Origin of the sequence: Amycolatopsis sp. NPDC049252, assembly GCF_043197175.1 — a bacterium.
Lineage (GTDB): Bacteria > Actinomycetota > Actinomycetes > Mycobacteriales > Pseudonocardiaceae > Amycolatopsis.
The window spans coordinates 56,667-109,971 of the sequence record NZ_JBICSQ010000014.1 but is presented as its reverse complement, the minus strand read 5'-3'; the positions used below and the strand labels follow the sequence as shown (position 1 = coordinate 109,971).

The window sequence follows — 53,305 nt, the reverse complement described above, 5'->3', positions numbered from 1 at the left end:
GAGTCGCTGGCCGCGACCGGGTTCCTGCTGCTGGTCGCCGGGCACGAGACGACGGCGAACATGATCTCGCTGTCCACCGTGGCGTTCCTGCAGAACCCGGAGCAGCTCGCGGCGATCAAGGCCGACCCGGGCAAGACGCTCGACGCCGTCGAGGAGATGCTGCGCTACTGGACGATCGTCGACGTGGCCACCGCGCGCCTGTGCGTCGAGGACGTCGAGGTCGGCGGGCAGCTGATCCGCGCCGGGGAAGGTGTGCTGGCGCTGGGCTACGCGGCGAACCGCGACCCGCGGGCGTTCGAGAACGCCGACGAGCTGGACATCGAGCGCGGCGCCCGCCACCACGTCGCGTTCGGCTTCGGCCCGCACCAGTGCCTCGGCCAGAACCTGGCCCGGATGGAACTGCAGATCGTCTTCGACACGCTCTTCCGCCGCATCCCGACACTGGAGCTGGGCGCGGACGTGGACGACCTGCCGTTCAAGGACGACGCGAACATCTACGGCCTGTACCGGCTGCCGGTGACCTGGTAGAGATCGACCGGACGGCCATCCCATCACAGGAGAAGAACCATGAAGATCATCGCGGACACCGGCAAGTGCGTCGGCGCCGGTCAGTGCGTGCTCACCGAGCCCGCGCTGTTCGACCAGAGCGAGGACGACGGCACGGTCATCGTCCTCAACGAAACCCCCGAGGGTGAGCTGGTCGAGAAGGCCCGCGAAGCGGTGCACGTCTGCCCGAGCCAGGCCCTCTCGCTGCAGGAGTAACGGGAAACGGCCACCTCGCGGGTAAGGGGTTCCCGCGAGGTGGCCGTGGCCTGTCTCCTTCAGGAGAGACGCAGGGTCGTCTCCGGGTTGAAGGCGTGGGTCTCGCCTTCGCCGCGCAGGCCCACCCGGACGTTGTCGCCCATCCGGGGCGGCGTGCGGCCGTCGACGCGGACCACGAAGCGGTCGTCGCCGACCTTGCCGTGGAGGTACGCGTCCGCGCCCAGTTCCTCGACCAGCTCCACCACCAGCTCGAAGCCGCCCTCGGAGACCAGCTCCAGTGACTCCGGGCGGACGCCGAAGGTGACTTCGCGAAGGTTCTGCGACGACGCCGCCGCAACCACCGACCGCGGCAGCGGCAGGGTGACGTCGCCCAGCTTGACGCCGCCCTCGGTCAGGGGCAGCTGGGCCAGGTTCATCGCCGGCGACCCGATGAAGCCCGCGACGAACGAGTTCGTCGGGTTCTCGTACAGCTCACGCGGGGACGCGCACTGCTGCAGGACGCCGTCCTTGAGCACCGCCACCCGGTCGCCCATCGTCATCGCCTCGACCTGGTCGTGCGTGACGTAGATGGTCGTCGTCCGGAGCCGGCGTTGCAGCTGAGCGATGTTCGCCCGGGTCTCGACCCGCAGCTTCGCGTCCAGGTTGGACAGTGGCTCGTCCATCAGGAACACGCTGGGCTCGCGCACAATCGCCCGGCCCATCGCGACGCGCTGCCGTTGCCCGCCGGACAACGCCTTGGGCTTCCGATCCAAAAAGCGAGACAGGTCGAGCATCTTGGCGGCCTCGGCCACCTTCGCGTCGATGTCCGCTTTGGACAGTCCACGCAGCTTGAGCGCGAAGCCCATGTTGTCGGCGACCGTCATGTGCGGGTACAGCGCGTAGGACTGGAACACCATCGCGATGTCCCGGTCCTTCGGCGGCAGGTTCGTGACGTCGCGGTCGCCGATGTGGATGGCGCCCTCGTCGACGTCTTCCAGGCCGGCGAGCATCCGCAGCGCCGTCGACTTGCCCGAACCGGACGGGCCGACCAGGACCAGGAACTCGCCGTCCGGCACCGCCAGGTCGAGCTTGTCGACCGCCCGCACCTCGTTCGTGCCGGGATAGATCCGGGACGCCTGCTGATATTCGACACCTGACATGACTACTTCACCGCTCCCATGGACAGACCCCGGACGAGGTGGTTCTGCGCGAACCAGCCGACGATCATCACCGGCAGCGAGGCCAGCAACGCGGCTGCGGACAGCTGGGCCCAGTACAGGCCCTCACTCGTGATGAACCCGACGAGGAACACCGGCACGGTGCCGGCCCGCGCCGCCGTCAGGTTGACCGCGTAGAAGAACTCGGTCCAGGAGAAGATCACGCAGATCAGCGCGGTCGCCGCGATCCCGGGCGCGACCACCGGCATGATGATCTTGCGCAGCAGGGTCGGCAGGTTCGCGCCGTCGATCCGCCCGGCCTCGATCATCTCGTGCGGCACCTCGAGGAAGAACGACCGCATCATCCAGATGGCCAGCGGCAGGTTCATCGACGTGTAGAGGATGACCAGCGCCCACACCGTGTCCAGCAGCTCGGTGTTCTGCGAGATGATGTACAGCGGGATGATGGCCGCGACGATCGGCAGCATCTTCGTCGAGAGGAAGAAGCCCAGCGCGTTGGACGTCTTCTTCACCGGCGCCAGCGAAAGCGCGTACGCGGCCGGGATGCCGAGCAGCAGCACCAGCAGCGTCGAAAGCACCGTGACGAACGCCGAGTTCGACAGGTAGGGCAGGAACCCGCCCTTCAGCACGTTCGCGATCTGGTCGAACGTCGGGCTGAAGAACAGCTTCGGCGGGTCGGTGTAGGCGTCGGCCTCCTGCTTGAACGCCGTGAGGATCATCCACAGCAGCGGGAAGACGAACAGGATCGCGATCACCCAGGTGACGACGGTGAGCGCACCGGGGCCGAGCTTGCGCTTCGGCTTGCGGGCCGGCGGGGCGGCGGTGGCCGCCTCCGGGCGAGTGTCCAAAGTGGTCATTTGACGCCTCCGTCCACCGAGAAGGTGCGGAACATCAAGCGCAGTGCGAAGGTCGCGACGATCATCGTCAGGATCACGACGATGACACCCATCGCCGACGACTGGCCGACGTCGAAGCCTTCGAACGCGCGCTGGTAGATGTAGTACGGCAGGTTGGTGCTGGCCACGCCCGGCCCGCCCTGCGTCATCAGGAAGATCGCGTCGAAGCTGTTCACGATGTAGATCGCGCCCAGCAGCGTCGCCAGCTGCAGGAACCGGGACAGGTGCGGCAGCGTGATCGAGGCGAACGTGCGCCACCGGCTCGCGCCGTCGACCGAAGCCGCTTCCAGGACCTCCTTCGACTGGCTCTGCAGGCCGGCCAGGATCAGCAGCATCATGAACGGCGTCCACTGCCACACGATCTGGGCCATCACCGAAGCCAGCGGGAACTCCGAAAGCCAGTCGGTGTCGGTGCCGAAGACGAAGTGCAGCAGCCCGTAGGTCGGGTCGAACATCGTCGTCTTCCACAGCAGCGCGCCGGCCGCCGGCAGGATCAGGAACGGCGTGATCAGCAGCGTCCGGACGACACCGCGGCCCATGAACTTCCGGTCCAGCAGGATCGCCAGGCCGAGTCCGAGCAGCAGCGCGACGAGCACGCAGACCACGGTCAGCAGCACCGTGTTCAGCAGCGCGACCAGGAACGTCGTGTCGCTGAAGACGTCGATGTAGTTGTCCAGGCCGACGAAGTGCCGCGAACCCGGGCGGACCAGGTTCCAGGACTGGAACGAGTAGAACACGGTCAGCAGGAACGGCAGCTGCGTCACGGCGATGACGAAGATCAACGCCGGCAGCAGCGGCAGCCGCCGCTTGGCCGCGGAGCTCAGGCCGCGTTTCTCCGCGACCTTCGCGTGCGATTGGGACTTGGGGGTGTCTACGGAGAGCGTGGACATCACTGCACCGCCTTGTAGGAGTCGCCCACCGTCAGGGCGTAGTCCTGGGATTGCTTCAGGGCGTCGTCGACCGACTCGCGGCCGGCGATCGCGGCCGACAGCTGCTGGCTCACCCGGGTGCCCAGGTCCTGGAACTCGGGGATGCCGACGAACTGGATGCCGGGGTAGGGCACCGGGTTCGCCATGGCCTTCTGCTGGTTCGCGTCCGCGATGCCGTCCAGCGTCGGCTTCGCGTAGGCCTGCGCGGCCTTGGCGTAGTCGGGAATGTCGTAAGTGGACTGACGCACACCAGGCGGGACGCGGTTCCAGCCGTAGGTCGCCCCGACCTTCTGCACGTACGCCTTGTCGGTCATCCAGGCCATGAACTTCCAGGCCGCGTCCTTGTCCTTGGCGACCTTCGGGATACCGAGGGCCCAGGTGTAGAGCCAGCCGCTGGCCTGCGTCTTGACGACCGGGGCCGGCGCGTAACCCGACTTGCCGACGATCTTGCTGCTCGACGGGTCCTCGTTGGTGCCCGCCATGACCGTGGCGTCGTACCACATCGCCGCGTTGCCCTGCGTGTAGCGCGTGCCGCACTCGGAGAACCCGGCGCTGGAGGCACCGACCTCACCGTGGTCGCGGATCAGGTTGACGTAGAAGTTCGCGGCGTCCTTGAACTCCGGCGACGTCAGCTTGGCGTTCCAGTCCTTGTCGAACCACTGCGCGCCGAAGGTGTTGGCCACCGTGGTGAACGGCGCGAGGCTCTCGCCCCAACCGGGCTTGCCGCGCAGGCAGATGCCCGAGACGCCGTTGGCCTTGTCGTCGAGCTTCGCGGCGAAGTCGGCGATCTGCTGCCAGGTCGGCTTGGCCGGCATGGTCAGCCCGGCCTTCTGGAAGAGGTCCTTGCGGTAGGCCAGGAACGACGACTCGCCGTAGAACGGCACCGCGTACATCTGGTTCTGGTACGACAGCGACTGCTTGATGCTGGGGATGAAGTCGCCTTCGTCGTAGCCCGGGGTGGCCGCCATGTGCGGCTCGAGGTTCTCGAGCCAGCCGTTGGCCGCCCACTGCGGAGCCTCGTAGTTGCTGATCATCACGACGTCGAACTCGCCGCCCTCGGTGGCGGTCGACGCGGTGATCTTGGCGCGGGCCTGGTTCTCCGGCAGCGAGACGAACTTGAGGTTGATCCCCGTCGCCTTCTCGAACTCCGGCGCGAGCGAGATCGCGTCCTTCATCTGCGGGTTGGACACGATCGCGATGACGAGGGTGCTCCCGCCGGTGCCGACCGAGCCGGCGCCGGCACAGCCGGTGGCCAGCAACGACGTCGCGGCGAGGAGGGTGAGCAGCTTACGCACGGCTACCTCCCGGAAGTACTTGCACCTTGAGGCCCGAGCCGCTGCGCATCTTCGCGAGCGCCTCGGGGTACTGCTCCAGCGGCAGGGTGTCCGTGAGCAGCGAATCGGTGTCGATCGCGCCGTTGGCGACGAGGTCGAGCGCGGTGCCGAAGCTGTTCAGCACGGCCATCGAGCCGACGATGGTGATCTCGTCGTTGTAGATCCGGAACGGCGAAAGCGCGACGCGGGCTTCGGCCGGGGCGACCCCGAAAACGAGCAGCCGTCCACCGCGGCGGACCGAGTCGAAGGCGGCTTCGATGGCCGGGGCGGCGCCGGTGCAGTCGACGGCGACGTCGAACGTCTCGCCGTTCAGCTCCTTGACGTCCGACGCGGTGGCGACGGCGCCGAGGCTGCTGGACCGCGGCAGCCGGGAGGCGTTGCGGTCGACCATCGTGACCTGCGCGCCGGAGCGCTGCAGCAGCTGCTGCATGATCAGGCCCATCGTGCCGGCGCCGACGACCAGGATGCGTTCGCCGGCTTCGACCCCGACGCGGCGCACACCGTGCACCGCGCAGGAGACGGGCTCGACCAGCGCGCCCTGCTCCCAGCTCATCAAGTCGGGCATCCGGTAGCAGTTGGCCGACGGCACGGCGACGAACTCCGCGAAGGCGCCGTCGACGGTGTCACCGGTGGCGTTCCAGTTGGCGCACAGGTTTCCGTGGCCGGAGCGGCACGGGCCGCAGTAGCCGCAGAACAGGGAGGGGTCGACGGCGACGCGGTCGCCGATCTTCCAGTCGCCCGGCACGTCCACGCCGAGCTCGACGATCTCCCCGGCGAACTCGTGCCCGGGGACGATGGGGTACGGAGTCGGCGGGAAGTGCCCGTCGGCGATGTGCAGGTCGGTGCCGCAGATGCCGCACGCACCGACCTTGACGATGACCTGCCGTTCCCCCGGTTTTGGATCGGGCACCTCGCCGACCCGGATCTCGCCGGGCCGATCGATGATGGCGGCACGCATGCCAAGCCCCTTCCTCGCGCTCATATGAGCGTCGTTGACCTATGGCGTCGAGAACATGTGAAGGCATTACAGGACTGACCTGTGTGTTACGTCAACCTTTCGGGCATATTTCTAGCTATAGTGCTCATATGAGCACGTCTAAGAAGCAGTCGTCGCTGACCGAAGCTATGCTCCTCGCGACCGTCGCCCGGCGCTTCTACGTGCAGGGACGCTCCAAGCTGGAGATCGCCGACGAGTTCGGCGTCAGCCGGTTCAAGGTCGCGCGCATGCTCGACACGGCCATGGAGTCCGGCCTGGTCAGGGTGGAGTTCGCCCTACCGGCGCCGGTCGACCTCGCCCTGTCGGACGAGGTCCGGTCCGCCTACGGCCTGGACCGGGCCCTGGTGCTCGAACGCTCAACCGAGCGGGAGCCCAAGGAGGTCGTCCGGGCGAAAATCGGCACCCTGGCGGCCCGGCTGCTCGAGGAGGTCGTGCGGACCGACGACATCGTCGGGCTTTCGTGGGCGCGCTCGGTGAACGCGATGACCGAGGCGATCCGGACGCTGCCGCGCTGCCCGATCGTCCAGCTCTGCGGGGTGCAGGCCGGGATGGACATGCGCGGCCGCTCGGTCGAGACGGTCAGCCGCGTGACGGCGGTGTCCGGCGGCGACGCCTACCCGATCTTCGGCCCGCTCGTGCTCCCGGACCGCCGCACGACGGAGACGCTCCGGCGTCAGCCGGGCATCGCCGAGACGTTCGGCCAGTTCCGCAACCTGACCAAGGCGGTGGTGAGCATCGGCGCGTGGCAGCCGGGCGAGTCGACGGTCTACGACGCGCTGGACGAGGCGGAGCGGGCGGCGATAGCGGCGCGCGGCGCGACGGCGGAGGTCGCGGCCCGGCTCTTCGACGAGTCGGGCAACGCCCTGTCGACGGGCTTGGCCCACCACGTGCTGGCGATCAGCCACGAGGAACTGATGGCGGTGCCGGAGGTGATCGCGCTGGGCTACAGCAAGCCGAAAGCCTCGGCGGTGGACGCCGTCCTGCGCTCGGGCATGGTCTCGACCCTGATCACCGACGCCGCCGCCGCCGTCCCCCTGCTGGCCCTGGCGACCAAAAACCCACCCCGATGACCCCCGGACGGCACTTTCGTCGAGAAAGATGCGTTTGGTGGAACTGGAGTTTCAGAATGTGGTGATACCCCGCTGGGTGTAGGCAACGGCCCGCGCGCTGACCCGGTGGGTGCAGGTCGGGGGTTGCGGGCTCCGGGGTTACGCCCGATGTGCGTGTGCGGCTTCTCCGTGAGCCTGGATGGCGTGACCCGAACCAAGACTTCCCCGCGCCGGCGGCAGGCCGTCGTCTGGCTGCACGTCGTGTCGTCGGTCGCCTGGATGAGCCAGGCCCTCGCGCTCGTCGTGCTGATGTCGCTGGCCCTCACGCGTCCCGCGCAGGCCGCCGCCGCGACCGCGATGGCCGACCGGCTCGACTCCGTGCTGCTCGCCCCGATGGCGAACGTCTCCGCCTTCACCGGCCTCGTGCTCGCCGGCGCGACCGCGTGGGGCTACTTCCGGCACTGGTGGGTGCTCACCAAGTTCGCCCTGACTTTCATCCAGCTCTACGCCGGGATCTTCCTGCTTTCCCCCGCGTTGCGAGAGTCCGCCGACACGGCGACCGCCACCTGGCCGCAGATCGCCGGGGCTTCCCTCATGGCTAGTGCGCTGTCGTTCCAGGCGTGGCTCTCGATCGCCAAGCCGGGCAAGCGGACGCCGTGGTCGCCCGCGGCGAAACCGCCGACCGCGCCGACCTGGGTGTTCGTCGCCGGGGTGGCCGCGCCCGTGTTCGACGTCGGCGCCGGGCTCGCCGCCGGCTACCCGCTGCCCGCGTTGTCGCTGGTCACGCTGATCGTGCTCGGTCTTGAGCGGCGAGGACGTCGTCGCCGTGCTCAGCCGCCCACCGCCCGAAACCCTCGATCGGCTCCAGCAGCGTCTCCCCCAGTGGTGTGAGAGCGTACGCGCCTTCGCGCCGTGCCGGCGCGGGCCGTGGCGCAGCGCCCACACCACAACCGGGTTCCAGGTGTTGGCGACGAGGTCGAACGCGAGCCGCGTCGGGCAGTCGGCGAGCAGGTCCATCGGTTACCTTTCGGTTCCTTCCGGGGTCTCTAACGTCGTGCTGGTACAGCAAAGCACGAGGAGGACGCATGCGGATCGGGATCTTCGGCACGGGCGCGATGGCGACGGCGTTGGGCACGCACTGGACGAACGCCGGCCACGAACTGCGGGTGGCCGGCCGGGGCAGGTGGGCCGAGGTGGCGGCCTTCGCGGACGCCGTGCTCCTGGCGATCCCCGCGGACGCCGTCTTCGAAGTCCTGCCGAAAGCGGGCCCCCTGCGCGGAAAAGTCCTCGTCGACTGCACCAACCAGCCCGGCCCGACCGGCACCGAACCCCCGCCCGGCACCCCGGTGGCGACCCGGATCGCGGCCGCCGCGCCGGGCGCGCACGTCGTCAAGGCGTTCAACCTCGCCTCGGCCGACGTCTGGCGCAAGCCACCCGCGACGCTCACGGTTCCGCTCTGCGGCGACGATCCGGCCGCCCTCGACACGGTCCGCACGCTCGTCCGCGACGTCGGTTGCACGCCGGTGCTCGGCGGCGGCTTGGACCGCGCCCACCTGCTGGAGGCGACGGCGGCGTTCGCCATCGGCCTGTGGTTCGCGGGCGAAGACGCCCAGGCGATCCTGGTTTCAGCCGACGGCTGAAACGTTCCCGGCCGCCAGGTCCGCGACCCGGCCCCGGAGGGGCGCGCCGCCGCGTGGGATGAGCGTCACCGTGCCGTCGGCCAGGTCCGTGACCAGGGTGCTCAACGTCAGCAGCGGGTCGCCGCCGGACGCGTCGCGGTGGACGTCGTTCGTCAGCGTGTCCGCCAGCCACTTCGCGTCCGGCGCGACCGGCGCCAGGTGCGCGCAGACCTCGGCGCGGTCCAGGCTCTCCTCCGCGGCCGCGTCGAGGTCCGGCGGCAGCTGGCGGAAGTGGTTGGTGTGCCAGGAAAACCCACTGTCCACAGTGGTAACCGCGGTCTCGTGGCCCGCCTTCTCGACCACCGTCACCCCGGCCGAACCGACCTGGCCCATCGTGTACGCGAACCCGCCGGCCGAAGCGTGCGAACGCAGCAGCGACACCGCTTCCGCCACGGTGACGGCCCGTTGCGCCGACCGGGCCAGGAAGTGCCGCCCGGCGCACGGGGACGACGCGACGACGTCGACGCTGTCGATCCCCCACACCAGGCCGTGCGTGGTGAGCGTGAACGTGTTGGCGGGCACGAAACCCGGGTACCACCAGACGCAGACGCCGGGTTCCCCGTCGATCAGCAGGGTCAGCAGGCGTCCGATGCCGTCGAACACCGGTGAGCCGTCCTCGTTGTGCCCCAGCAGGCTCGGCGAACCGACCCACGCGAGGTCGGTGCAGCCGGTGCCGTCGCCGGTACCCAGGTCGCCGCGCAGGTTGGCCAGCAGCAGGTCGTCGAACGGCACCCCGGCGCCCGCGGCCAGCGCCGTCAGCTCGGCGTAGGCGTCCGGGTGCTCGACCTGCGACGCCGATTCGATCGCCCGGAACAGCACCGGCGAGCGCCGCGCCCGCGCGCTGACCGGCCAGGACGGCAGTCCGTCGAGGACGGTCCGGATGTCGTCGGCCGCGTACGCCCCCAGCTCGCGGAACGCGGCTTCGCGAGGGCCTCGGACGACCGTCCAGCGCACGTCACCGATCCGGTGCTCCACGACCGTCGCCACCATGCGATCACGATGCCTGAGCAGTCAGGAAAAGGCAACGCTCTAGTGCGCACCCACCTCGGTCACGCGGACCACGGCCGAGCCGGCCTCGTCGGACGCGGCCAGGTCGACCTCCGCGCTGATGCCCCAGTCGTGGTCGCCCGCCGGGTCGTCGAAGATCTGGCGGACCTTCCAGACGTCCGGCTGCTGCTCGATCATCAGCAGCGCCGGGCCGCGCGCGTCCGGGCCGGTACCGAGCGAGTCGTACTCCTCGAAGTAGTCCCCGATCGCGTCTTCCCAGGCCTCGGCGTCCCAGCCGGACGCCGCGTCCAGCTCGCCCAGCACGTTCCACGCCCGGCGCCCGAACAGCTCGACCCGGCGGAACAGCTCGTTGCGCACCAGGACGCGGAACGCGCGCTCGTTGCGCGTGACGGCCGGCGGTTCGGACGGCGGCCGCTGGGAGACCGGACCTTCTTCGTCCGGGTGCCGCAAGGCTTCCCACTCGTCCAGCAAGCTGGAGTCGACCTGCCGGACGAGCTCGCCCAGCCACTCGATGAGGTCCTGCAGCGGCTCGGTCTTCGCCTCGTCCGGCACCGTGTGGCGCAGCGCGTCGTAGGTGTCCGCCAGGTAGCGCAGCACCAGGCCTTCCGACCGCGCGAGCTGGTAGAAACCGATGTACTCGACGAAGTTCATCGCGCGCTCGTACATGTCGCGCACGACCGACTTCGGCGACAGCTCGTAGTCGTCGACCCACGGGTGGCCCTGCCGGTAGCTTTGGAACGCGCCCTGCAGCAGCTCTTCCAGCGGCTTCGGGTACGAAACGTTCTCGAGCAGCTCCATGCGCTCGTCGTACTCGATGCCTTCGGCCTTCATGGCGTTGACGGCCTCGCCGCGCGCCTTGAACTGCTGCTGCGACAGCACGGGCCTCGGGTTGTCCACAGTGGATTCCACAGTGGACACGACGTCGAGCGGGTAGCTCGGCGACTCCAGGTCGAACAGTTCGATCGCGGCCAGCGCGAAGGGCGAAAGGGGCTGGTTGAGCGCGAAGTCGAACTGCAGGTCGACGGTGAGCCGGACGATCCGGCCCTGCTCGTCCGGCTCGGGCAGCCGCTCGACGACCCCGGCGGACAGCAGCGCGCGGTAGATCGCGATGGCGCGCAGGATGAGCTTGCGCTGCGACGCGCGGTCCTCGTGGTTGTCCTCCAGCAGGTGGCGCATGGAGTCGAACGCGTTGCCCGGCCGCGAGATCACGTTCAGCAGCATCGAGTGCGTGACCTTGAAGCTGGACGTCAGCGGCTCGGGCTCGGCCGCGATCAGCCGGTCGAACGTGCTCTCGGTCCAGTTGACGAAGCCCTCCGGCGCCTTCTTCCGGACGATCTTCTTTTTCTTCTTCGGGTCGTCGCCCGCCTTCTCCAGCGCCTTCGCGTTCTCGACGACGTGGTCGGGCGCCTGCACCACGACGTAGCCGTCGGTGTCGTAGCCCGCGCGCCCGGCACGGCCGGCGATCTGGTGGAACTCGCGCGCCTTGAGGTGGCGCTGGCGGACGCCGTCGTACTTCGTCAGCGCGGAGAAGACCACTGTCCTGATTGGTACGTTGATGCCGACGCCGAGGGTGTCCGTCCCGCAGATCACCTTCAGCAGCCCGGACTGGGCCAAGGTCTCGACCAGTCGGCGGTACTTCGGCAGCATGCCGGCGTGGTGGACGCCGATGCCGTGGCGGACCAGCCGCGAGAGCGTCTTGCCGAAGCCGGCGGAGAACCGGAAGTCGCCGAGCAGCTCGGCGATGGCCTCCTTCTCCGCCTTGGTCGTGACGTTGATGCTCATCAGCGTCTGCGCCCGCTCGATGGCCGCGGCCTGCGAGAAGTGCACGACGTAGACCGGCGCCTGGCCGCCGTTGAGCAGCTCGGACATGGTCTCGTGCAGCGGGGTCAGCGCGTACCGGAAGGTCAGCGGCACCGGGCGCTGCACCGACGTGACCACCGCCGTCGGCTTGCCGGTGCGCCGCGTGAGGTCCTTCTCGAAGAAGGACACGTCGCCCAGGGTCGCCGACATCAGGACGAACTGGGCCTTCGGCAGCTCGAGGATCGGCACCTGCCACGCCCAGCCGCGGTCGGGCTCGGAGTAGAAGTGGAACTCGTCGGCCACGACCTGCCCGACCGGGGCGTCGGCGCCGAACCGCAACGCGATGTTCGCCAGGATTTCGGCCGTGCAGCAGATGATCGGCGCGTCCGGGTTGACGGCGGAGTCCCCGGTCATCATCCCGACGTTGTCCGCGCCGAAGATCTCGATGAGCTGGAAGAACTTCTCCGACACGAGCGCTTTGATGGGCGCGGTGTAGTAGCTGCGGCGGCCGTGGGCGAGCGCGGTGAAGTGCGCGCCGACGGCGACGAGGCTCTTCCCGGAGCCGGTCGGCGTCGAGAGGATGACGTTCGATCCGGAGACGACCTCCATCACCGCCTCCTCCTGCGCCGGGTACAGCTCGATGCCCCGTTCGGCCGTCCAGGTCGTGAAGGCTTCGAACAGGGTGTCGGGGTCGGGATCCGCAGGCAGGAGGTCTGTGAGAGTCATCAGGCGTCCATCGTGCCATCCGCTCGTCGCAAAGTCGGCAGGGGCAATCGCGTCGCGCGTGGTAAACCCGTAGGCTTCGCGGTACCGCGCATCGACCGGGGGATACATTCGGTCTCGCGCGCACACGGGCGGTAATCCGGAGGGCTTAGGAATGGCACAGGACATCATCCCGATCGAACTCGGCCTGCCGCAGGGGGACGTCGTCACCCTGTGGGCGCCGCGCTGGCGGGAAGACGGCGAGGAGTGGGAAGCGTTCCTCGGCGACGAGGACGACCTGTACGCCTTTCCGGACGCGGCGCACCTAGCCGCGTTCGTGCGCACTTCCGAGCGCCACGACCTGCTGGACCACCCGGCGTGGGACGCCGTGCCGTCGCTGAACGTGCCGGAGCTGATCCCGGACGAGGACCACACGTACGACCTCGTCGGCGTGCCCGAGCTCGTCGCCGAAGAGCCGGACATGTGGCACATCGCGGAGCTCGCCGAGATCATCGGCATCGTCCGCTCGCTCGCCGACGTCTGCGACCTCGAAGAGGTCCACGAGATCCTCGACTCGACCGAGGGCTTCTCGCTGCTCGACCAGGGCACCCTCCCGTTCACCGGGAGCGTCGGCGTCCAGGTGTGGAACGACCTGTCCGAGACGGTGTCGACCAAGTGGGACACGATCCTGGACGCGATCGACGGCCTGGTGACCGCGCCCGACGTCGACGAGAAGGTCCTGGAGCAGACCGCCGAGGAGCTGGCGGCGTTCCACGAGGAGTCCGCGGAGGCCGAAGCCGGCGCCGAGGGCGAAGAGGACCTCGAGGCCATCGACTCCGCCGACGCGGACGACGACGAAGAAGACGAGGACGAAGGCCCGGTCGGCTTCTGGGCCGAGGTCGGCATCGACCCGATCAAGATCATCACGTCCGGCGCGGAGTACTACACGCTGCGCTGCTACCTCGACGACGCGCCGGTGTTCCTCGGCAGCGAGGGCGAGATCGACGTCTACACGTCCGAGAAGGCGCTGGCGCGGGCCCTGGCCGACGGCAAGGACCTCGCCGACACCGACCTCGCCGACGTGTCCACCTGGGAAGAGGTGCTCGCCAAGGCGACCGCCGGCGAACTCGAGATCGAGGTCGACCAGGAGAACACGTACGTCCTCACCGGCATCGACGCCGACATCGCGGAAGGCCCGGAGGCGATCGACCCGACGCAGCTGGAGCTGGCCGTCGAGCTGATCACGGACGCGGCCGACTGGGCGGGCGACGACACGGCCGAGACGGCGCTGGCGGGCAACGAAAGCCTGGGCTGGCTGGTCTCGTTCGTCCTGCGTCCCGACCCGACGCGCCTCGAGCCGAGCGCCCCGTTCGACGCGGAGCAGAGCGCGTGGCGCAAGCTGGTGGAGACGTTCGAAAACCGCCTGACGGTCGCCTGATCTCAGACCTCACGAAGGCCGCCTCCCGAGCCCGGGAGGCGGCCTTCGTCGTGTCGTCCATCCAGGTACGCGTGTCGTCCGTCCAGGTACGCGAGTCGTCCGTCCAGGTACGGACGGAACGGCGGACTCGCGTAATTGAGCGGACGACACGCGTGCCTGGGTGGACGACACGCGTGATTGAGCGGACGACACGCGTGCCTGGGCGGACGACACGCGGGTCAGTCTGGGGTGGGGCGTTCTGCGCGGGTCGGGACCACGGCGATCGCCAGCGCCGGGAAGATCGCCGCGACGCAGAAGGCCAGCGCGTAGCGGCTGTCGCCGATGACCAGGCCGAGCAGGGGCGGCGTGAGCGATGCCGCGATGTTCTGGCCCGTGTTCTGCGTGCCCATCGCGCGCCCCGACCACGCCAGGCCGGCCAGCTCGGCCGAGGCCGTGAAACCGAGGCCGTTGTCGGCGACCGTGATGATCCCCGCCAGGGCCAGCGCGAGCAGCACCAGCCACGGCCACGTCGTGTCCCCCAGCGCCACCAGCAGCATGACCAGGCAGCTGAACACCGCGAGCTGCCGCATCGGACGCAGCCGGCTGCCGACGCGGTCGGACCACCAGCCCGACCCGAGCCGGCCCGCGGCGCCCAGGACCTGGACCACCGCCAGGTACCAGCCCGCCGACAGCGGGCTCCAGTGCTGCACCGCGACCAGGTACACCGGCGCGAAGGCAGACACCGCGAACTGCGGGACCACCAGCAGCGCGCTCGCGCCGTGCACCCGCCACAGCGTCGCGTGCCGGTACGGCGAAGGCGGCTTCTCACCCGAAGCCGGCCGAGGTGGCCGCGGCGGGTCCGTGACGAGCCAGGCCACCAGCAGCGCGACGACGATCGCCAGCCCGGCCGGCAGCAGCATCGCGGCGCGGAACCCGAAGTGCGAAGCCAGCGGCGGCAGCCCGAGCGCCGCGACGCCGACCCCCAGCGGCTGGGCCGTCTGGCGGATCCCCATCGCGATCCCGCGCTCGGACTTCGCGAACCAGCCCATGACGACCCGGCCGCTCGCCGCGTTCACCGATGCCGTGCACGCACCGGCCACCAGGAACACCCCAAAGAGCAGCCCGACCGAGTGAGCGCCGAGCCCGGCGTACACCAGGAGTAACCCCGAGGCCCCCAGTCCGAGGGCCATGATCAGACGCTCTCCGTAACGGTCCGCAGCCGCGCCCCACACGATCAGGGTGAACAACAGCCCGATGCTCGGGGCCGCGACGACCGTCCCGGCCTGGGCCAGCGTCAGTCCTTCCGCCGCCCGCATGGCCGGGACCAGGAACGGGAGGCCGTAGAGGAACGAACAGCTCGCGGTCTGCGCGGCGAGGCCGAGCGCGAGGATGAGCCACCGTCGTGAACTCGCCTGCACCTGCTCGACCGAACCGTCCGCGACCTGCGCCATCGTCGTCACCGTCTCAATATCTGAGAACAACTTCCTACATGGTGAACGATAGTTGTCGTGCCTAAGGACCGCAACCACCGATCGGCGGCCACGGTCCGCGAGCCGGCAGGTCAGCTCAGCGCGGCGTACCCGGGCTTGATCACGTCGTCGATCAGCGCGAGACGGGAGTCAAAATCGATGAAGGCGGATTTCATCGCATTGATCGTGAACCAGCGCAGCTCGTCCAGGCCATAGCCGAAGGTCTCGTGCAGCGTGGCGAATTCGCTGGTCATCGTGCATCCGCTCATCAGCCGGTTGTCCGTGTTGACGGTCACCCGGAAGCGCAGCTTCGCCAGCAGCCCGATGGGGTGCTCGGCGATCGAGCGCGCGGCGCCTGTTTGGACGTTCGACGTCGGGCAGATCTCCAGCGGGATGCGGCGGTCACGGACATAGGCGGCCAACCGTCCAAGGTGGACCGTGCCGTCGGCGTCGCTCTTGATGTCCTCGATGATCCGCACGCCGTGCCCCAGCCGTTCGGCGCCGCAGTGCTGAATCGCCTCCCAAATGGACGGAAGGCCGAACGCTTCACCGGCGTGAATGGTGAAATGCGCATTGTTCTGCCGCAAATACTCGAAAGCGTCGAGATTGCGGGTCGGCGGAAATCCGTCCTCCGGTCCGGCGATGTCGAACCCGGCGACGCCGGCGTCGCGGTAGCGGACCGCCAGGTTCGCGATCTCGAGGGCCCTGGCGTGCTGGCGCATCGCGCAGAGCAACGTCCCGATGCGGATCGAACCGCCGGCCGCGGCCACGCGCCGTGTGCCCTCCGTGAACCCCGCCTGGACAGCCTCAACCACCGCATCGAGTGACAGACCGCGTTCGACGAACAACTCCGGTGCGTAGCGCACCTCGGCGTAGACGACGCCGTCGGCGGCCAGGTCTTCGACAGCTTCCGCGGCGACCCTGACCAGGGATTCCTCCGTCTGCATCACACCGCACGTGTGCGCGAAGGTCTCGAGGTAGGACACGAGTGAGCCGGAATCGGCCGCTCGGCGGAACCAGCTGCCCAGCTCGGCGGCGTCGGTGGTGGGCAGGCCGGCATAACCGGTGGCGTCGGCGAGCTCGGCCACGGTCGACGGCCGGAGGCCGCCGTCCAGGTGGTCGTGCAGCAGCACCTTGGGCGCGCGGCGGAGCGTCTCGATGGGCAGATCAGGGGTTTCGTCGGGCATCCCCCAACGGTAACCTCGTTGTCATTCCCCTACATGGCCGTAACCCTCAGCCTCGGGCTAACCCTGAGCGTCGAGGATCAGGTAACGAATCGGCCATCCGGGGGCGGCCTCCGCAATACCCGCTTCACGGGGGCCATACGCACAGCAATTTCGCAATCGTTAAGCTTCGTGGCACGTCCCTCCATTTCCCCGCCGACGAAGGACACACAGCAGTGACCACTGACAACCACATTGCCGCCCCGTCCTTCGACCGGATGCGCAACATGCTGGTGCGCGCGGCCGAAGTGCGTGAGAGCGAGCAGCAGCAGATCTTCGACGCGCTCGACGACATCTACGCCCGCCTCGCGCCGGTGGACTCGCTGGGCGCGGTCCGCAAGCGGCTCTCCGAGATGCCCGACCGCACCGAGGTCAGCGTCCTGGCCGAGCGCCTCGACGAGACGATGTCCCGGCTGGAGGCCCAGGACAACGCCATCGCCGCGCTGACCCGCGCCGTCGAGAGCATCGTCGACAAGCTGGCCAAGCCGTTCGCGCAGCTCGACGGCCGCCTCGACGGCATGGCCGCGCGCTTCGAAGGCGTCGCGGGCCGGATGGACGGACTCGAGGACAAGCTCCAGAACATCCACCGCCGGATCGACGAGGTCGGCAGTCACCTCGACAAGCAGGACGCGAAGCTCGACTCGATCCCGCAGTCGGTGCACGGCCCGGTCCGCGAGCGGATCGAGCAGGCCGAGGCGTCGCTGCGCGACCGCGTCGACCACGCCGACCACGAGCTGCGGGGCAAGGTCGACGAACTGAGCCGCGTCACGCAGGAGCGCATCGGCGAGCTGGACCGCGTCACCGGCGAGCGGATCGGCGCGAACACCGAGGCGCTCAAGGTCGCGCTGACCGAGACCGGCGAGATGATCGACGCGTCGGACCGCCTGGAGAAGCTCGGCAACCGCCTCGAGACGGTCACCACCCGCCTCGACGACCTGGCCGGCCGCCTCGACAAGGTGGAGGACGGCTTCCTCTCCGGCATCGGCGACCTCGACGGCGCGCTCAAGGCCGGGCTGTCCAAGGTCGAGGGCACGCTGTCGAAGCAGCCGGACACCGACTCGGTCGACACGCTGGTCCGCAAGAGCAACGACGAGAGCGTTCGCCGCATCGGCGGCCAGCTCGACGAGGCGATGGCGACGTTCGCGGAGCTGATGCTCGGCGGCGGCCCCGCGGTGCAGCAGATCTCGCCCCCGCCGCCGGCCCCGCGCCAGCCGCGCCGCAGCTCGCGCAACGGCCGCGCGCCGAAGCCGGCCGACGCCAAGGCCAAGCCGGGCGAAGGCTCGGAGGAGCCCACGGAGTAAGCAGCACGAACGAAGAGGCCCCCACCGGCATGCCGGTGGGGGCCTCTTCGCGTCAAGAGTCACTCGGACGGGTGATCATCTTCGCGATGATCATCACACCTCGCCGCGGATCGTCTCCCGGACGATCGGGTCCGGCGCGGACGCCGCCGAGGCGACCGAGTAAGCGCCTTCGAGGGCGGCCAGGGCCGCGGGGACCGCGGAGGGCGTGTCCGTGTGCAGTTCCAGCAGCGGCTCACCCTCGGTGACAGCCTCGCCGGGCTTCGCCAGGCACAGGATGCCGGCCGCGGCCTGGACCGGGTCCTCCTTGCGGGCCCGGCCCGCGCCCAGCCGCCACGACGCGACGCCCACCGCGTACGCGTCCAGCGAAGCGAGCACACCCGAAGCCGGGGCGACCACCGTGTGGACGTGCGACGGCTTCGGCAGCGGCGCCGACGGGTCCCCGCCCTGGGCCGAGATCATCCGGCACCACGTCTCGTACGCCTCGCCCGACGCCAGCACCTCGGCCGGGTCCGTCGAGATACCGGCCAGCGCGAGCATTTCCCTCGCCAGCGCCAAGGTCAGCTCGACGACGTCCGACGGGCCACCGCCCTGCAGCACCTCGACCGACTCCGCGACCTCGACCGCGTTGCCCACCGCGCGCCCCAGCGGGACGTTCATGTCGGTCAGCAGCGCCGTCGTCGGGACGCCGTGGTCGACGCCGATCGACGTCAACGTCGAAGCCAAGGTCCGCGCCTGCTCGAGTGTCTTCATGAACGCGCCGGACCCGAACTTCACGTCCAGGACCAGCCCGGACGCGCCCTCCGCGATCTTCTTGCTCATGATCGAGCTGGCGATCAGCGGGATCGACTCGACCGTCGAGGTGACGTCCCGCAGCGCGTACAGCTTCTTGTCCGCCGGGGCGAGCCCGGACGTCGCCGCGCAGACCACCGCGCCGACGTCCTCCAGCTGAGCCTGGATCTCCGCCGTCGTCAGGGAAGCCCGCCAGCCGGGGATGGACTCCAGCTTGTCGAGCGTGCCACCGGTGTGCCCGAGCCCGCGCCCGGACAGCTGCGGCACGGCCGCGCCGCACGCGGCCACCAGCGGCGCCAGCGGCAGCGTGATCTTGTCGCCGACACCGCCCGTCGAGTGCTTGTCGACGGTCGGGCGGGACACGTCCAGGGAGAGCCGTTCCCCGGACGCGATCATCGCGCCGGTCCAGCGGGAGATCTCGCCGGAGTCCATGCCCCGCAGGAAGATCGCCATCGCCAGCGCCGACATCTGTTCCTCGGCGACCACGCCGTGGGTGTAGGCGTCGACGACCCAGTCGATCTGCTCGTCCGAAAGCCGGCCGCCGTCGCGTTTCACCCGGATGACGTCGACCGCCGCGAACTCGCTCACGGGAGGTCGTCCGGCCCGAAGGCGTCCGGCAGCACGTCCGACATCGGCAAGATGCCGCTCGGCGTGTCCACCAGGCAAGCGGATCCGCCCAGCTCGAACAGGATCTGACGGCACCGGCCACACGGCATCAGCAGGTCACCGGCACCGCTGCGGCACGCGACGGCGACCAGCTTGCCGCCGCCGGACAGCCGCAGCTGGCCGGCCATCGTGCACTCCGCGCAGAGCCCGAGCCCGTAGGACGCGTTCTCGACGTTGCAGCCGACGACCACCCGGCCGTCGTCCACGATCCCGGCGACGCCGACGTGCAGGCCCGAATAAGGCGCGTACGCATGGGAAGCCGCGTCAATCGCGCGAGAACGCAGCGCGTCCCAGTCCACAGAGGACACAGTGGACGTCATCAGTCCTCACCCCGCCGGTACGGCTGCCCGTCGGCCTTCGGCGGCCGCAGCCGCTGCGAAGCGACGGCGAGCACGATCAGCGTCACGAAGTGCGCGGTGTACGGGATCAGGTCCGACGGCAGCGTGTCGTTGGACCAGTAGATCAGGTACAGCACCCCGGCGCCGACGACGCCGAGACCGGCCGCGATCCACTGACGGCGGAACAGCTGGACGACGACGATCACGGCGACCAGGATCACCGCGCCGTACAGGAGCGCGAGCACCGCTTCGCCCCCGCCGGAGAGCTGCAGGCCGTCCGCGTAACCGAACAGCGCCGCGCCGCCGAGGAGGCCGCCCGGGCGCCAGTTGCCGAAGATCATCGCCGCGAGGCCGATGTACCCGCGGCCGTTGGTCTGGTTCTCCAGGTAGTCCGCGCCACCGCGCAGCAGCACCAGCGACGCCCCACCCATCCCGGCGAACGCGCCCGAGATCAGCATCGCGACGTACTTGTGCCGGTAGACGTTGACACCGAGGGACTCCGCGGCCACCGGGTTCTCGCCGCACGAGCGCAGCCGCAGGCCGAAGCGCGTACGCCACAGCACCCAGAAGCTCACCGGCACCAGGACGATCGCGATCATCGTCAGCGGCGCCACCTCGGTGACCAGGCCGCGCAGGATGCCGGCGACGTCGGAGATCCCGACGCGCTGCTCCTTCTCGAGGTCACCGAGCCAGTCGGAGAGGCCGCTCGCGGAGTAGGTGTCGAACTTCGGCACCACCGGGGACTGCCGCGGGTTGCCCGACAGCGGCTCGAAGACCAGGTTCGCCAGGTACTTCGTGACGCCGAGGCCCAGCAGGTTGATCGCGACGCCGGAGACGATGTGGTTGACGTTGAACGTCACCGTCGCCACCGCGTGCAGCAGCCCGCCCAGCGCGCCGAACGCGATCGCGGCCAGCAGGCCGGCCCAGACGCCGCCGTTGTACGAACCCCAGGCGGCGCCCCAGGTCCCGAGGATCATCATGCCCTCGAGACCGATGTTGACGACGCCGGCGCGTTCGGCCCAGAGGCCGCCGAGCGCGCACAGCAGGATCGGCAGCGCCAGGCGCAACGCCGTCGACGCGGTGTTGGACGACGTCAGCGCGGAGACGCCGGTGGAGTAGGACGCCGTCGAGATCACGGCGATGGCGATCACGGCCCAGATGACCCCGCGGAGCCAGCCGGGGATGCGGGACCGCTTGCGGTGCACCGGCATGGCGCCGGGGCTGCCCGCGTCGGGCCGGGAGATGTCGGTGACGGCCATCAGACGGCACCTCCCCCGGCGACCGAAGCGCTCTTGCCGCTGAGGGCGCGGCCGACTCGGCGTTGTTCGGCGGCCAGGTCGGCACGCCGCACGATCTCGTACGCCACGACGACCGACAGCACGATGATGCCCTGCATGATCGTCGCGATCTCCTTGGACACGTTGATCTGCTCCAGCGACACCGCCGAGGTGTCGAGGAACGCCCACAGCAGCGCGCCGAGCGCGATGCCGCCGGGGTGGTTGCGGCCCAGCAGCGCGACCGCGATGCCGGTGAAGCCGTACATCTGGGTCGAGGTGATGCCGTAGGTGTAGTCGCGGCCGAGCAGCTCCGGCATCGCGACCAGGCCGGCGACGCCACCCGAGAGCACCATCGCGATCAGCGTCATCTTCTTGGCGTTGACCCCACCCGCGGCGGCCGCGGTGGTCGACTCGCCGGACGCCTTGAGCTCGAAGCCGAACCGCGTGCGGTTGAGCATGAACCAGTAGGCGGCGCCGATGATCACGGCGATGACCACGAAGCCGAAGAGCGTGCCCGAGCCGAGCGGGATGCCCGGGATCCGGCCGGACGGCGCGATCTCCCGGGTCCCGATGTTGTTGCCCCGCTGCACGCCGAACTGGTCGGCGTTGATGAGGAAGGCGATGATCCCGCCGACGATCGAGTTCAGCATGATCGTCGCGATCACCTCGCTCACCCCGCGGGTGACCTTCAGGACCGCCGGGATGGCCGCGTAGAAGGCGCCGGCGACGACCGCGACGATGATGATGACCAGCGTGTGGATCACCGGCGGCAGGTTCAGCGCGCCACCGGCGATGGCCGCGACGACCGCGGCGAACCGGTACTGGCCCTCGACGCCGATGTTGAAGAGGTTCATCTGGAAGCCGATGGCGACCGCGAGCCCGGACAGGTAGTACACGGTCGCGAGGTTCACGGTGTCGACCGCGGTCGAGCCCTTGAACATCTGGCCGATCATGGTGCCGTACGCCTGCAGCGGGTCGGCCCCCGAGATGATCAGCGCGATCGCCGACAGCAGCACGGCGAACGCGATCGCCAGCAGCGGTGGCAGCAGTTTCGTGCGCCAGGAGGTCATTCTTCGTCACCCTCTCCTGCGCCGGTCATCGCCGAGCCCAGTTCCTGCGGCGTCACGGTGGCGGGGTCGGCCTCGCTGACGAGCCGCCCGCGCAGCATGACGCGGATCGTGTCGGACAGGCCGATGAGCTCGTCGAGGTCGGCCGAGATCAACAGCACGGCGAGGCCGGCGGCGCGGGCCTGGCGGATGTTCTCCCAGATCAGCGCCTGCGCGCCGACGTCGACGCCGCGGGTCGGGTGCGAGGCGATGAGCAGCACCGGATTGCCGGACAGTTCGCGGCCGACGATCAGCTTCTGCTGGTTGCCACCCGAAAGCGCCGCGGCCGGGACGTCGATACCCGGCGTGCGGACGTCGTACTCGCGCACGATCCGCTCGGTGTCCGCGCGGGTGCCCGCGATGTCGAGCAACTGTCCTTTGGAGACTGGTTCGCGGGTCTGGTAGCCGAGCATCCGGTTGACCCACAACGGTTGCGTGAGCAGCAGGCTGTGCCGCGTGCGGTCTTCGGCGATGTACCCGATGCCGGCTTCGCGGCGCGCCAGCGTGCCCGCCTTCGTCAGGTCGCGCGCCTTGCCGTCCGCGTCGACCAGTTCGATGGTGCCGCCGGACGCCTTGCGCATGCCCATGATGGTCTCGACGAGCTCGGTCTGGCCGTTGCCCTCGACCCCGGCGACGCCGAGCACCTCGCCCGCGCGCACGGTGAAGGTGATGTCGTCGAGCGCGTTGCGGTCGGAGCCCTCGGCGCCCAGCGTCAGCCCGGTCAGCCGCAGCACGGCCCGGTCGGTGACGGTGGACTCGCGGGTCTCCGGGCTGGGCAGCTCGGAGCCGACCATCATCTCGGCGAGCTGGCGCGAGGTGATGGTCTTCGGGTCGGCCGTGCCGACGGTGGTGCCGCGCCGGATCACCGTGACGGTGTCGGCGATCGCGCGCACCTCGTCGAGCTTGTGCGAGATGAAGAGGAAGGTGTAACCGTCGGCCTTCATCTCCCGGACGGTCGCGAAGAGCGCGTCCACCTCCTGCGGCACGAGCACCGCGGTCGGCTCGTCCAGGATGATGATCTTGGCGCCGCGGTAGAGCACCTTGACGATCTCGACGCGCTGGCGGTCGGCGACGCCGAGCTCCTCCAGCAGCGTCTCCGGCTTCGCGTGCAGGCCGGTCCGCTGCGCGAGCTCCGCCAGCCGGGCGCGGGCGGCGCGGCCGATGCCGTGCAGGCCCTCGGCGCCGAGGAAGACGTTCTCGCCGACGGTGAGGTTGTCGGCGAGCATGAAGTGCTGGTGCACCATGCCGATGCCGGCGCGGATGGCGTCCTGCGGGTTGCGCAGTCTCACCTCGTCGCCGTTGATCGCGATGGTGCCCTCGTCCGGCGGCTGCATGCCGTAGAGGATCTTCATCAGGGTGGACTTGCCGGCGCCGTTCTCACCACAGATGGCGTGCACCTCGCCGGCGGCGACGGTGAGGTTGACGTCGGAGTTGGCCACCACGCCAGGGAAACGTTTGGTGATCCCGGTCAGCTGGACGGCGGGCACGCCCCGGTCGGGGACGGCCGCGGCCGGGGCCTCGGCAGTGCTCATGGGCGGGAGAGTTCCATATCTCGTTAAACACGTCAGGGCTCGGAGGGAAATCCCTCCGAGCCCCGGCGCGTAGTGAGCTACTTCTGCGGCTTGTCCGAAACGGTGATCGCGCCCGAGATGATCTGGGCCTTGTACCCGTCCAGGACGTCCTTGATGTCGTCGACCTTGCCACCGGAGGTGGCGTAGCCGACGCCGTCGACCTTGAGGTCGAACCGCTTCGGCAGGGTCGTCAGGTCACCCTTGGCGACCGCCTCGATGTAGGAGAACACCGCGACGTCGACGCGCTTGAGCATGGACGTGATGATGACGTCCTTGTCGGCCGCGACGGTCTTCTGGTTGTACTGGTCGGAGTCGACGCCGATGGCCAGCGCGTTGCCCGACTTGGCGGCGTCGAAGACACCCTTACCGGAGGCGCCGGCGGCGTGGTAGACGACGTCCGCGCCCTTGGCGATCTCGGCCTGCGCCTTCGCGTTGCCCTTCGGCGGGTCCTGGAACCCGGAGAAGTCACCGGCCGGCGTGAGGTACTCGTCCTCGATCTTGATCTTGGACGAAACGGTCTTCGCACCCTGCAGGTAGCCGGCCTCGAACTTCTGGATCAGCGGGGTGTTGACACCGCCGACGAAGCCGATGTGGCAGCTCTTGCTCTTGTACGCGGCGGCGACGCCGGCCAGGAACGAGCCCTGCTCCTCGGCGAAGACCAGCGGCGTCACGTTCGGCAGCGTGATCGAGTCGTCGTCGACGATGGCGAACTTGGTGTTCGGGTACTTGGCGGCGACGGCCTTGACGGAGTCGGCGTAGGCGAAGCCGACCGCGACGATCGGGTTCAGGCCCTGCGAAGCCATCTGGTCGAGGCGCTGCTGCTTGGCCGACTCGGCCTCGCTGGCGGACGCGGTGCTCTCGTTGACCGTCGTCACGCCCAGGTCGGACTTGGCCTTGTCGGTGCCCGCGGCGGCGGCGTCGTTGAAGGACGCGTCACCCCGGCCGCCGACGTCGAAGGCCAGGCCGATCTTCAGCTTGCTGCCGTCGACCTTGCCACCGGCGGCGGCGGTGCTGCTCGACGCGGCGGGCGCGGCGGGCGGCTTCTGCGCGGTCACGCAGTCCGAACCGCCCGACGAAGGCGCGGCGCTGTTGTTGCTGCTACCACCGCTCGAGTCCTTGGCGCACCCGGCCAGGGTGAGCACCCCGGCCATGGCCACGGCGGCCAGCGCGGTTCCACGCATGCGACGCAACGTGTGTCTCCCTCCCCGCTGATCCAGCGGATGGTCAAGGGCGCGTCCCGGCCCAACTGCCGGGTCGACCGCCAGACCGTACCCAACGGACAGGAATGCGCCATAGGAAAGGCACGCTACGTAACACAAACGTTTACTCACGAGTCGCACGCGCGACCGGATGTATACCCAACGTGATCATCGGGCTGACCGCTCGCCACTTTTGCCGGGTTCGCGGGGGTCGGGACGGCCGAAATACCGCCGGACGTCACCGATTGTGCCGGGCGTCCGTGATCGACGGCCAGCACGGTCACCCAGTGAGACGACAGGCTCAAGGGGGCAGGCGCGGCGCTTGGCCGCCGTTCGGGAACCACGGTCGGTGATCGCCGGGCGGGCCACCGCCCGCGCGGGCACCACCTCGGCCCTCCGCAGACCGGGGTCACCACCCGGGACCACTCGCGCTTTCACCCGCCACCCGGCCGCCACCACCCGGCCGTCCAGGAACCCGGGTCACCCCCGAACCACCCGCACCCGATGGCCCACCGTCGCGGTCACCCACCACAGACGCGGGCCACCAGCCGGCCCGCCGAACCTCGTGCGTATTCGTGCGCCGCATGAGACCTCGGCCACCACCCGACCGGGCGTCCGCCGAGCGAGCGAACCGACCCCGCAACGCCACCCAGCGTCCACAGTGGACCCCGATCGGCTGTGACGGCGCCCACATCGGGGCACCGGCGGCGCAGGTCACGCCGATACCCGCTGCGGCGCCCCGAAAGCCGTCACCCGTGTGCTCCAGACCACACCGCCGGGTGGACCTGGCCCCACTCCGGTGTCTGGTCCATCACAGAGGGGAACCCGGAGGTAAGCCGTCCGTCCGAGGCGGGTCTAGCATCCTTTGCATCCACGCTCGATGACCCTTGATCTCGGCATTGCCGCCGTAGTTCGTCCCCAGTGGACCAGCGACGATCAGTGCGGACCTCACCGGTCACCCGGGCACAAGTCAGACGTTGGAGGCCGTTCACCGATGTCCACCACGGCGAGCACTGCCCCGGAGGCAGGGGCGAGCGATCGGGCGGGTGCCTCACGCCGGCAGGGGACCTTCTACCGGGGCGACCCCGGCATGTGGTCCTGGGTGCTGCACCGCATCACCGGCGTGCTCACGTTCTTCTTCCTGTTCGTGCACGTGCTCGACACCGCGCTGGTGCGCGTGTCGCCGAACACCTACGACCAGGTCATCGAGACCTACAAGACCCCGATCGTCAACCTCCTCGAGGTGGGCCTGGTCGGCGCGGTGCTGTTCCACGCGCTCAACGGCATCCGCGTCATGCTCGTCGACTTCTGGTCGAAGGGCCCGAAGCTGCAGAAGGCGATGCTGTGGGTGATCGGCGTGGTCTGGGTCGTCGTGATGGTCCCCGGTGCGTTCTTCATGCTGAAGCGCACCGTCGAAACGCTCTTCGGGGGTAACTGACATGGCCGACCTCGCCCTCGCGAACCCCCGCGCCCCGAAGCGCCCCGCCGCCCGCCGCAGCAACTTCGAGCTCTACAGCTGGCTGTTCATGCGGATCTCCGGCCTCGCGCTGATCATCCTGGTGCTGGGCCACCTGCTGATCATGAACATCCTCGACGGCGGTGTGCACCGGATCAACTGGGGCTTCGTCGCCGGCCGGTGGGCGTCCCCGTTCTGGCAGTTCTGGGACCTGGCGATGCTCTGGCTCGCCGAGATCCACGGCGGCAACGGGCTGCGCACCATCATCGACGACTACGCCCGCAAGGACAGCACGCGGTTCTGGCTGAAGATCCTGCTGTACGTGTCCATGGTCCTGATCCTGGCCGTCGGCACCATGGTGATCTTCACGTTCGACCCGAACATGCCCGCGAACTGAAGCCCGGAGACCTCCCACCATGCAGTTCCACAAGTACGACGTGGTGATCGTCGGCGCCGGTGGCGCCGGGATGCGCGCGGCCATCGAGTCCGGCCAGCGCGCCCGCACCGCGGTCCTCACCAAGCTCTACCCGACCCGGTCCCACACCGGCGCGGCCCAGGGCGGCATGTGCGCCGCGCTGGCGAACGTCGAAGAGGACAACTGGGAGTGGCACACCTTCGACACGATCAAGGGCGGCGACTACCTGGTCGACCAGGACGCCGCGGAGATCATGGCGAAGGAGGCCATCGACGCGGTCCTCGACCTCGAGAAGATGGGCCTGCCGTTCAACCGCACGCCCGAGGGCAAGATCGACCAGCGCCGCTTCGGCGGGCACACCCGTGACCACGGCAAGGCCGCGGTGCGCCGCGCCTGCTACGCCGCGGACCGCACCGGCCACATGATCCTGCAGACGCTGTACCAAAACTGCGTCAAGTACGGCACGGAGTTCTTCAACGAGTTCTACGTGCTCGACCTCGTCACCAGCCCGGACGAGGACGGCAACCCCGTCGCGTCCGGCGTCGTCGCCTACGAGCTGGCCACCGGCGAGCTGCACGTCTTCCAGGCGAAGTCGATCGTGTTCGCCACCGGCGGCGCCGGCAAGATCTTCAAGACGACGTCGAACGCGCACACCCTCACCGGTGACGGCCTCGGCATCATCTTCCGCAAGGGCCTGCCGCTGGAGGACATGGAGTTCTTCCAGTTCCACCCGACCGGCCTGGCCGGCCTGGGCATCCTGATCTCCGAAGCCGTCCGCGGCGAGGGCGGGATCCTGCGCAACGCGTCCGGCGAGCGGTTCATGGAGCGCTACGCCCCCACCATCAAGGACCTCGCGCCGCGCGACATCGTGGCGCGCTCGATGGTGCAGGAAGTGCTGCAGGGGCGCGGGTGCGGGCCGAACAAGGACTACGTCGTCCTGGACGTCACGCACATCCCCGAGGAGACGCTGAACGCGAAGCTCCCGGACATCATGGAGTTCTCCCGGACCTACCTGGGCGTCGACCCGGTCAAGGAGCCGGTGCCGGTGTTCCCGACCTGCCACTACGTGATGGGCGGCATCCCGACCAACATCCACGGCGAGGCGTTGCGGGACAACGAGAACGTCATCCCCGGCCTGTACGCCGCGGGCGAGGTCGCGTGCGTGTCCGTGCACGGCTCGAACCGGCTGGGCACGAACTCGCTGCTGGACATCAACGTCTTCGGCCGCCGGGCCGGCATCGCCGCCGCGGAGTACGCGCTGTCGCACGAGCACGTCGAGCTGCCGGAGAACCCGACCACGGTGGTCGAGGAGCAGCTGGCCGGCCTGCTGTCGGAGCACGGTGACGAGCGCGTCGCCGACATCCGCAAGGAAATGCAGCAGACGATGGACTCGCACGCGTCGGTGTACCGGACCGAGGACACGCTGAAGCAGGCGCTGACCGACATCCAGGCGCTGAAGGCCCGCTACGAGCGGATCACCGTGGCGGACAAGGGCAAGCGGTACAACACCGACCTGCTCGAGGCCGTCGAACTGGGCTTCCTGCTGGAGCTGGCCGAGGTGCTGGTCGTCGGCGCGATCGCGCGCAAGGAGTCCCGCGGCGGCCACGCCCGCGAGGACTACCCGACCCGCGACGACACGAACTTCATGCGGCACACCATGGCGTACAAGCAGGGCACGGCGCTCGCTTCGGACATCCGGCTGGACTACAAGCCGGTTACCTTCACCCGCTACGAACCGATGGAGCGGAAGTACTGATGACTGCGGCCACCACCGAAGACGCTCCCGCCGCGTCTGACGAGCACACCCCGATCACGGTCACGCTGAAGATCCTGCGGTTCAACCCAGAGGTCGACACGGAGCCGCACTGGGAGTCCTACGACGTCCCGGCGCAGCGCACCGACCGGCTGCTGAACCTGCTGTTCTACGTCAAGGACTACATCGACGGCACGTTCTCGTTCCGCCGCTCGTGCGCCCACGGCGTGTGCGGTTCGGACGCGATGCAGATCAACGGCATCAACCGCCTGGCGTGCAAGGTCCTGATGAAGGACCTGCTGTCGTCCTCGGGCAAGCCGACGACGATCACGATCGCCCCGATCAAGGGCCTGACGACGTTGAAGGACCTCTACGTCGACATGGACCCGTTCTTCGAGGCGTACCGCGCGATCAAGCCGTACCTGATCACGTACGGCAACGAGCCGACGCGCGAGCGCATCCAGTCGCAGGCGGACCGCGACCGGTTCGACGACACGACGAAGTGCATCCTGTGCGCCTGCTGCACATCGTCGTGCCCGGTGTACTGGAACGACGGCTCGTACTTCGGCCCGGCGGCGATCGTGAACGCCCACCGCTTCATCTTCGACTCCCGCGACGAGGGGGCGGAGGAACGCCTGGACATCCTGAACGACGGCGAGGGCGTGTGGCGCTGCCGCACCACGTTCAACTGCACGGACGCCTGCCCCCGCGGCATCCAGGTGACGAAGGCGATCCAGGAAGTAAAACGAGCCCTCCTCTTCAAGCGCGTCTAACCTTCCTCCCGCAGCTGGAAAGCCGTGAAGGCCTCCTTACCGGCCATAAGAGCCGGTAAGGAGGCCTTCACGGCTTTCTGGAGTTATCCACAAGGAGTGGGTTGTCCACAGGTGGGGGGAGCGGGGCTGGTAGCGGGGCGGGGGCGGCTACACGATGTGTGGCATGCCGAAACGAGGACGGTGGGAGCTTCATCCGGATCTGCTGCGCGAGCGGAGCCGCCACGGCGTGGTGCGTGTCGCGGACCTGGAAGTTCTCGGAATCGACAGCAAGACCGTGTACCGCAAGTGCCTTCCTGGAGGCCAATGGCGACGGCTGCTGCCTGGCGTAGTCCAGCTGCACAACCACGATCCGACCATGGATCAGCATGCCGCGGCAGCCTTGCTCTACGCCGGAGCGGGCGCGCAGATCACCGGCGTGGAATCCTGCCGACGCCAGGGCATGCGGCCGGCTCAGCTACCGGTCACCCACGACGTGCATCTCCTGATCCCTCATGAGCGCAAGATCCGGAGCGCAGGCTTCGTCACGATCGAACGCACCCTCCGGCTGCCGAAACCGGCTGTGAGAAACGAGTTCCCACTGGCACCGTTGGTCCGCTCCACCACCGATGTGCTTCGTCGGCTCTACGACGATGAAATGTGCACTCAGGTACTGATCGAATCCATCCAACGCGGACGCTGCACGCCAGAGATGCTACTCCGAGAGTTGAACAAGGGGAGTCAACGAGGAACAGCGGTCCCCCGCCGGCTCTTGGTGGAATGGACAGCCGTGCGTTCGATGGCTGAAGCTCACGCGAAGCGGTTGAGCAGTCGACTGGTGAATCCGCCGAGTCATTGGAACCCCGATATCCATGACGCGTCCGGCAGATACATCGCCTGCCCCGACGGCTGGTGGGACGACGTGGGCATGGCATGGGAGATCGACTCGTTCGAGTTCCACTTCGCCCGCAGCGACTACGCCCGCACGCTCGAGCGGAACACCCGATACGCGGCCGCAGGCATCCCCGTCGTCCAGACTCTGCCGTCCGAACTGACCCACAACCCGGCAGACGTGCTCGCGAAGCTGGAAGCCGCCTACCTCACCGCCAAGGCTCGGCCACGACCGGCCGTGCATCTGGCCCGCGTCGCCTGAAAGCCGTGAAGGCCTCCTTACCGGCCATAAGAGCCGGTAAGGAGGCCTTCACGGCTTTTGCCTATTAGCGGACTGCGTCCAAGGCGTTGACCAGGCCGTGGCCGTAGTAGGAGTTGTCTCGTGCCGGGCCCGTGCACGTCGCTTCGGTGGTGGGGCACGAAACCGGGTCCGCTTCGCCCGTCAGGAAGCGGGACAGCAGCTGCGGTGGGATGCCGCGGAAGCGCGAAGCCAGCAGTGCCGCGACACCGGCCGCGTGCGGCGACGCCATCGATGTGCCGCACTTCGAGCCGTAGAGCCCGCCGAAGACCGTTGACGACAGCGGGCAGGACGGGCCCGCGCCGGCGGGCGGGGTCTGCGAGAAGTCGCCGCCGGGGGCCGTTACGTCGATCGAGCCGTAGTTGCTGAACGACGACTTCGTGCCCGCGTAGCCCACCGAGGACACCGTCACCACTCCGTCGATCGCCTTCGGGAGGATGCCGCACGTCTTGTCGACCGGGTGGGGGCGGTTCGGGTCCGTGGTCTGGGTTGTCGTGTCGAAGCCCGAGTTGCCCGCCGCCGAGATGTTCAGGACTCCGTGGTGCGTGGAGTAAGTGATCGCGCGACGCACCGCTTCGTACGCCGCCGCGTCGCCCGGTTCGCGGGAGCAGAAGAACATGCCCGGGTCGATGTAGTAGCTGTTGTTCGTCACCGGGAAGCCGTGCTTCGCCGCCCAGACGAAGCCGCAGACCGCCGACTCCGGGAAGATGTAGCCGTCGTCGTTGACGACCTTCACCGAGGCCAGCCGAACCCCCGGCGCGATGCCCGTGAAGCCCGCCGCCGGGTCCTTGCCCGCGATCGTGCCCGCCACGTGCGTTCCGTGGTCGGACGTCGTCGGGGCCCACGACGCCGGAGAAGTGTCCGGCGCACCCGTGATGCAGCCCGCCGATTCCGAAGCGGAAACCGCAGCGCGAAGAGCCGGGTGCGTGGCGTCGATGCCCGAGTCCAGGACGCCGACCGTCACCGAACGGCTGCCCTGGTACTTCTTGTTCGCCTCCGGCGCGTGGATCGCCTTCATGTCCCACTGCTGCGTCGACAGGTCACCGGCCGCGGCCACCGACTGGGTGTCCTCCAGCGTCCGGACCGCCCCCAGCGAGCGAGCGGTCGCGCCCGAAGAAGAAGCCACGTCCTTGCCACCCGAATACGCCCGGTAGACGCCGATCTTCTGCTGGAAGTCCGCGTTGCGCGAGCTGGCGATCGCGACGCCGATTTCGCCGTAGTACGCCACCTTCGTGCCGCACTTCGCGGCCAGCTCCTTGTCGACGGCCGACGCGCGCGTGCCCGGCTGGTAGGTGACGACGTACGTGTAGGCCGTGCTCGTGGTGTCGCAGGCGACCGGGGCGGCCTCGGCGGCCGGCGCGACGGCCAGCAGGCCACCTCCGACGACCAGCGCCAGCGGAGCCGCCATTCGGCGTAAACGGGACATTCCACCTCCATGATTCGGTGGCGTCAACCTAAGCCAGCCCGAAACCGGGCGCCACCGACCAAAGGTGGACAACCCTCAGGCGGCGACCCGCGACGCCCGCACCCCGCGCCAGCCCAGGATCCCGATGAGCGTCCCCAGCACGAACGACACGACGGTCAGCACGGCGTGCACCACGAAGTACGCGGTCGGCGAGCCGTCGGGCGTCCACGACTGGTCGCTCGCCCACAGGTTCTTGGCGAAGGTGATCCAGATGATCCACGACCAGACACCGAAGGCCAGCAGGAGCATGGAGGTGCGCTTCGAAATCCGCATGCCCTGAGTATGCGCGGGCGGCAACGACGCTAGATTGCGTGGGTGCACTCCGTCGCCTCCCGGTCGCTCAAGGTCTTCACGACGACGCTCACCGCCGGTCTCCTGGCCATGGGCACGCCGGTCCTCGCGGCCGCCGCGCCGCCGCAGGGAGCGCAGTGCGCGAACCACCAAGCGCCGCCGCCGGCGGTCGACACGTCGGAGAAGCCGGCGCCGGGCCGGGTGGCGCCCGCGGCGCTGCCGGTGCCCCAGGTGCCCGTCGGCGGCCCGCGGCTGGCCGAGTGCGGCCTCATCACCCCGAACGGCGCGCTCAACCCGCCGGACGGCAACACCGCCGCGTCCTGGGTGGTGCAGGACCTCGACACCGGCGCGGTCATCGCGGCCAAGGACCCGCACGCCCGGCAGCGCCCGGCGTCGCTCATCAAGACGCTGCTCGCGCTCGTCGTCGTCACCCAGCTGAAGCCCGAGCAGGTGCTCGTCGCGACGAAGGAGGACGCCGAGCAGGAGTGCACCTGCGTCGGCATCGTCGCCGGCGGGGGCTACACGGTCGACCAGCTGCTGCACGGCCTGCTGATGCACTCGGGCAACGACGTCGCGCACGCGTTCGCCACGGCGCTGGGCGGGGTCGACGCCACGGTGTCGAAGATGAACGCGCTGGCCGCCCGCATCGGCGCCCTCGACACCCGCGCCGCGACGCCGTCGGGGCTCGACGGTCCGGGCATGTCGACCTCGGCCTACGACCTGAGCCTCATCTTCCACTACGCGATGAAGCAGCCGGAGTTCGCGAAGGTCGTCGCGACCAAGGACTTCGAGATCCCGCCGGTCGGCGGCAAGCCGGCCATCCCGGTCTACAACGACAACAAGCTGCTCGGCGTCTACCCGGGCTTCCTCGGCGGCAAGACCGGCTTCACCGACGACGCCCGCCACACCTACGTCGGCGCGGCGCAGCAGAAGGGCAAGCGGCTCGCCGTCGTCATGCTGCGGGCCGAGCAGAAGCCGACCAGGGTCGTCGACCAAGCCGGGAAGCTGCTGGACTACGGCTTCGCGCTGGAGGCCGACCACGCCGAGCCGGTCGGCCGGATCACCTACCAGTCCCCCACCACGACGCCCGCGAGCGGCGAACCGACGATCCTCCCCGACGGCAGCACCGCGACCAACAGCGGCACGTCCACCGCGGCGGCCGCCAAGGACGACCCGTTCGGCGTCACCGGCTGGATCATCACGCTGGTGGTGTTCCTGATCATCGTCGGCGCGTTCGTGGTCGGGCACCAGCGCAAGAAGGCCGAAGGAAACTAGCGGAACGCGGGCCCGGGTTCCGGCGTCACCTTGTCGGTCGCGATCGCGCCGCCGCAGTGCCCGCAGGCCACGTACGTGTCGGCGATCTCGCCGCAGTCGTTGTGCCGCAACAGGATCGGTGGCCCGTCCGGCCCGGCGAGGTGCTTGTCGCCCCACTGCATGAGCGTGACGACGGCGCCGAACAGGTCCCGCCCCGCCTGCGTCAGGTGGTACTCCGGCCGGTCCGGCACTTCCTCGACGCGCGCCAGCACGCCCGCCTCGACCAGCGTTTTCAGGCGCGCGGACAACGTCGGGCGCGGGATCGACAGGTTGCGCGCGAACTCGCCGTAGCGCCGGACGCCGAAGAACGACTCACGCAGGATCAGCAGGCTCCACCGCTCCCCCACCAGGTCGAGTGCCCGGCCGACCGAGTCCGCCGTGAACCGGTGCCGCAGGTCGTTCACAGCGCCAGCACCAGCTTGCCGGTGTTCTCACCGCGGAACAGCTTCAGCAGCGTCTCCGGGAACTTCGCGATCCCGCCCGTGACGACGTCTTCGCGCGCCTTCAGCTTGCCTTCGCGCACCCAGCCGGCCAGCGCCTCGATCGCTTCGGGGTACCGGTCGGCGTAGTCGGAGAAAACGAACCCGGTCATGGACGCGCGCTGCACCAGCAGCTGCATGTAGTTGGCCGGGCCGCGCGGCCCTTCGGTGCTGTTGTACTGCGAAACCGCGCCGCTCAGCACGATCCGGGCGCCGCGCGCGAGCCGGGCGAGGGCCGCTTCGAGGACCTCACCGCCGACGTTGTCGAAGAAGACGTCGATCCCGCCGGGTGCGTGTTCCTTCAGGTCCGCGCGGAGGTTCCCGGCGCGGTGGTCGACGGCGGCGTCGAAGCCGTACTCCTCGACGAGCGTCCGGCACTTCTCCGCCCCGCCGGCGATGCCGACGACGCGGCAGCCGTGGATCTTCGCGAGCTGGCCGGTGACGATGCCGACCGACCCGGCCGCGGCCGACACCACGACGGTCTGGCCCGGCTCCGGGCGGCCGACGTCGAAGAGCCCGAAGTACGCGGTGATCCCGCTGATCCCGAGCGTCCCGAGGAACGTCGGTGCCGGCGCGAGCGACGTGTCGACGACCTGGACGCCCTTGCCGTCCGAGACGGCGTAGTTCTGCACGCCGAACGTGCCGAACACGCTCTGCCCGGCCTTGAACCCAGGGTGGTTCGACTCGACGACCTCCGCGATCCCGGCCGCGCGCATGACCTCGCCGATCCCGACCGGCGGCACGTACGACCGGCCCGGGTTCATCCAGGTGCGCATCGCCGGATCCAGCGAGAGGTACTTGACCTCGACGAGGAACTCGCCGTCACCGGGCGACGGGACGGCGTCCTCGGTGTACTGCCAGTCCTCGTCCTTCGGCAGGCCGGACGGCCGGGCGGCGAGGCGGTACTGGGCGTTGACGGGCACGGGGCTCCTCAGAACTGGTCGGTGCGGGCCGGGACGCCCAGCAGCAGCTTGCCGGACAGCTCGAAGCTGGCCGGGTTGACCTGGAAGTGCGCGGTGGCCGTGTGCGCGTCGCGGAACCGGCGCTGCAGCGGCGACGTCTCGTAGATCGCCGCGCCACCGGCGAGGTCGTACATGCTGTCGGCGACCTTCGCGGCGGTGCGCGTCGCGTGCGTGGCGGCCAGCCGGAGTCCGAGCTTGAGACGGTCCGGCACCGGGTCGGTGCCCTGCGCGGCCTGCCAGGCGTCGCCGATGCTCGCGTAGTAGAACAGCCGTGCCGCGCGCAGAGCGGCCTCGGCCTCCGCGACGGCGGCCTGGGTCTGCGACCGCTCGGCCAGCGACCGGCTGGAGCCGAGCGGCTTGCGCGTCGAGGCCAGCTCGACCAGGTCGTCGATCGCCCCGCGCGCGTTGCCCAGCGCGGCCGCGGCGACGGACAGCGCGAAGTAGCCGAAGAGCGGGAACCGGTGCAGCGCAACGGCTTCCTCGGGCGGCCCGCCCAGCACCGAGAAGACGCGGTGGTCGGGGACGAACAGCTCGTCGGCCACGCAGTCGTGGCTGCCGGTGCCGCGCAGGCCGTTGGTGTGCCAGGTGTCGAGCACCTCGATTTCGGCCTTCGGCAACGCCGCGACGTTCAACTCGCCTTCGTGCACGAACCCGGCGAAAAGCCAGTCACAGTGCGGGATTCCGCTGCAGAACGGCCAGCGCCCGGAGACGACGTAACCGCCGTCGACCTTCTTGCCGGCCCCGCGCGGCGCCCAGACGCCGGCCGCGACCGTGCGCGGGTCGCCGAAGACCTCCTCGGCGCACTTCCGCGGGGCGTAGGCCGACAGCAGGCTGCTCGTCACGGCGATCGAGACGCACCAGCCGGCCGACGCGTCGCCGCGCGCGACCGTCTCCGCCGTCTCGAGGCTGACGGCGGGCGGCGCTTCGGGGCCACCGAGGTAACCGGGGACGCCGCTGCGCAGGAGCTGGGCATCCGTCAGCTTGGCGACGAGCTCGGCCGGCAGCGCGCGGTCCCGCTCGGTGACCGGCGCGAGCGTGTTGGCGAGGGCGGCACACTCGCGGGCGGCGTCCAGCATGAAACCTCCGGTTCAGAATTCTTACCGGTTCAGTTTCTTTACCGACCCGCTCGCTGTCAAGACTTGCGACGGCCACCCAGCCACGCGAGCAGTGCCCCGGCGCTGAACGCGCCCGCGACGGCGCCGAGGCCCGGCCCGCGCTGCACGGTGACGTTCTGCTCGAGCCGCACCGGCACCGGCGGCGCGATGACCTTGCGCTGGTTCTCCTTGGCCGTCGCGGTCCACGCCGTGACGAGCAGGAGGAAGCGTGAGACGAAGTTGGCGAACACGAGCAGGCCGATGACCGGGCCGAACAGTGCGAACGCCGGCGACTTCGTGACGCTGGCCAGGTAGAACGTGGCGGCCTGCTGCAGGATGACGAACCCGATGGAGGCGAACACCGCGCCCTTGACGGCGCTGCGCAGCGCGACGCGTTCGCGCGGCAGGCGGGCGATGACCCAGAGGAAGACGAGGGTGTTGGCGGCCAGGCCGAGCACGATGGTCGCGATGCGGAGCAGGACCTTCGCCCACGTCTCGTCCGCCAGCCCGACGAGCCCGAGCAGGAAGTTCCCGACACCGCCGCCGATCGCGGTCAGCGCGAACGAGACGACGAGCGCGACACCCAGCCCGACCAGCGCGACGAGGTCCTTGAGCGTCTGCTTGACGAACGGCTGCGGCTGCTTCTCCTGGCCCCACTGCGCGGTGAGCGCGTCACGCAGGTTCGCCATCCAGCCGATGCCGGAGTAAAGGGCGATGAGCAGACCGAAGATCCCGATGCCGCTACCGGCGCCGATCGCGGCACCCACGATGCTCTTGGCCAGGTCGCGCAGGCCCGAGGGCACGGAGTTGTTGATGCCGTCGGTGATCTTGCCGATGATCGTCTGGTCGTGGTTGACGACCAGCCCGACCACGGCGAACGCGACCATCAGGATCGGGATGACCGACAGCACGCTGAAGTAGGTGATGGCGGCCGCATAGTGGTTGCCGTACCGCTCGGTGAAGGCCTCGTTCGCCCGGATCAGGTGATCGAGCCACGGGTACTTCCGCCGCAGGCGCGGCAGGAGCTTTTCCTTCTCTTCTTTGGTCGCCACTGTTTCGTTCGCCACCGTGAAACGCTAACCACGCCCGGTGACTCCCGCAACGCGAGCGGCTCACATGAGGGAGGTGAGAAGGGCCTGGTAGACGTGGTCGATCTTGCCCGCGCGGAGAACCAGCGCCCGCGTCCGCTCCTCGGCGAAGGCGGCAACCCGGTCGTACATCGCCGCGAACTGGTCGTCGGTGAGCGGCTCGGCCGTCTCGGTTTCCGACGAGCCGCGTGCCGCGAAGCGCCGGCGAGTCTCCTCACGGCCGGGGAGCAGCAGGATCTCGTGGAAGCTCGCGCCGGTCTCGCGGGCCAGCGCCTGGAGCCGTTCAGGGAACTCCGGCCGGGCCAACAGCTGCGGCACGACGACGTCGTGACCCGCGGTGAGGTGCGTCCGGGCGGCCGCCACCGCGATGTCACGGGCGAGCAGACCGGCCGGGCCGGGGGCCGTGCGCCAGCCACCGATGAGGGAACGGACGCGGTCGACGTCCAAGGCCAGCGCCGGCGGGTGGTCGTCGGCGTAACGCCGGGCGAGCGTCGACTTGCCGCTGCCCGGCGGGCCGTTGAGCAGGACGAGTTTCACCGCACCGGCGGCAGGAACCCGATCCGCTGGTACGTCTTGGCCAGCGTCTTGGACGCCACCTCACGCGCGCGTTCGGCGCCGGCCGCGAGGACCTTGTCCAGCTCGGTCACATCGTCCAAATAGGACTTGACCCGGTCCTGGATCGGCGTCACCCAGTCGACGAAGACCTCGCCGAGGTCCTTCTTCAGGTCGCCGTAGCCCTTGCCCTCGTAGGCGGCTTCGAGGTCCGGGATCGTGCGCTCGGTGAGCGCCGAGTAGATCGTCAGCAGGTTCGAGACACCCGCCTTGTTCTCGGCGTCGAACACGACCTCGCGGCCGGTGTCGGTGACCGCCGAGCGGATCTTCTTCGCCGAGCGCTTCGGGTCTTCGAGCAGCTCGACGAGGCCGTTGGCGGTGGAGGCCGACTTGCTCATCTTGCTCGTCGGGTCCTGCAGGTCGTAGATCTTCGCCGTGTCCTTGATGATGTACGGCTCCGGCACGACGAACGTCTTGCCCAGCCGGTTGTTGAAGCGCTGCGCGAGGTCACGCGTCAGCTCCAGGTGCTGGCGCTGGTCCTCGCCGACCGGGACGGCGTCCGCCTGGTAGAGCAGGATGTCCGCGGCCTGCAGGATCGGGTACGTGAACAGGCCGACGCTGGAGCGGTCGGAGCCCTGCTTCGCGGACTTGTCCTTGAACTGCGTCATCCGGCCGGCCTCGCCGAAACCGGTCTGGCACTCCAGGACCCAGCTCAGCTGGGCGTGCTCCGGCACGTGGCTCTGCACGAACAGGGCACTGCGGCTCGGGTCGATGCCGATGGCCAGCAGCTGCGCGGCCGAGACGCGGGTGCGCTGGCGCAGCACCTTCGGATCCTGCTCGACGGTGATCGCGTGCAGGTCGACCACGCAGTAGAACGTCTCGTGCGTGTCCTGCATCCGCACCCACTGGCGCAGCGCGCCGAGGTAGTTGCCGAGGTGGAACGAGTCAGCGGTCGGCTGGATCCCGGACAGGACCCGCGGGCGGCGGGCGGCTGCGATCTGCTCTTCGGACACGTGAGGATTCTTTCAGGCCGCGACGCACCGACGGCGCCGAGGGGCCTCAGGCGTGCGGGTGCGGGGCCAGGAACGGGCGCGTCGGGGCCGCGTCGGGCTCGGAAAGGACAGCCTCCGCCAGCGCCGTCACCGGGCCGGTGACCTCCGGAACGACCGGAACGGCCTGGACGACCTCGGCGGTGGAGCGGGTCTTGCGGCGCTGGCGCAGCACACCCAGCGTCATGCCGACGATGCCGAGCGCGACGGCGACCAGGCCGACCGGACCCAGCACACCGAAGCTGTCGGTGTTGCTGTCGGCCTGTGCGGTCGTGACGTCGGCCAGCGCGACCCCGCCCGCGGCCAGCAGGCCGGCCGGGACGAGCGCGACGACCGCGACCGCGCGGAACGCGCGCAGCGTGGATCGCATCAGGAGTTGACCTGGGTTGCGCACCGGAGTGCCTCCCGCGAGTGACGAGCGCAGTGTCTTCACCCAAAGCCTCACCCATACGAGTGAGACGCTGCGTGCTACTGGTCAAAAAACTACCGAGCGTGTCAAGGGCTGGTAGGCCGTTGGACTCGGGGGCCGAGACTAGCGCCCACCAGAGAACACGATCCGGGCACCCCCAGGGTTCACATCGATCACCCGAACGGTGTTGCGGAAGACGGAACGGTCCTACGCAAAGTAGAGACTGACCGATCGTTGTCCGACCATTGGTCACCCGTTCATCGCAACATCACCTCACGTTCTGCCATTTGCCGCAGTTCACACTGCTCCGATCGCGGCCTCTTCGCGTCGACCCCGTTTCACCCGTTGGCGATTGGTCTATACCTCTTGGCGTAGCAGGTAAGGAATTCACCGGCTTGGTCGGACCGCGCACGACCGGGCATGACAGCAGAGGAGTCCCGCATGTCGTTCCCCCGGTTCCTGAAGCGCGCCGGAGTGGCGGTGGGCGCACTCGCCGCCACCGCCGCGGCCGTCGTGCTCCCCACCACGACCGCGTCCGCCGCACCGTCCACTTCGGACGCTTCCTTCGTGGTCAGCGAAGCGCAGTTCGACCAGATCTTCCCGGGCCGCAACAGCTTCTACACCTACAGCGGTCTGACCGCGGCGCTCGACGCGTACCCGGGCTTCGCGAACACCGGTGACGACACCGTGAAGAAGCAGGAGGCGGCCGCGTTCCTGGCGAACGTCGACCACGAGACCGGCGGTCTCGTCTACGTCGTCGAGCAGAACACCGCGAACTACCCGCACTACTGCGACACCAGCCAGTCCTACGGCTGCCCGGCGGGCACCGCGGCCTACTACGGCCGCGGCCCGATCCAGCTCAGCTGGAACTTCAACTACAAGGCCGCGGGCGACGCGCTCGGCATCGACCTGCTGAACAACCCGTACCTGGTCGAGCAGGATTCGGCCGTCGCGTGGAAGACCGGGCTCTGGTACTGGAACACGCAGACCGGCCCGGGCACGATGACCCCGCACGACGCGATGGTCAACCAGCGCGGCTTCGGCGAGACGATCCGCAGCATCAACGGCTCCATCGAGTGCAACGGCGGCAACCCGGCCCAGGTCCAGAGCCGGGTCGACAAGTACACGCAGATCACCGGGGTCCTCGGCGTCCCGACGGGTGACAACCTCTCCTGCTGACCTCCGGCGCGACGAGCAGGGCCTTCCCTCCCGGGGGAGGCCCTGTTCGCGTTCACGGGGTGTCGTACTCCCGGAGCAGCTTGCGCAGCACGTCGTCGAGGAGGCCGAGTTCCTTGCCCCGCAACGAAGAGAGCAGTTCGGTGACGTTCGCGGTGTGTTCGGTCATCGCGGCGTCGACGACCTCGAAACCCCGATCCGTCAAGCGGATCCGGAAGCTGCGGCGGTCGTTCGGGTCGAGCGTGCGCTCGACGAACCCGGCGGCTTCCAGCCGGTCGAGGCGGCTCGTCATGCCGGCGCGGGACATCATCAGCGTCGCGGACAGCTCGGACGGGATCAGCGTGTAGGGCTTCCCCGAGCGGCGGAGCGCGGCCAGGACGTCGAACTCCCCGCGTTGCAGGCCGAACTTGCCGAAGACGCGCTCCTGCGCCGGGCCGAGCACCAGGCTCAGCCGGCCGAGCCGGCCGGCGACGCCGATGGCGGTCAGATCGAGGTCGGGGCGTTCGCGGGCCCACGCCGACACCACGGCGTCGACGGCGTCTTCGTCAGTCACGCGGACAGTCTATTCGCTCCCAGATAGTTTGACAGCGAACTATCAGCCGTGGAACCATCTCGGCATGACAACCTTGCTGGTACGCCACGACGAAGCCGAGCAGCTCGGCACCACGCCCGACACGATGACGCTGCTCGCCGACGTCTCCCAGACGGGCGGGCACCTGAGCACCAACCGCGCCTGCCTGAGCCGCGGACGCGACGGCGCGACCCCGCACTTCCACACCTCGTCGGCGGAGATGTTCTTCATGCTCGACGGGGAGCTGGAGGTGCTTCAGGGTGAGGAGGTGGTGACGGTGCGGACGGGCGACATGCTGTTCGTACCGCCGCACACGACGCACGCCTTCGGCGCGACTTCGCGGTCCGGCGCGGACGTGCTGATCGTGTTCACGCCGGGCGTCGAGCGCTTCGAGTACTTCCGGATGATCGACCGGATCCGCCGCGGCGAGGCGTCACCGGCGGAGATCCTGGCGTCGCAGGAACGCTTCGACAACCACTTCGTCGACAGCGAGACCTGGCGCGCGACCCGCGCGGCTTAGATGTCGTAGGTGGCGGTGACCGGCGCGTGGTCGGACCAGCGCTGGTCGTAGGCCGCGGCCCGCTCGACGACGACGTCCACGACCTTCTCGGCGAGGCCGGGGGTGGCGAGCTGGCAGTCGATGCGCCAGCCGGAGTCGTTGTCGAAGGCCTGGCCGCGGTAGGACCACCAGGTGTAGGGGCCGGGACCTTCGGGGTCGAGGCGGCGCTGGACGTCGGTGTAGCCGGCCTCGGTGTAGACCCGGCCGAGCCACTCGCGTTCCTCGGGCAGGAAGCCGGAGTTCTTGCGGTTGCCGCGCCAGTTCTTGAGGTCGGCGTTGTCGTAGGCGATGTTCCAGTCCCCGACGACGACCACTTCCCGCCCGTCGGCGGCGGCCTTCGCCCGGAGTTCGACGAGGTAGGGCAGGAACGCGGCCATGAAGCGTTCCTTCTCGTCCTGGCGCTCGGTGCCGACGTCCCCGCTGGGCAGGTAAAGACTGGCGACGACGACCTTCGGCAGGTGGACTTCGAGGTACCGCCCGCTGTCCTCGAACTCGGGCTCCCCGAAGCCGATCCGCACTTCATCGGGCTCAACGCGGCTGTAGACGGCGACGCCGTTGCGGCCCTTGGCGGCGGAGGGGGCGTGCACCGCGAACCAGCCATCGGGGTCGACAACGTCCGCGGGAAGCTGCTCCGCAGTGGCGCGCACCTCCTGGCAGCAGACGACATCGGCCTTCGTGGCGGCAAGCCACTCGACGAAGCCCTTTTTGGCGGCGGCGCGAAGGCCGTTGACGTTCACGGTGGAGACGGTCAGCACGCACAGCACGCTACCGGCCGGGGGTGCGGTGGTTGCGGGGGTGGGGCGTGGGTGCTTGCGGCCGAGCGCCGGGCGGGCCGGTCGCGGCGTCGGTCGCGGGGGGGTGGTGGGCCGTCGGGCGCGTGCGGCAGCGGGCGTGGCGCGGGTTGACCGTTGCCGACGCGGCGGGCCGTCGGGAGCGGCGCGGCGTTGGCGTTCGCGGCATGGCGGGCCCGGCGCTGTTGTCCGGGCGGCGAAAATCAGGGGCGAGGGGCCTTGGCCGCTCTGTCAGACTGCCGGGCATGAGTCAGCTGACGGTGCTCGGCAGTTGCGGGGCGTTCCCGGAGCCTGGGCGGGCGTGCGCCGGGTTCCTGCTCGAGCACGACGGGTTCCGCGTCGTGCTCGACCTCGGGTACGGCGCCGCCTCGCGGTTGTTCGCGCACAGCCGGGACCGGCTGCCCGATGCCGTCGTCGTGACGCACGAGCATCCCGACCACTGCGCGGACGTGAGCGCGCTCGGGCGAGCGTGGCACTTCACCGTCCAGGATCGGTCGCCCGAGCGGCCGCGGCTGCCGTTGCACTGCACACCCGGCACCGTCCGGCGGCTCGAAGCGCTGGAGCCGCGGCCGGACCCGGGCGAGCTGTTCGAGGTGCACGACCTCGGCGAGCCGACGACGCTCGGACCGTTCCGGCTCACGACGTTCGCGCTGCCGCACCACCTGCCGAACTTCGGCGTGCGGCTCACCGCGCCCGGGCTGACGGTGGCGTACACCGGCGACACGGGCCCGTCGCCGGCGCTGGCGGACCTCGGCCGCGACGCGGACCTGCTCATCAGCGACGCCACCCACCGAACGCCACCCGACGGCCCCCGCCTCCTGCTGACCGCGACGGAGGCAGGCCACTGGGCAGCAGCCGCCGGCGCTCGACGGCTCCTGCTCACCCATTTCTGGCCGGGCACCGACCGAGCCGCAGCGGCTGCCGAAGCCCGCAGCGAGTTCGGCGGCGAGGTGCTGGTCGCGGAGGAGGACCTCACCGTCGTGCTCTGACCCCCGTCAGAGCACGGTCCCCGGGCTCGATCCTCCTCCGGACGACTCGCATCGCCGCCGATCACCAGCGCGGCCGGGAGGTGCGACGGAAGTGCGCGCCCCCGAGCTGCACTCAGCCCACCGACGACCTGACACCGCTGCCGCTGGCGACAAGCCGCTCAGCCGGACCGCGCACAACGCTCCCCGCGCTGTACGCAGCCGCCGCTCAGCGGGCTCATACACCTCCAGCGGCGCAGCCGCCGGCCACAAGCCCGCTCAGCCGAAACGCGCAAGACGCTCCCCAGCGCCGTGCGCAGCCGCCGCTCAGATGGCTCATGCACCCCTGGCACCGCCGCCGCCGACAAGCCGCTCGGCCGGACCGCGCACATCGCTCCCCGGCGCTGCACGGAGCCGCCGATCAGCCAGCTCGTGCGCCCATCGCACTACTGCCGCCGCCGACAAGCCGCTCGACCGAACCACACACAACGCTCCCCAGCGCCGTGCCCAGTTGCCGCTCAGACGGGCTCGCGCACCCCCCTGTCGCCGACAAGCCGCTCATCCGGACCGACCACAACGCTCCCCAGCGCCGCACCCAGCCGCCGCTCAGCCAGCTCGTGCGCCCATCGCACTACTGCCGCCGACCACAAGCCGCCCAGCCGAACCGCGCACAACGCTCCCCGGCGCCGTGCCCAGCCAGCTCATGCGCCCGTCGCACCGCTGTCACCCACCACAAGCCGCTCAGCCAAACCGCGCCCAACGCTCCCCAGCGCTGTACTCAGCCGGCTCATGCGCCCGCGGAACTCCCCCTGGAGACTCCGCGGACAACCGCCGCCGTGGCGCACTCGACCGCCCAACCAACCCTCCTCCCCCGGCGAAACCCTCGCCGACCTGCAACTTCCGTCGGGATCAGTTCTAGCAGCGACCACCGACAAAAAACGCGCCTTGACCCCGAAGGCTATGCATCGTAGCTTTAAAGCTATGCACCATAGCCAGAGCAACCATGTCGCCTAGAGCCGGGCTCACCACCGATGCCGTCGTCGATCTCGCGCTCGGGATCGTCGACGAAGGGGGACCCGGCGACCTCACCCTCGCGAAGGTCGCCGAGCGGGCCGGGGTTGCCGCGCCGTCGCTGTACAAGCACGTCAAGAACCTCGGGGACCTGCGGCGGCTCATCGATCTGCGGGTCGTCCAGGAAATGGCCGATGTCCTGCGCACCGCCGCCACCGGGCGCGGCGGGGCCGACGCCGTCGCCGCCCTTGCCGATGCCTATCGCGACTACCTGCGGAAACACCCGCACCGGACCGCCGCTCTGAGCACCGATCCCGATCGGGGTGACGCCGAGCTGAGCACCGCCACCCACGCCGTCGCCGAAGTCGTTTTCGCCGTGCTGCGGCCCTACGGCTTCGACCACGCGCGGGCCGTGCACGCGACGCGCTGTCTTCGGGCGGCCGTTCACGGCTTCGCCGGGCTCGAAGCCTCCGGCGGGTTCGGGCGGCCCGAGGACGTCGGCCAGAGCTTCGAAGTCCTCAAGACCATGCTCATCCAAGGTCTCGAAACCTATGCAGAGAAAGAGAATCCACGATGACCTTCATCATCGCCGTGCTGCTCTTCACCGTCGGGCTGGGTGTGCTCGACGCCCGCTTCCCCTGGACGGAGGCCCGCAGATGATCGCCGGGCACTTCGGGCTGGCGGCCGCGGTCAAGGCCGGCCGACCGGCCATTCCCGTGTGGACGCTCATGCTCGCCACCGCGTGGCTGGACGTCGTGTTCGTGCCGCTCTACCTGACCGGCGTCGAGACGATCGACGGCGCAGGCTACGGCGGTGGCGTGATCCACGCCGACTACACGCACTCCCTCGTCGGCGCGCTCGTGCTCGCCGCGCTGTTCGGCGCCGTCGCCGCGTGGCGGCTCGGCCGGGAGGCCGGCGTGGTCCTCGGCGCCGTCGTGTTCTCGCACTGGCTGCTCGACCTCGTCGTGCACCGCGCGGACCTGCCGATCCTGCCCGGTAACGTCGGCGACCTGCCGACGTTCGGCTTCGGGCTCTGGCGGCTGCCCGCCGTCTCGGCCGTCGTCGAGCTGCTGATGCTGGCCGTCGGCATCGGCCTCTACTGGCGCGCGGCGGCCAAACACGACCCGAAACGCGCGCGGGTGCTGGGGCTGACCGCCGCACTGTGCGGGGTCATCACCTTGGGCACCGACCTTCTGGGCGTGTGATCAGCAGGCCGAACCCGCGACCGGCGCGGTGAACGCGGCGGCGACCCACTTGTCGTCGGCCACCTTCCGGAAGCCGTTCTGGACGCCGGGCAGGGCGTCGAACTGGGCGTCACGCAGGTACTTCCCGACGATCTTCGCGTTGCCGTCGGCGGTTTCGCGGGCGTTGAGGACGTCCGCGGTCACCGTGACCTTGCACCCGGTGGCCGAAGCTCCCGACGCCTGCTTGTCCGTGTTCAGCGCGTAGATGACGATGACCGCGACGATGGCACCGAGAATCATCAGCGTTTTCTTCGACATAACGAGGACCACGCCTTCCTTCACCACGAATCCCGTCCCACGCCAAGGGTAGGCAATCCTTTACCCAGACCAACAGCGCCGGGCGGCCTAACCACCCGGATACGCCAATCAAGGCGACCTGGCGGTGACGCACCGTGCCCGCCGGACCACGCAAAAGCCCCCTTCCCGACATTTCGGGAAGGGGGCTTTCGTCGGTCGATCAGCCCTGGGCGATCTTCTTGGCCAGGTTGTCGTCCAGCGTCGCGAGGAACTCCTCGGTCGTCTGGAACGGCTGGTCCTTGCTGATGAGCAGCGCCAGGTCCTTCGTCATCTGACCGCTCTCGACGGTTTCGACGACGACCTCTTCCAGCTTGTTCGCGAAGTCGATGAGCTCCTGGTTGCCGTCCAGCTTGCCGCGGTGCTCGAGGCCGCGGGTCCAGGCGTAGATCGACGCGATCGGGTTCGTCGACGTCGGCTTGCCCTGCTGGTGCTGGCGGTAGTGCCGGGTGACCGTGCCGTGCGCGGCCTCGGCCTCGACCGTCCGGCCGTCCGGCGTGCGCAGCACCGACGTCATCAGGCCGAGCGAGCCGAAACCCTGCGCGACCGTGTCGGACTGGACGTCACCGTCGTAGTTCTTGCACGCCCAGACGTAGCCGCCCTCCCACTTCATCGCCGCGGCGACCATGTCGTCGATCAGGCGGTGCTCGTAGGAGATGCCCTTGGCGTCGAAGTCGGCCTTGAACTCGGCCTGGAAGATCTCCTCGAAGACGTCCTTGAACTGGCCGTCGTAGGCCTTGAGGATCGTGTTCTTGGTGGAGAGGTACACCGGCAGGCCGCGGTCGAGGCCGTACTGGAGCGAAGCGCGCGCGAAGTCCTCGATCGACTTCTTGTAGTTGTACATCCCCATGGCGACGCCGCCGCCCTCGGGGAACTTCGCGACCTCGAACTCCATCGGCTCGGAGCCGTCGTCCGGGGTGTAACTGATGGTCAGCGTGCCCGGGCCGGGGACCTTGAAGTTGGTCGCCTTGTACTGGTCGCCGTGGGCGTGACGGCCGATGATGATCGGCTTCGTCCACGTCGGCACCAGCCGCGGGATGTTCTGGATGACGATCGGCTCGCGGAAGATCACGCCACCGAGGATGTTGCGGATGGTCCCGTTCGGGGACAGCCACATCTTCTTGAGGCCGAACTCTTCGACGCGCGCTTCGTCCGGGGTGATCGTGGCGCACTTGACGCCGACGCCGTGCTTCTTGATGGCGTTCGCGGCGTCGATGGTGACCTGGTCGTCGGTGCGGTCCCGCTCCTCGATACCCAGGTCGTAGTAGTCCAGGTTCACGTCCAGGTACGGGTGGATCAGCTTGTCCTTGATGAACTGCCAGATAATGCGGGTCATCTCATCGCCGTCGAGTTCGACGACGGTGCCCTGGACCTTGATCTTGGCCATGAGCAGCGGTGCTCCTTCCGCGGATCTTCGCGTTCTTCTCTATAAGTCTCGCCGGTAGCGGTACAAGCGTACTGCTTGACGCAGCTGGATGGTTCAAGTAGTGGTCGGCATCAAGTCTCCACCCGTGGATTGTGGCCGGGATCACCGGGCACGACCCGCCGGTCACCCGATCCGACCGCTCGCCGAGCGATCGTCGCGCGAAGGGGTGAACCAGGGCACGATGCCATCCGTGAACTCATCATGCGGGAGGTGACGGCCATGTCGACCCATCGGTACAGCGAATACGAAGACGAATACGAGGACTACGAAGTCCCCACGGACGTGCTCGACGAGCGGCCGCGCCGGGGTGTCGCACACCTGGTGAGCGCGCTGGGCGGGCTGCTGCTCACCCCGGTCGCGCTGGGACTGCTGAGCTGGGGCGGGCTGCGGCAGCAACAACTGATCCAGGCCACCCTCAGCACCAACCGCGACCCGCTCGGCATCGCGCTGCTGGCCGGCGGGGCGATCCTGCTGCTGGTCGTCGCCGCGCTCGGGGCGCTGTCCGCCGTCGGCCCGATCCTGGGCGGGCTGATCTACGGCGTGCTGCCCGGTGTCGCCGCGATGGCCGTGCCCGAGTGGGGCTTCAAGCTGGTCAACCTGATGCCGAAGAGCGACATCGCCTACGGCGTCATGGACTTCCTGTTCATCGGCGGGTTGCTGGGTGTCGGTTTCCTGCTCGTGGGCAGCGGCCTGGCCAACGCGCTGGTCCGGCGGCGCCGCGAAGCCTGACGCGTGCCGATGGCAAAATCGGCGGATGGGACTGTTCACCGTCGCGGAGGCACGTGACGAACTGGCGCGGCTGCGGCCGGTCCTCGACGAACTGGTGCGCGTCCGCGCCGACGCGGCCGAGCTGGCCGCGTCCCTGCGGCCGGGTGGCCGGGCGACGGAGCTGGGCGGGCTGCCCGAGTGGAAGGCCGCGCAGGCCCGGCTCGACGACCTGATGACCACGGTGCAGCACACCGGCGCCGAGCTGAAGGGCTTCGCGCCGCTGCTCGTCGACTTCCCGGCCGAGCTGGACGGCACGGACGTCCTGCTCTGCTGGCTCGAAGGCGACCCGGAACTGGGCTGGTACCACCGGACCGACCTCGGCTTCGCGGGCCGCCGGCCGCTGAAAACCGCTGGTCGTCCCGGCTAGGTTGAGGTCGTGGACCACGACACCAGGGCCGCCGTCTTCGACGGCACAGCCGAGCGCTACGACGAAGACCCCTTCCACGCCTCGGTGGCGGAGGCGCTGGTCGCGCCCCTGCCGGAGGGGCCCGAGCTGGTCCTCGACGTCGCGTGCGGCACGGGCTTCGCGGCGTACGAGGCGTTGCGGCTGAAGCCGTCGCGGGTGCTCGCCGTGGACCTGTCCCCGGCGATGGTCGCCCGGGCCGAGTCGAAGGCGGCTTCGCTGGACCCGTCGGGCGTGATCACGTGGCAGGTCGGGCCGGCGGTGCCGATGCCGGCCGAAGACCGCTCGGCCGACGTAGTGCTGTGCGCGTCCTCGCTGCACTTCCTGGGCGCGGTGGCGTTCGCCGACTGGCTCCGCGTGCTGCGCCCGGGCGGGCGGCTGGCGTTCTCGGTGGTGTCGGGGCTGCGGTTCCGGCCGTCCGGGCCGTTCGCGGAACTGGTGCCGAAGGACCTCACGTTCCCCACGGACGAAGCCGGGGCCGGGGCGTTGGCGGCGGGATTCGTGGACGTCTCGGCGAAGACGTTCGCGGTCGGGTCGCGGAGTGTGTTCGTGGTGCACGCGACGGCTCCGTGAAGATCGAGGACTGGCTGGCGCGGTTCGCCGACGGCCACCTCACCGACGTCGCTTCTGACGGGGGCCGGATCAGCCTGCGGCTGGAGGCGTACACCGACTACCGGTTGACGCCGGGCGAGGTCAGCGTCGTCGAGGTCTTCGAGCTGAGTGCCGACCAGGGCGAGCTGGAGATGGCCGGACCGCCGGTCGCGGACCACTCGCTGGAAGAACCCTGGTGCCGGGAAGAAGACGGGCTGGTCACGGTCGAGTTCGTCGCGCCCCTGCGGATCCGCGTGACGGCACCCGTCTTCGAGACGAAGCTGCTGCGGACCGACCGGCGGCCGGTACTCCCGAAGCCGTCCGCAAACGCTTGCACCGTGCGGCTCACCGACCCGCTGGATCCCGTGCGGTGGCAAGAGGCCCTCGGCCCCACGGTGACCTGGCGGATCTACAGCGGCGAGGCGAACACACCCGCCGATCCCGACGGCTGGTTCCTCCAGCGCCGGGACCGGCTGGCGACGTCCCGCACCGGCGTCTTCTGCCGGACAGCCGGGGACCGCGTGACCCTCGACCGCCACGACGCGGACGACGACCTGTGGCAGGCCGTCCGGCTGCTCGCCGCCGGGACCGCGAGCCGCGTGTGGTGCGGGAACTGCGTGTTCGCCCCGGCCGACTGGGTCACCTGGCTGACGACCGGGGCGCTTCCGCCGTTGGAGCGCCTCAGGCCGTGAAGTGGACCTCGCCGTGGGTGGCCGGGCCGTCCGGTGTGCCGCAGTGCTGGACGAACGTCGCGTCGAGAGCCGCGACCGTGCCGTCGGCCGACTGGTCGAGGCGGTCGATCGTGAAGTCGGCGTAGTCGTCGCCGCAGCCGAAGTTGCCGGTCACCGTGAGGAAGCCCGGGGTCGCGGTGGCCGGCTCCGACGACAAGCGGAATCGAGCGCCCGGGTAGGCGCCCGGGTGCAGCGTCTCGCCCGCCGGCGCGCTCAGCTCGACCCGCAGGTCGTGGAAGCCGGACTGGACGTCGATCTTCAGGACGTCGTCGTTCACCCAGACCCGGATCTCGTCACCGGGTCCGCGGTAGCTCGCGGAGCCCTGTAGCGGCCAAGCGCCGTCTGCCGAGGTGTAGGCGACCGTCTGGACCGGATCCGCCGAAGCCACCGGCACGAAAGCGAGACCCAGCGCCAGCGTGGACGCGGCGAGCACACCGGTGCGCAGCATGGTTTTCAAGGACAACCTCCCCAGTCAGGGCCGCCTCCCGCGGCACTGACGGCGATGATGGCACCGGTCGCGAGCCGCGCGCCGGGTTTGCGCGGTTCGCCACTTTTCGCCGGGCCGTGCAACCGTTTCCGGCGTCCCGGTCACCGGTGCAGCGACGCGCCCTTGAGGATCTTGTCCACGGCGTTCTTCGGGCCGTGCAGCGCGAGGCCCGCCAGCGCCAGCTTCTCCCCCGGCACCGCGCGGACCGCCGCCCGGTTGTCGACGTCGTTGCCCGTGTGGAACAGCTCGTCGGTGAAGATCGAGATGCGCAGGCCGCGGCCGAGGGCACGGCCGTGCGCCGCGGTGAGGACGTCCGCCGTGCCGGAGAAGACCAGCACCGGCTGGCCGAACATCGGCAGGTAGGCCGTGCCGTCGGCGTCTTCGTAGGGCTCGCCCATCAGCTCGGGCTTGACGTGCGCGATGCCGCTGACCAGGAACGCGGTGACGTTGAGCCGCTGCCAGGACGCCAGGTCGTCACGCAGCAGGACGGCGATCTTCGTGTCGAAGGAACTCATGCGAAAAGCGTCGCCCGCCGCCGACGCCTGCGTCTTGTACGTTCTTGACATGGAGGCGCGCGTCTCGGCTTGGCGGCCGGCGGTCCCGGGGATCGCCGAGGTCTTCCACGCGCGGTTCATCACGCACGCCTACCCGCTGCACACGCACGACACGTGGACGCTGCTGATCGTCGACGACGGCGTCATCCGCTACGACCTGGACCGCCACCACCACGGCGCGCTCGGCCCGGCGGTGACACTGCTGCCGCCCAACGTCGCGCACGACGGGCGGGCCGCGACCAGCCACGGCTTCCGCAAGCGCGTGCTGTACCTGGAGGCACCGGTGCTGGGCGAGGACCTGATCGGCGCGGCCGTCGACCGCCCGAGCCTCGCCGACGGCCTGCTGCGCACCCGGATCCACCAGCTGCACGAGTCGCTGGCCGAACCCGGCGACGCGTTCGAGGCCGAAAGCCGGCTCGCGCTGGTCGCCGACCGGCTGCGCGTCCACCTCGGGCAACCCACGGCTCACGAACCGAAACGCGGGCTCGCCGACGAGCTTCGCGACTTGCTCGACGCGAAGCTGCCCGAAGCGATGACCCTCGCCGAAGCCGCGGACGCGCTCGGAGCGCACCCCGCGTACCTCGTGCGCTGCTTCGGCGCACGGTTCGGGCTGCCGCCGCACCGCTACCTCACCGGCCGCCGCGTCGACCGGGCGCGGCGGCTGCTGCTCGACGGCGCGCCCGCCGCCGACGTCGCCGCGGCCGCCGGCTTCACCGACCAGGCGCACCTGACGCGCCACTTCAAGCGCTACCTCGGCACCACACCCGCCCGGTACTCGAAAACCCGCTGACCGGCCACGATCGAGCACGTTCGAAGACAGCTCCTGTGTCAAGATGTCGGCATGCTGCGCGAACTCCACCTCACCGGCGACCCCGCGGCCGACAAGCTGCTCAACGACGATCCGTTCGCCCTGCTCGTCGGCATGCTCCTGGACCAGCAGTACCCCATGGAGCACGCGTTCGCGGGCCCGCGGAAGATCGCCGACCGGATGGACGGCTTCGACATCGCCAAGATCGCCGCGACCGACGTCGAAACGTTCGTCGAGATGTGCGTCGTACCGCCCGCCATCCACCGCTACGGCGGTTCCATGGCGCGCCGCGTGCACGCCCTCGCCCAGCACATCATCGAGACCTACGACGGCCACGCAGACGGGATCTGGACCGCCGGACGCCCGAAGCCCGACGCCGCCGAAGTCCTCAAGCGGCTGCGGGCGCTGCCCGGTTTCGGCGAGCAGAAGGCGAAGATCTTCCTCGCGCTCCTCGGCAAGCAGCGCGGCGTCGCGCCGAAGGGCTGGCGCGAGGCGGCCGGTGCGTACGGCGACCGCGGTTCCCGCCGGTCCATCGCGGACGTCACCAACGCCGAGACGCTCGCCCAGGTCCGCGCGTTCAAGAAGGCCGCCAAAGCGGCGGCCGCCGCCGGCTAACGCACCCACACGCGCAACGGGCCGAGCGGCTCGGCGCCGTGGCCGAGGGCGGCTCGCAACGCGTCACCGTGCTCGTAGCCGACCACCGGAGCGCCGGGGAACGCCGACGCCACCGCCGCGACCGCGCCCGGCCACCGCTGGGCCGGCGCCGCTGCCGCGAAGTTCGACAGGCCGGTGACGCCGGAGCCGCGGTGCGCGACGACGACGTCGTCACCGCGGGCCAGCACCACGACCGAGTCGTCGACCGGGAAGCCGTGCTCGGTGTGGCGTTGCCAGCCCGGCTCGGGAACGCCTGGCCCGCAAGCGATCCACGTCGCGTCGAACAGCACCGCGAAGCCCTCGACGGAGAGGTCGAGGGTCGCGAAGCTGTCCTTGATCGAGCAGCCCGGCGAATCGTCGACGAGCGGCAGGACGTCCGCGGCCGTGGCGCGCGGGTCGAGCGTCACCGCGTCCGGGTAGTAATCGGGCGTGCGACGGCGGCTCGTCCAGGCCCGCGGGCCGAACCGTCCGCCGCCGCAGACCAGGGCGCACCAGGACGCGTTCTCCGCTACTGCCTCGCGAACCGCCACGCACCAACCCTTTCACAGCAGGCCGGCGAGTTTGTACAGCACGAGACTGCCCGCCACCGCGACGTTCAGGCTCGCGCCCATGCCGACCATCGGGATCTCGACGACGGTGTCGAGCAGGTCCAGCGCCTCCGGCGGGATGCCCGTCTGCTCGTGGCCCAGCACCGCGATGGTGCGGCCGCGGGCGGCCGGCAGGTCGGCCAGCCGGACGGCCTCCTCGGCCAGCTCGACGCCGACCACCCGCGTGCCCGCCGCCCGTTCGCGGTTCAGCCAGCCCGGCGGATCGTGCACCCAGTGCACGCATGCCGGGCGCCGCAACGTGTTCCCGCGCCGCAGCGCCTCCGGCACCCACGGGAACCGCGGCACGGCGAGGCACGCGCCGACCGCGTCACAGGTGCGCAGCAGCGTGCCGAGGTTGACGCCGTGCAGCGGCCAGAGCGGGGCGGCCACCAGGTGGCCCCAGCAGGGATGCGACTTGTTCCGCCGGGCGGCTCGCAGCTCGTGTGGCGTGCGGACCCGGACCGAGGGGCTCACCGGCGCCGAGGCGCGGCGCCTCCGATGTTGTCGACCATGCCCCGATTCTAGCCGACGGCGACCTCTTCACGGCGTTCCCGGACCCGGCCCCAGGCCATACTCACCAGCAGCAGCGCCACGAGTGTCAGCGCCGCCGCGACCTCCGGCAGCACCAGCGGGCCCGCGGAGTCGAGGACCGCGCCGCCGACGACGCCCGACAGGCCGACGCCCAGGTAGATCGCCGACGCGTTGAGCGAGAGCACCAGGCCCGCGTGGCCCGGGGCCAGCTCGATCAGGC

57 protein-coding genes and 1 pseudogene (2 of these 58 only partly in view) are annotated in these 53,305 nt (G+C 69.7%); 24 read left to right on the top strand and 34 right to left on the bottom strand.

Features of this window, described 5'->3' with window-relative positions; all coding sequences use genetic code 11:
* Both ACGFMK_RS18810 and ACGFMK_RS18805 read left to right on the top strand, forming a co-directional pair.
* A protein-coding gene (locus tag ACGFMK_RS18810) for a cytochrome P450 (RefSeq protein ID WP_392764411.1) crosses the window boundary here: on the top strand, positions 1-528 show its 3' portion. 672 nt of this gene lie to the left of the window's left edge; the window shows 528 of its 1,200 coding nt (coding positions 673-1,200); its start codon lies beyond the left edge, outside the window; it ends in the stop codon at positions 526-528.
* 39 nt (positions 529-567) lie between these two features.
* Positions 568-762: a ferredoxin gene (locus ACGFMK_RS18805; RefSeq protein WP_290056061.1), complete on the top strand. Its 195-nt coding sequence runs from the start codon at positions 568-570 to the stop codon at positions 760-762.
* A 59-nt stretch (positions 763-821) separates the two neighbouring features.
* On the opposite strand, the gene ACGFMK_RS18800 is transcribed toward ACGFMK_RS18805, so the two are convergent.
* The 5 genes from ACGFMK_RS18800 to ACGFMK_RS18780 are packed head-to-tail and all read right to left on the bottom strand — an operon-like array spanning position 822 to position 6,036.
* Entirely contained in the window at positions 822-1,901 is a 1,080-nt protein-coding gene (locus ACGFMK_RS18800) for an ABC transporter ATP-binding protein (RefSeq protein ID WP_392764409.1), read from the bottom strand.
* Between the two features lie 2 nt (positions 1,902-1,903).
* Positions 1,904-2,776 (bottom strand): carbohydrate ABC transporter permease, encoded by an 873-nt coding sequence (locus tag ACGFMK_RS18795; protein WP_392764406.1) that lies wholly within the window; start codon positions 2,774-2,776, stop codon positions 1,904-1,906.
* Positions 2,773-3,705, bottom strand: coding sequence for a carbohydrate ABC transporter permease (locus ACGFMK_RS18790; RefSeq protein WP_392764403.1), 933 nt, complete (start codon positions 3,703-3,705; stop codon positions 2,773-2,775). Before ACGFMK_RS18790 ends, ACGFMK_RS18795 begins: the two co-directional genes overlap by 4 nt.
* Positions 3,705-5,039, bottom strand: coding sequence for an ABC transporter substrate-binding protein (locus tag ACGFMK_RS18785; protein ID WP_392764400.1), 1,335 nt, complete (start codon positions 5,037-5,039; stop codon positions 3,705-3,707). The genes ACGFMK_RS18790 and ACGFMK_RS18785 overlap by 1 nt, the downstream gene beginning before the upstream one ends.
* Positions 5,032-6,036, bottom strand: a complete 1,005-nt coding sequence (locus ACGFMK_RS18780) for a zinc-dependent alcohol dehydrogenase family protein (protein ID WP_392764397.1) — start codon at positions 6,034-6,036, stop codon at positions 5,032-5,034. The genes ACGFMK_RS18785 and ACGFMK_RS18780 overlap by 8 nt, the downstream gene beginning before the upstream one ends.
* A 128-nt stretch (positions 6,037-6,164) precedes the next feature.
* Here ACGFMK_RS18780 and ACGFMK_RS18775 point away from each other — a divergent pair, with 128 nt between their 5' ends.
* The gene (locus ACGFMK_RS18775; protein WP_392764394.1) at positions 6,165-7,145 is read left to right on the top strand and encodes a sugar-binding transcriptional regulator; all 981 of its coding nucleotides are present in this window, start codon (positions 6,165-6,167) and stop codon (positions 7,143-7,145) included.
* Between the two features lie 183 nt (positions 7,146-7,328).
* Positions 7,329-8,015 carry a hypothetical protein gene (locus ACGFMK_RS18770; protein ID WP_392764391.1) on the top strand — a complete coding sequence of 229 codons (687 nt, stop codon included), beginning with the start codon at positions 7,329-7,331 and terminating at the stop codon, positions 8,013-8,015.
* Here ACGFMK_RS18770 and ACGFMK_RS18765 read toward each other — a convergent pair.
* Positions 7,906-8,141: pseudogene (locus tag ACGFMK_RS18765) on the bottom strand (winged helix-turn-helix transcriptional regulator). The gene ACGFMK_RS18770 and the pseudogene ACGFMK_RS18765 sit on opposite strands and share 110 nt — an antisense overlap.
* A 68-nt stretch (positions 8,142-8,209) precedes the next feature.
* On the opposite strand from ACGFMK_RS18765, the gene ACGFMK_RS18760 reads away from it, so the two are divergent.
* Positions 8,210-8,764, top strand: a complete 555-nt coding sequence (locus tag ACGFMK_RS18760; protein ID WP_392764389.1) for an NADPH-dependent F420 reductase — start codon at positions 8,210-8,212, stop codon at positions 8,762-8,764.
* Here the strand turns inward: ACGFMK_RS18760 and ACGFMK_RS18755 are convergent.
* On the bottom strand, positions 8,750-9,793 hold the full coding sequence (locus ACGFMK_RS18755) for a C45 family autoproteolytic acyltransferase/hydolase (RefSeq protein WP_392764386.1): 1,044 nt from the start codon (positions 9,791-9,793) through the stop codon (positions 8,750-8,752). The two genes, ACGFMK_RS18760 and ACGFMK_RS18755, sit on opposite strands and share 15 nt — an antisense overlap.
* 39 nt (positions 9,794-9,832) lie before the next feature.
* Positions 9,833-12,337, bottom strand: a complete 2,505-nt coding sequence (locus ACGFMK_RS18750; RefSeq protein WP_392764383.1) for a DEAD/DEAH box helicase — start codon at positions 12,335-12,337, stop codon at positions 9,833-9,835.
* A 151-nt stretch (positions 12,338-12,488) separates the two neighbouring features.
* Between ACGFMK_RS18750 and ACGFMK_RS18745 the strand changes: the two genes are divergently transcribed.
* Positions 12,489-13,751 carry a primosomal protein gene (locus ACGFMK_RS18745; protein ID WP_392764381.1) on the top strand — a complete coding sequence of 421 codons (1,263 nt, stop codon included), beginning with the start codon at positions 12,489-12,491 and terminating at the stop codon, positions 13,749-13,751.
* Between the two features lie 218 nt (positions 13,752-13,969).
* On the opposite strand, the gene ACGFMK_RS18740 is transcribed toward ACGFMK_RS18745, so the two are convergent.
* On the bottom strand, positions 13,970-15,181 hold the full coding sequence (locus tag ACGFMK_RS18740; RefSeq protein WP_392764551.1) for an MFS transporter: 1,212 nt from the start codon (positions 15,179-15,181) through the stop codon (positions 13,970-13,972).
* Positions 15,182-15,291: 110 nt separating this feature from the next.
* Positions 15,292-16,386: an adenosine deaminase gene (locus ACGFMK_RS18735; protein WP_392764378.1), complete on the bottom strand. Its 1,095-nt coding sequence runs from the start codon at positions 16,384-16,386 to the stop codon at positions 15,292-15,294.
* A gap of 212 nt (positions 16,387-16,598) precedes the next feature.
* Between ACGFMK_RS18735 and ACGFMK_RS18730 the strand changes: the two genes are divergently transcribed.
* On the top strand, positions 16,599-17,723 hold the full coding sequence (locus ACGFMK_RS18730; RefSeq protein ID WP_392764374.1) for a PA containing protein: 1,125 nt from the start codon (positions 16,599-16,601) through the stop codon (positions 17,721-17,723).
* Between the two features lie 93 nt (positions 17,724-17,816).
* Here ACGFMK_RS18730 and ACGFMK_RS18725 read toward each other — a convergent pair whose 3' ends face one another.
* The 6 genes from ACGFMK_RS18725 to ACGFMK_RS18700 all read right to left on the bottom strand — a co-directional run bounded on the left by ACGFMK_RS18725 (position 17,817) and on the right by ACGFMK_RS18700 (position 24,651).
* Complete coding sequence (locus ACGFMK_RS18725) at positions 17,817-19,100, bottom strand: thymidine phosphorylase (RefSeq protein ID WP_392764373.1); 1,284 nt, start codon at positions 19,098-19,100, stop codon at positions 17,817-17,819.
* Positions 19,097-19,498, bottom strand: coding sequence for a cytidine deaminase (locus ACGFMK_RS18720; protein WP_392764371.1), 402 nt, complete (start codon positions 19,496-19,498; stop codon positions 19,097-19,099). The genes ACGFMK_RS18725 and ACGFMK_RS18720 overlap by 4 nt, the downstream gene beginning before the upstream one ends.
* Positions 19,498-20,775, bottom strand: a complete 1,278-nt coding sequence (locus ACGFMK_RS18715; RefSeq protein ID WP_392764368.1) for an ABC transporter permease — start codon at positions 20,773-20,775, stop codon at positions 19,498-19,500. The genes ACGFMK_RS18720 and ACGFMK_RS18715 overlap by 1 nt, the downstream gene beginning before the upstream one ends.
* Complete coding sequence (locus ACGFMK_RS18710) at positions 20,775-21,863, bottom strand: ABC transporter permease (protein WP_392764365.1); 1,089 nt, start codon at positions 21,861-21,863, stop codon at positions 20,775-20,777. The genes ACGFMK_RS18715 and ACGFMK_RS18710 overlap by 1 nt, the downstream gene beginning before the upstream one ends.
* Positions 21,860-23,431, bottom strand: coding sequence for an ABC transporter ATP-binding protein (locus tag ACGFMK_RS18705; RefSeq protein ID WP_392764363.1), 1,572 nt, complete (start codon positions 23,429-23,431; stop codon positions 21,860-21,862). Before ACGFMK_RS18705 ends, ACGFMK_RS18710 begins: the two co-directional genes overlap by 4 nt.
* 77 nt (positions 23,432-23,508) lie before the next feature.
* Positions 23,509-24,651: a BMP family protein gene (locus ACGFMK_RS18700; protein WP_392764361.1), complete on the bottom strand. Its 1,143-nt coding sequence runs from the start codon at positions 24,649-24,651 to the stop codon at positions 23,509-23,511.
* Positions 24,652-25,663: 1,012 nt separating this feature from the next.
* Here ACGFMK_RS18700 and sdhC point away from each other — a divergent pair.
* From sdhC to ACGFMK_RS18675, 5 genes are all read left to right on the top strand, one after another.
* Positions 25,664-26,107 carry a succinate dehydrogenase, cytochrome b556 subunit gene (gene sdhC / locus ACGFMK_RS18695; protein WP_285456018.1) on the top strand — a complete coding sequence of 148 codons (444 nt, stop codon included), beginning with the start codon at positions 25,664-25,666 and terminating at the stop codon, positions 26,105-26,107.
* Between the two features lies 1 nt (position 26,108).
* On the top strand, positions 26,109-26,522 hold the full coding sequence (locus tag ACGFMK_RS18690; protein WP_247060758.1) for a succinate dehydrogenase hydrophobic membrane anchor subunit: 414 nt from the start codon (positions 26,109-26,111) through the stop codon (positions 26,520-26,522).
* A 19-nt stretch (positions 26,523-26,541) separates the two neighbouring features.
* Entirely contained in the window at positions 26,542-28,296 is a 1,755-nt protein-coding gene (gene sdhA, locus ACGFMK_RS18685; RefSeq protein ID WP_392764357.1) for a succinate dehydrogenase flavoprotein subunit, read from the top strand.
* Positions 28,296-29,066 carry a succinate dehydrogenase iron-sulfur subunit gene (locus tag ACGFMK_RS18680; protein WP_392764354.1) on the top strand — a complete coding sequence of 257 codons (771 nt, stop codon included), beginning with the start codon at positions 28,296-28,298 and terminating at the stop codon, positions 29,064-29,066. The genes sdhA and ACGFMK_RS18680 overlap by 1 nt, the downstream gene beginning before the upstream one ends.
* A gap of 163 nt (positions 29,067-29,229) precedes the next feature.
* Positions 29,230-30,195 (top strand): hypothetical protein, encoded by a 966-nt coding sequence (locus ACGFMK_RS18675; RefSeq protein WP_392764353.1) that lies wholly within the window; start codon positions 29,230-29,232, stop codon positions 30,193-30,195.
* A gap of 64 nt (positions 30,196-30,259) precedes the next feature.
* Here the strand turns inward: ACGFMK_RS18675 and ACGFMK_RS18670 are convergent, their stop codons facing one another.
* Both ACGFMK_RS18670 and ACGFMK_RS18665 read right to left on the bottom strand, forming a co-directional pair.
* Positions 30,260-31,657, bottom strand: coding sequence for a S8 family serine peptidase (locus ACGFMK_RS18670; RefSeq protein ID WP_392764350.1), 1,398 nt, complete (start codon positions 31,655-31,657; stop codon positions 30,260-30,262).
* Between the two features lie 75 nt (positions 31,658-31,732).
* On the bottom strand, positions 31,733-31,969 hold the full coding sequence (locus tag ACGFMK_RS18665; protein WP_392764347.1) for an SCO4848 family membrane protein: 237 nt from the start codon (positions 31,967-31,969) through the stop codon (positions 31,733-31,735).
* Positions 31,970-32,011: 42 nt separating this feature from the next.
* Between ACGFMK_RS18665 and ACGFMK_RS18660 the strand changes: the two genes are divergently transcribed.
* Entirely contained in the window at positions 32,012-33,262 is a 1,251-nt protein-coding gene (locus tag ACGFMK_RS18660) for a D-alanyl-D-alanine carboxypeptidase family protein (protein ID WP_392764345.1), read from the top strand.
* Here the strand turns inward: ACGFMK_RS18660 and ACGFMK_RS18655 are convergent.
* From ACGFMK_RS18655 to ACGFMK_RS18625, 7 genes are read right to left on the bottom strand one after another with little or no spacing between them, the layout of a single operon-like run.
* On the bottom strand, positions 33,259-33,705 hold the full coding sequence (locus ACGFMK_RS18655; RefSeq protein ID WP_392764342.1) for a winged helix-turn-helix transcriptional regulator: 447 nt from the start codon (positions 33,703-33,705) through the stop codon (positions 33,259-33,261). The genes ACGFMK_RS18660 and ACGFMK_RS18655 overlap by 4 nt on opposite strands.
* Positions 33,702-34,703 (bottom strand): NADP-dependent oxidoreductase, encoded by a 1,002-nt coding sequence (locus ACGFMK_RS18650; protein WP_392764339.1) that lies wholly within the window; start codon positions 34,701-34,703, stop codon positions 33,702-33,704. Before ACGFMK_RS18650 ends, ACGFMK_RS18655 begins: the two co-directional genes overlap by 4 nt.
* Positions 34,704-34,711: 8 nt before the next feature.
* Positions 34,712-35,818, bottom strand: a complete 1,107-nt coding sequence (locus ACGFMK_RS18645) for an acyl-CoA dehydrogenase family protein (protein ID WP_392764336.1) — start codon at positions 35,816-35,818, stop codon at positions 34,712-34,714.
* Between the two features lie 56 nt (positions 35,819-35,874).
* A complete protein-coding gene (gene yhjD / locus ACGFMK_RS18640) occupies positions 35,875-36,903 on the bottom strand; it encodes an inner membrane protein YhjD (protein WP_392764334.1) in 1,029 nt (342 codons plus the stop codon).
* A 45-nt stretch (positions 36,904-36,948) separates the two neighbouring features.
* Positions 36,949-37,461, bottom strand: a complete 513-nt coding sequence (locus ACGFMK_RS18635; RefSeq protein ID WP_392764331.1) for an AAA family ATPase — start codon at positions 37,459-37,461, stop codon at positions 36,949-36,951.
* Positions 37,458-38,489 (bottom strand): tryptophan--tRNA ligase, encoded by a 1,032-nt coding sequence (trpS, locus tag ACGFMK_RS18630; RefSeq protein ID WP_392764328.1) that lies wholly within the window; start codon positions 38,487-38,489, stop codon positions 37,458-37,460. Before trpS ends, ACGFMK_RS18635 begins: the two co-directional genes overlap by 4 nt.
* A gap of 46 nt (positions 38,490-38,535) precedes the next feature.
* On the bottom strand, positions 38,536-38,895 hold the full coding sequence (locus ACGFMK_RS18625) for a hypothetical protein (RefSeq protein ID WP_392764325.1): 360 nt from the start codon (positions 38,893-38,895) through the stop codon (positions 38,536-38,538).
* 480 nt (positions 38,896-39,375) lie between these two features.
* Between ACGFMK_RS18625 and ACGFMK_RS18620 the strand changes: the two genes are divergently transcribed.
* Entirely contained in the window at positions 39,376-40,113 is a 738-nt protein-coding gene (locus ACGFMK_RS18620; RefSeq protein WP_392764323.1) for a chitinase, read from the top strand.
* Between the two features lie 52 nt (positions 40,114-40,165).
* Here ACGFMK_RS18620 and ACGFMK_RS18615 read toward each other — a convergent pair whose 3' ends face one another.
* The gene (locus ACGFMK_RS18615) at positions 40,166-40,663 is read right to left on the bottom strand and encodes a MarR family transcriptional regulator (RefSeq protein ID WP_323329653.1); all 498 of its coding nucleotides are present in this window, start codon (positions 40,661-40,663) and stop codon (positions 40,166-40,168) included.
* Between the two features lie 64 nt (positions 40,664-40,727).
* Here ACGFMK_RS18615 and ACGFMK_RS18610 point away from each other — a divergent pair, with 64 nt between their 5' ends.
* Entirely contained in the window at positions 40,728-41,201 is a 474-nt protein-coding gene (locus tag ACGFMK_RS18610) for a cupin domain-containing protein (RefSeq protein ID WP_392764320.1), read from the top strand.
* On the opposite strand, the gene ACGFMK_RS18605 is transcribed toward ACGFMK_RS18610, so the two are convergent.
* Positions 41,198-41,995, bottom strand: a complete 798-nt coding sequence (locus ACGFMK_RS18605) for an exodeoxyribonuclease III (protein WP_392764319.1) — start codon at positions 41,993-41,995, stop codon at positions 41,198-41,200. The genes ACGFMK_RS18610 and ACGFMK_RS18605 overlap by 4 nt on opposite strands.
* A gap of 281 nt (positions 41,996-42,276) precedes the next feature.
* On the opposite strand from ACGFMK_RS18605, the gene ACGFMK_RS18600 reads away from it, so the two are divergent.
* The 3 genes from ACGFMK_RS18600 (at position 42,277) to ACGFMK_RS18590 (ending at position 45,212) form a co-directional block, all read left to right on the top strand.
* The gene (locus tag ACGFMK_RS18600) at positions 42,277-43,020 is read left to right on the top strand and encodes an MBL fold metallo-hydrolase (protein ID WP_392764317.1); all 744 of its coding nucleotides are present in this window, start codon (positions 42,277-42,279) and stop codon (positions 43,018-43,020) included.
* Between the two features lie 979 nt (positions 43,021-43,999).
* A complete protein-coding gene (locus ACGFMK_RS18595; protein ID WP_392764315.1) occupies positions 44,000-44,584 on the top strand; it encodes a TetR/AcrR family transcriptional regulator in 585 nt (194 codons plus the stop codon).
* 79 nt (positions 44,585-44,663) lie between these two features.
* On the top strand, positions 44,664-45,212 hold the full coding sequence (locus ACGFMK_RS18590) for a permease (RefSeq protein WP_392764314.1): 549 nt from the start codon (positions 44,664-44,666) through the stop codon (positions 45,210-45,212).
* Here ACGFMK_RS18590 and ACGFMK_RS18585 read toward each other — a convergent pair whose 3' ends face one another.
* Positions 45,213-45,509: an SH3 domain-containing protein gene (locus tag ACGFMK_RS18585; RefSeq protein ID WP_392764312.1), complete on the bottom strand. Its 297-nt coding sequence runs from the start codon at positions 45,507-45,509 to the stop codon at positions 45,213-45,215. It lies immediately after the preceding gene.
* 199 nt (positions 45,510-45,708) lie between these two features.
* A complete protein-coding gene (locus ACGFMK_RS18580) occupies positions 45,709-46,932 on the bottom strand; it encodes an NADP-dependent isocitrate dehydrogenase (protein ID WP_392764310.1) in 1,224 nt (407 codons plus the stop codon).
* Positions 46,933-47,190: 258 nt separating this feature from the next.
* Between ACGFMK_RS18580 and ACGFMK_RS18575 the strand changes: the two genes are divergently transcribed.
* The 4 genes from ACGFMK_RS18575 to ACGFMK_RS18560 are packed head-to-tail and all read left to right on the top strand — an operon-like array spanning position 47,191 to position 49,425.
* Entirely contained in the window at positions 47,191-47,700 is a 510-nt protein-coding gene (locus ACGFMK_RS18575) for a hypothetical protein (protein WP_392764308.1), read from the top strand.
* A 25-nt stretch (positions 47,701-47,725) separates the two neighbouring features.
* Positions 47,726-48,106, top strand: a complete 381-nt coding sequence (locus ACGFMK_RS18570) for a DUF2203 domain-containing protein (protein ID WP_392764306.1) — start codon at positions 47,726-47,728, stop codon at positions 48,104-48,106.
* Between the two features lie 9 nt (positions 48,107-48,115).
* Positions 48,116-48,715, top strand: a complete 600-nt coding sequence (locus ACGFMK_RS18565; protein WP_392764303.1) for a class I SAM-dependent methyltransferase — start codon at positions 48,116-48,118, stop codon at positions 48,713-48,715.
* Positions 48,712-49,425, top strand: coding sequence for a hypothetical protein (locus tag ACGFMK_RS18560; protein WP_392764302.1), 714 nt, complete (start codon positions 48,712-48,714; stop codon positions 49,423-49,425). Before ACGFMK_RS18565 ends, ACGFMK_RS18560 begins: the two co-directional genes overlap by 4 nt.
* Here ACGFMK_RS18560 and ACGFMK_RS18555 read toward each other — a convergent pair.
* Positions 49,415-49,912 carry a hypothetical protein gene (locus ACGFMK_RS18555; RefSeq protein ID WP_392764549.1) on the bottom strand — a complete coding sequence of 166 codons (498 nt, stop codon included), beginning with the start codon at positions 49,910-49,912 and terminating at the stop codon, positions 49,415-49,417. The two genes, ACGFMK_RS18560 and ACGFMK_RS18555, sit on opposite strands and share 11 nt — an antisense overlap.
* Before the next feature lie 140 nt (positions 49,913-50,052).
* Positions 50,053-50,466 carry a DUF2000 family protein gene (locus ACGFMK_RS18550; RefSeq protein ID WP_392764299.1) on the bottom strand — a complete coding sequence of 138 codons (414 nt, stop codon included), beginning with the start codon at positions 50,464-50,466 and terminating at the stop codon, positions 50,053-50,055.
* Between the two features lie 49 nt (positions 50,467-50,515).
* Between ACGFMK_RS18550 and ACGFMK_RS18545 the strand changes: the two genes are divergently transcribed.
* Both ACGFMK_RS18545 and ACGFMK_RS18540 read left to right on the top strand, forming a co-directional pair.
* Positions 50,516-51,295, top strand: a complete 780-nt coding sequence (locus tag ACGFMK_RS18545) for a helix-turn-helix domain-containing protein (RefSeq protein ID WP_392764297.1) — start codon at positions 50,516-50,518, stop codon at positions 51,293-51,295.
* 51 nt (positions 51,296-51,346) lie between these two features.
* Entirely contained in the window at positions 51,347-51,928 is a 582-nt protein-coding gene (locus ACGFMK_RS18540) for an HhH-GPD-type base excision DNA repair protein (protein WP_392764294.1), read from the top strand.
* Here the strand turns inward: ACGFMK_RS18540 and ACGFMK_RS18535 are convergent.
* The 3 genes in view from ACGFMK_RS18535 to ACGFMK_RS18525 are tightly spaced (at most 47 nt apart) and all read right to left on the bottom strand, a layout consistent with a single transcriptional unit that may run on beyond the window.
* A complete protein-coding gene (locus tag ACGFMK_RS18535; protein WP_392764291.1) occupies positions 51,925-52,497 on the bottom strand; it encodes a hypothetical protein in 573 nt (190 codons plus the stop codon). The genes ACGFMK_RS18540 and ACGFMK_RS18535 overlap by 4 nt on opposite strands.
* Before the next feature lie 12 nt (positions 52,498-52,509).
* Positions 52,510-53,028, bottom strand: coding sequence for a TrmH family RNA methyltransferase (locus ACGFMK_RS18530; RefSeq protein WP_392764289.1), 519 nt, complete (start codon positions 53,026-53,028; stop codon positions 52,510-52,512).
* A gap of 47 nt (positions 53,029-53,075) precedes the next feature.
* A protein-coding gene (locus tag ACGFMK_RS18525) for an MFS transporter (protein WP_392764286.1) crosses the window boundary here: on the bottom strand, positions 53,076-53,305 show its 3' end. It continues 949 nt past the right edge of the window; only the last 230 of its 1,179 coding nucleotides appear in the window; its start codon lies off the right edge, out of view — the gene reads right to left on this strand; it ends in the stop codon at positions 53,076-53,078.

What these genes read in the sequence shown, in the direction of transcription:
- ACGFMK_RS18740 (WP_392764551.1), bottom strand. Translation starts at nt 15,181, where the DNA reads ATGGCGCAGGTCGCGGACGGTTCGGTCGAGCAGGTGCAGGCGAGTTCA.
- ACGFMK_RS18540 (WP_392764294.1), top strand. Translation starts at nt 51,347, where the DNA reads ATGCTGCGCGAACTCCACCTCACCGGCGACCCCGCGGCCGACAAGCTG.
- ACGFMK_RS18545 (WP_392764297.1), top strand. Translation starts at nt 50,516, where the DNA reads ATGGAGGCGCGCGTCTCGGCTTGGCGGCCGGCGGTCCCGGGGATCGCC.
- ACGFMK_RS18610 (WP_392764320.1), top strand. Translation starts at nt 40,728, where the DNA reads ATGACAACCTTGCTGGTACGCCACGACGAAGCCGAGCAGCTCGGCACC.
- ACGFMK_RS18745 (WP_392764381.1), top strand. Translation starts at nt 12,489, where the DNA reads ATGGCACAGGACATCATCCCGATCGAACTCGGCCTGCCGCAGGGGGAC.
- ACGFMK_RS18805 (WP_290056061.1), top strand. Translation starts at nt 568, where the DNA reads ATGAAGATCATCGCGGACACCGGCAAGTGCGTCGGCGCCGGTCAGTGC.
- ACGFMK_RS18755 (WP_392764386.1), bottom strand. Translation starts at nt 9,793, where the DNA reads ATGGTGGCGACGGTCGTGGAGCACCGGATCGGTGACGTGCGCTGGACG.
- ACGFMK_RS18600 (WP_392764317.1), top strand. Translation starts at nt 42,277, where the DNA reads ATGAGTCAGCTGACGGTGCTCGGCAGTTGCGGGGCGTTCCCGGAGCCT.
- ACGFMK_RS18750 (WP_392764383.1), bottom strand. Translation starts at nt 12,337, where the DNA reads ATGACTCTCACAGACCTCCTGCCTGCGGATCCCGACCCCGACACCCTG.
- ACGFMK_RS18735 (WP_392764378.1), bottom strand. Translation starts at nt 16,386, where the DNA reads ATGCCCGACGAAACCCCTGATCTGCCCATCGAGACGCTCCGCCGCGCG.
- ACGFMK_RS18675 (WP_392764353.1), top strand. Translation starts at nt 29,230, where the DNA reads ATGCCGAAACGAGGACGGTGGGAGCTTCATCCGGATCTGCTGCGCGAG.
- ACGFMK_RS18550 (WP_392764299.1), bottom strand. Translation starts at nt 50,466, where the DNA reads ATGAGTTCCTTCGACACGAAGATCGCCGTCCTGCTGCGTGACGACCTG.
- sdhA (WP_392764357.1), top strand. Translation starts at nt 26,542, where the DNA reads ATGCAGTTCCACAAGTACGACGTGGTGATCGTCGGCGCCGGTGGCGCC.
- ACGFMK_RS18590 (WP_392764314.1), top strand. Translation starts at nt 44,664, where the DNA reads ATGATCGCCGGGCACTTCGGGCTGGCGGCCGCGGTCAAGGCCGGCCGA.
- ACGFMK_RS18720 (WP_392764371.1), bottom strand. Translation starts at nt 19,498, where the DNA reads ATGACGTCCACTGTGTCCTCTGTGGACTGGGACGCGCTGCGTTCTCGC.
- ACGFMK_RS18780 (WP_392764397.1), bottom strand. Translation starts at nt 6,036, where the DNA reads ATGCGTGCCGCCATCATCGATCGGCCCGGCGAGATCCGGGTCGGCGAG.
- ACGFMK_RS18790 (WP_392764403.1), bottom strand. Translation starts at nt 3,705, where the DNA reads ATGTCCACGCTCTCCGTAGACACCCCCAAGTCCCAATCGCACGCGAAG.
- ACGFMK_RS18690 (WP_247060758.1), top strand. Translation starts at nt 26,109, where the DNA reads ATGGCCGACCTCGCCCTCGCGAACCCCCGCGCCCCGAAGCGCCCCGCC.
- ACGFMK_RS18580 (WP_392764310.1), bottom strand. Translation starts at nt 46,932, where the DNA reads ATGGCCAAGATCAAGGTCCAGGGCACCGTCGTCGAACTCGACGGCGAT.
- ACGFMK_RS18715 (WP_392764368.1), bottom strand. Translation starts at nt 20,775, where the DNA reads ATGGCCGTCACCGACATCTCCCGGCCCGACGCGGGCAGCCCCGGCGCC.
- ACGFMK_RS18625 (WP_392764325.1), bottom strand. Translation starts at nt 38,895, where the DNA reads ATGCGATCCACGCTGCGCGCGTTCCGCGCGGTCGCGGTCGTCGCGCTC.
- sdhC (WP_285456018.1), top strand. Translation starts at nt 25,664, where the DNA reads ATGTCCACCACGGCGAGCACTGCCCCGGAGGCAGGGGCGAGCGATCGG.
- ACGFMK_RS18775 (WP_392764394.1), top strand. Translation starts at nt 6,165, where the DNA reads ATGAGCACGTCTAAGAAGCAGTCGTCGCTGACCGAAGCTATGCTCCTC.
- ACGFMK_RS18585 (WP_392764312.1), bottom strand. Translation starts at nt 45,509, where the DNA reads ATGTCGAAGAAAACGCTGATGATTCTCGGTGCCATCGTCGCGGTCATC.
- ACGFMK_RS18705 (WP_392764363.1), bottom strand. Translation starts at nt 23,431, where the DNA reads ATGAGCACTGCCGAGGCCCCGGCCGCGGCCGTCCCCGACCGGGGCGTG.
- ACGFMK_RS18700 (WP_392764361.1), bottom strand. Translation starts at nt 24,651, where the DNA reads ATGCGTGGAACCGCGCTGGCCGCCGTGGCCATGGCCGGGGTGCTCACC.
- ACGFMK_RS18760 (WP_392764389.1), top strand. Translation starts at nt 8,210, where the DNA reads ATGCGGATCGGGATCTTCGGCACGGGCGCGATGGCGACGGCGTTGGGC.
- ACGFMK_RS18555 (WP_392764549.1), bottom strand. Translation starts at nt 49,912, where the DNA reads ATGCTGCGCACCGGTGTGCTCGCCGCGTCCACGCTGGCGCTGGGTCTC.
- ACGFMK_RS18595 (WP_392764315.1), top strand. Translation starts at nt 44,000, where the DNA reads ATGTCGCCTAGAGCCGGGCTCACCACCGATGCCGTCGTCGATCTCGCG.
- ACGFMK_RS18680 (WP_392764354.1), top strand. Translation starts at nt 28,296, where the DNA reads ATGACTGCGGCCACCACCGAAGACGCTCCCGCCGCGTCTGACGAGCAC.
- ACGFMK_RS18570 (WP_392764306.1), top strand. Translation starts at nt 47,726, where the DNA reads ATGGGACTGTTCACCGTCGCGGAGGCACGTGACGAACTGGCGCGGCTG.
- ACGFMK_RS18670 (WP_392764350.1), bottom strand. Translation starts at nt 31,657, where the DNA reads ATGTCCCGTTTACGCCGAATGGCGGCTCCGCTGGCGCTGGTCGTCGGA.
- ACGFMK_RS18645 (WP_392764336.1), bottom strand. Translation starts at nt 35,818, where the DNA reads ATGCTGGACGCCGCCCGCGAGTGTGCCGCCCTCGCCAACACGCTCGCG.
- ACGFMK_RS18795 (WP_392764406.1), bottom strand. Translation starts at nt 2,776, where the DNA reads ATGACCACTTTGGACACTCGCCCGGAGGCGGCCACCGCCGCCCCGCCG.
- ACGFMK_RS18665 (WP_392764347.1), bottom strand. Translation starts at nt 31,969, where the DNA reads ATGCGGATTTCGAAGCGCACCTCCATGCTCCTGCTGGCCTTCGGTGTC.
- ACGFMK_RS18710 (WP_392764365.1), bottom strand. Translation starts at nt 21,863, where the DNA reads ATGACCTCCTGGCGCACGAAACTGCTGCCACCGCTGCTGGCGATCGCG.
- ACGFMK_RS18575 (WP_392764308.1), top strand. Translation starts at nt 47,191, where the DNA reads ATGTCGACCCATCGGTACAGCGAATACGAAGACGAATACGAGGACTAC.
- ACGFMK_RS18620 (WP_392764323.1), top strand. Translation starts at nt 39,376, where the DNA reads ATGTCGTTCCCCCGGTTCCTGAAGCGCGCCGGAGTGGCGGTGGGCGCA.
- ACGFMK_RS18800 (WP_392764409.1), bottom strand. Translation starts at nt 1,901, where the DNA reads ATGTCAGGTGTCGAATATCAGCAGGCGTCCCGGATCTATCCCGGCACG.